General features: G+C 51.0%; 51 protein-coding genes and 1 pseudogene (1 of these 52 running past the window's edge). 25 read left to right on the top strand and 27 right to left on the bottom strand.

Annotated features, from left to right (window positions below; genetic code table 11):
• Nucleotides 1-130 precede the first annotated feature (130 nt).
• The 7 genes from motA to PMI41_RS01270 are packed head-to-tail and all read left to right on the top strand — an operon-like array spanning nt 131 to nt 5,415.
• Nucleotides 131-1,003, top strand: coding sequence for a flagellar motor stator protein MotA (gene motA / locus PMI41_RS01240; RefSeq protein ID WP_008120923.1), 873 nt, complete (start codon nt 131-133; stop codon nt 1,001-1,003).
• 9 nt (nt 1,004-1,012) lie between these two features.
• Complete coding sequence (locus PMI41_RS01245) at nt 1,013-1,951, top strand: FliM/FliN family flagellar motor switch protein (protein WP_008120925.1); 939 nt, start codon at nt 1,013-1,015, stop codon at nt 1,949-1,951.
• On the top strand, nt 1,932-2,444 hold the full coding sequence (locus PMI41_RS01250; protein ID WP_008120927.1) for a hypothetical protein: 513 nt from the start codon (nt 1,932-1,934) through the stop codon (nt 2,442-2,444). The genes PMI41_RS01245 and PMI41_RS01250 overlap by 20 nt, the downstream gene beginning before the upstream one ends.
• A gap of 27 nt (nt 2,445-2,471) precedes the next feature.
• A complete protein-coding gene (gene fliN / locus PMI41_RS01255) occupies nt 2,472-2,825 on the top strand; it encodes a flagellar motor switch protein FliN (protein ID WP_008120930.1) in 354 nt (117 codons plus the stop codon).
• 10 nt (nt 2,826-2,835) lie between these two features.
• On the top strand, nt 2,836-3,864 hold the full coding sequence (locus tag PMI41_RS01260; RefSeq protein ID WP_008120932.1) for a flagellar motor switch protein FliG: 1,029 nt from the start codon (nt 2,836-2,838) through the stop codon (nt 3,862-3,864).
• A 17-nt stretch (nt 3,865-3,881) separates the two neighbouring features.
• On the top strand, nt 3,882-4,946 hold the full coding sequence (gene flhB / locus PMI41_RS01265) for a flagellar biosynthesis protein FlhB (protein ID WP_008120935.1): 1,065 nt from the start codon (nt 3,882-3,884) through the stop codon (nt 4,944-4,946).
• A 28-nt stretch (nt 4,947-4,974) separates the two neighbouring features.
• Nucleotides 4,975-5,415 carry a hypothetical protein gene (locus tag PMI41_RS01270; RefSeq protein ID WP_008120937.1) on the top strand — a complete coding sequence of 147 codons (441 nt, stop codon included), beginning with the start codon at nt 4,975-4,977 and terminating at the stop codon, nt 5,413-5,415.
• Here PMI41_RS01270 and PMI41_RS01275 read toward each other — a convergent pair.
• Nucleotides 5,412-6,203: a LuxR C-terminal-related transcriptional regulator gene (locus PMI41_RS01275; RefSeq protein ID WP_008120939.1), complete on the bottom strand. Its 792-nt coding sequence runs from the start codon at nt 6,201-6,203 to the stop codon at nt 5,412-5,414. The two genes, PMI41_RS01270 and PMI41_RS01275, sit on opposite strands and share 4 nt — an antisense overlap.
• A 254-nt stretch (nt 6,204-6,457) precedes the next feature.
• Here PMI41_RS01275 and PMI41_RS01280 point away from each other — a divergent pair, with 254 nt between their 5' ends.
• Complete coding sequence (locus PMI41_RS01280; RefSeq protein ID WP_008120942.1) at nt 6,458-7,612, top strand: DUF3095 domain-containing protein; 1,155 nt, start codon at nt 6,458-6,460, stop codon at nt 7,610-7,612.
• 29 nt (nt 7,613-7,641) lie between these two features.
• Here the strand turns inward: PMI41_RS01280 and PMI41_RS01285 are convergent, their stop codons facing one another.
• A complete protein-coding gene (locus tag PMI41_RS01285; protein WP_008120945.1) occupies nt 7,642-8,979 on the bottom strand; it encodes a nucleotide sugar dehydrogenase in 1,338 nt (445 codons plus the stop codon).
• 366 nt (nt 8,980-9,345) lie between these two features.
• Between PMI41_RS01285 and PMI41_RS01290 the strand changes: the two genes are divergently transcribed.
• The 11 genes from PMI41_RS01290 to PMI41_RS01340 all read left to right on the top strand — a co-directional run bounded on the left by PMI41_RS01290 (nt 9,346) and on the right by PMI41_RS01340 (nt 24,805).
• The gene (locus PMI41_RS01290; RefSeq protein ID WP_008120947.1) at nt 9,346-10,692 is read left to right on the top strand and encodes an adenylate/guanylate cyclase domain-containing protein; all 1,347 of its coding nucleotides are present in this window, start codon (nt 9,346-9,348) and stop codon (nt 10,690-10,692) included.
• A 17-nt stretch (nt 10,693-10,709) separates the two neighbouring features.
• Nucleotides 10,710-11,648 carry a polysaccharide lyase gene (locus PMI41_RS01295; protein ID WP_008120948.1) on the top strand — a complete coding sequence of 313 codons (939 nt, stop codon included), beginning with the start codon at nt 10,710-10,712 and terminating at the stop codon, nt 11,646-11,648.
• A 128-nt stretch (nt 11,649-11,776) separates the two neighbouring features.
• Complete coding sequence (locus tag PMI41_RS01300; protein ID WP_008120949.1) at nt 11,777-13,666, top strand: ABC transporter ATP-binding protein; 1,890 nt, start codon at nt 11,777-11,779, stop codon at nt 13,664-13,666.
• Entirely contained in the window at nt 13,660-15,585 is a 1,926-nt protein-coding gene (locus tag PMI41_RS01305; protein ID WP_008120951.1) for an ABC transporter substrate-binding protein, read from the top strand. Before PMI41_RS01300 ends, PMI41_RS01305 begins: the two co-directional genes overlap by 7 nt.
• Before the next feature lie 2 nt (nt 15,586-15,587).
• The gene (locus PMI41_RS01310; RefSeq protein WP_008120953.1) at nt 15,588-16,586 is read left to right on the top strand and encodes an ABC transporter permease; all 999 of its coding nucleotides are present in this window, start codon (nt 15,588-15,590) and stop codon (nt 16,584-16,586) included.
• Nucleotides 16,583-17,758 carry an ABC transporter permease gene (locus PMI41_RS01315; protein ID WP_008120955.1) on the top strand — a complete coding sequence of 392 codons (1,176 nt, stop codon included), beginning with the start codon at nt 16,583-16,585 and terminating at the stop codon, nt 17,756-17,758. Before PMI41_RS01310 ends, PMI41_RS01315 begins: the two co-directional genes overlap by 4 nt.
• A 77-nt stretch (nt 17,759-17,835) precedes the next feature.
• Nucleotides 17,836-19,050: a glycosyltransferase family protein gene (locus PMI41_RS01320; protein WP_040853432.1), complete on the top strand. Its 1,215-nt coding sequence runs from the start codon at nt 17,836-17,838 to the stop codon at nt 19,048-19,050.
• A gap of 11 nt (nt 19,051-19,061) precedes the next feature.
• Nucleotides 19,062-20,306, top strand: a complete 1,245-nt coding sequence (locus tag PMI41_RS01325) for a glycosyltransferase family 4 protein (RefSeq protein ID WP_008120959.1) — start codon at nt 19,062-19,064, stop codon at nt 20,304-20,306.
• Nucleotides 20,303-21,433: a glycosyltransferase gene (locus PMI41_RS01330; protein ID WP_008120961.1), complete on the top strand. Its 1,131-nt coding sequence runs from the start codon at nt 20,303-20,305 to the stop codon at nt 21,431-21,433. The genes PMI41_RS01325 and PMI41_RS01330 overlap by 4 nt, the downstream gene beginning before the upstream one ends.
• Nucleotides 21,434-21,589: 156 nt before the next feature.
• Complete coding sequence (locus PMI41_RS01335; RefSeq protein ID WP_008120963.1) at nt 21,590-24,304, top strand: ABC transporter ATP-binding protein; 2,715 nt, start codon at nt 21,590-21,592, stop codon at nt 24,302-24,304.
• Between the two features lie 33 nt (nt 24,305-24,337).
• A complete protein-coding gene (locus tag PMI41_RS01340) occupies nt 24,338-24,805 on the top strand; it encodes a Crp/Fnr family transcriptional regulator (protein WP_008120965.1) in 468 nt (155 codons plus the stop codon).
• A 9-nt stretch (nt 24,806-24,814) separates the two neighbouring features.
• On the opposite strand, the gene PMI41_RS01345 is transcribed toward PMI41_RS01340, so the two are convergent.
• Nucleotides 24,815-26,551 (bottom strand): metallophosphoesterase, encoded by a 1,737-nt coding sequence (locus PMI41_RS01345; RefSeq protein ID WP_008120968.1) that lies wholly within the window; start codon nt 26,549-26,551, stop codon nt 24,815-24,817.
• A gap of 475 nt (nt 26,552-27,026) precedes the next feature.
• Here PMI41_RS01345 and PMI41_RS01350 point away from each other — a divergent pair, with 475 nt between their 5' ends.
• Nucleotides 27,027-27,857, top strand: a complete 831-nt coding sequence (locus PMI41_RS01350; protein ID WP_008120971.1) for an MBL fold metallo-hydrolase — start codon at nt 27,027-27,029, stop codon at nt 27,855-27,857.
• A 268-nt stretch (nt 27,858-28,125) separates the two neighbouring features.
• Here the strand turns inward: PMI41_RS01350 and PMI41_RS01355 are convergent, their stop codons facing one another.
• Both PMI41_RS01355 and PMI41_RS01360 read right to left on the bottom strand, forming a co-directional pair.
• Nucleotides 28,126-28,878: a polysaccharide deacetylase family protein gene (locus PMI41_RS01355; RefSeq protein ID WP_008120973.1), complete on the bottom strand. Its 753-nt coding sequence runs from the start codon at nt 28,876-28,878 to the stop codon at nt 28,126-28,128.
• Nucleotides 28,875-29,966 carry a glycosyltransferase family 4 protein gene (locus tag PMI41_RS01360; protein ID WP_008120975.1) on the bottom strand — a complete coding sequence of 364 codons (1,092 nt, stop codon included), beginning with the start codon at nt 29,964-29,966 and terminating at the stop codon, nt 28,875-28,877. The genes PMI41_RS01355 and PMI41_RS01360 overlap by 4 nt, the downstream gene beginning before the upstream one ends.
• Before the next feature lie 228 nt (nt 29,967-30,194).
• On the opposite strand from PMI41_RS01360, the gene PMI41_RS01365 reads away from it, so the two are divergent.
• Nucleotides 30,195-31,901 carry an adenylate/guanylate cyclase domain-containing protein gene (locus PMI41_RS01365; RefSeq protein ID WP_040853457.1) on the top strand — a complete coding sequence of 569 codons (1,707 nt, stop codon included), beginning with the start codon at nt 30,195-30,197 and terminating at the stop codon, nt 31,899-31,901.
• Complete coding sequence (locus PMI41_RS01370) at nt 31,898-32,764, top strand: FkbM family methyltransferase (protein WP_008120978.1); 867 nt, start codon at nt 31,898-31,900, stop codon at nt 32,762-32,764. Before PMI41_RS01365 ends, PMI41_RS01370 begins: the two co-directional genes overlap by 4 nt.
• Here the strand turns inward: PMI41_RS01370 and PMI41_RS01375 are convergent.
• The 8 genes from PMI41_RS01375 to PMI41_RS01410 form a co-directional block, all read right to left on the bottom strand.
• A complete protein-coding gene (locus PMI41_RS01375; RefSeq protein WP_008120980.1) occupies nt 32,744-33,226 on the bottom strand; it encodes a class I SAM-dependent methyltransferase in 483 nt (160 codons plus the stop codon). The two genes, PMI41_RS01370 and PMI41_RS01375, sit on opposite strands and share 21 nt — an antisense overlap.
• A 103-nt stretch (nt 33,227-33,329) precedes the next feature.
• Nucleotides 33,330-34,580, bottom strand: coding sequence for a plasmid replication protein RepC (repC, locus tag PMI41_RS01380; RefSeq protein WP_052025809.1), 1,251 nt, complete (start codon nt 34,578-34,580; stop codon nt 33,330-33,332).
• Between the two features lie 172 nt (nt 34,581-34,752).
• Complete coding sequence (gene repB / locus PMI41_RS01385) at nt 34,753-35,757, bottom strand: plasmid partitioning protein RepB (protein WP_008120984.1); 1,005 nt, start codon at nt 35,755-35,757, stop codon at nt 34,753-34,755.
• The gene (gene repA, locus PMI41_RS01390; RefSeq protein ID WP_008120987.1) at nt 35,754-36,977 is read right to left on the bottom strand and encodes a plasmid partitioning protein RepA; all 1,224 of its coding nucleotides are present in this window, start codon (nt 36,975-36,977) and stop codon (nt 35,754-35,756) included. The genes repB and repA overlap by 4 nt, the downstream gene beginning before the upstream one ends.
• Nucleotides 36,978-37,077: 100 nt before the next feature.
• Nucleotides 37,078-38,184 carry an ABC transporter ATP-binding protein gene (locus tag PMI41_RS01395; protein ID WP_008120989.1) on the bottom strand — a complete coding sequence of 369 codons (1,107 nt, stop codon included), beginning with the start codon at nt 38,182-38,184 and terminating at the stop codon, nt 37,078-37,080.
• A gap of 16 nt (nt 38,185-38,200) precedes the next feature.
• Nucleotides 38,201-39,031, bottom strand: a complete 831-nt coding sequence (locus PMI41_RS01400) for a carbohydrate ABC transporter permease (RefSeq protein ID WP_008120990.1) — start codon at nt 39,029-39,031, stop codon at nt 38,201-38,203.
• A complete protein-coding gene (locus PMI41_RS01405; RefSeq protein WP_008120992.1) occupies nt 39,031-39,939 on the bottom strand; it encodes a sugar ABC transporter permease in 909 nt (302 codons plus the stop codon). The genes PMI41_RS01400 and PMI41_RS01405 overlap by 1 nt, the downstream gene beginning before the upstream one ends.
• Before the next feature lie 43 nt (nt 39,940-39,982).
• Nucleotides 39,983-41,344: an extracellular solute-binding protein gene (locus tag PMI41_RS01410; RefSeq protein WP_008120994.1), complete on the bottom strand. Its 1,362-nt coding sequence runs from the start codon at nt 41,342-41,344 to the stop codon at nt 39,983-39,985.
• 254 nt (nt 41,345-41,598) lie between these two features.
• Here PMI41_RS01410 and PMI41_RS01415 point away from each other — a divergent pair, with 254 nt between their 5' ends.
• Nucleotides 41,599-42,639 (top strand): LacI family DNA-binding transcriptional regulator, encoded by a 1,041-nt coding sequence (locus PMI41_RS01415; RefSeq protein WP_008120996.1) that lies wholly within the window; start codon nt 41,599-41,601, stop codon nt 42,637-42,639.
• 11 nt (nt 42,640-42,650) lie between these two features.
• The gene (locus PMI41_RS01420; protein WP_008120999.1) at nt 42,651-44,588 is read left to right on the top strand and encodes a DUF5054 domain-containing protein; all 1,938 of its coding nucleotides are present in this window, start codon (nt 42,651-42,653) and stop codon (nt 44,586-44,588) included.
• Here PMI41_RS01420 and ureG read toward each other — a convergent pair whose 3' ends face one another.
• The 14 genes and pseudogenes from ureG to urtA form a co-directional block, all read right to left on the bottom strand.
• Entirely contained in the window at nt 44,589-45,221 is a 633-nt protein-coding gene (gene ureG, locus PMI41_RS01425) for an urease accessory protein UreG (RefSeq protein ID WP_008121001.1), read from the bottom strand. It lies immediately after the preceding gene.
• The gene (locus tag PMI41_RS01430; protein ID WP_008121004.1) at nt 45,218-45,925 is read right to left on the bottom strand and encodes an urease accessory protein UreF; all 708 of its coding nucleotides are present in this window, start codon (nt 45,923-45,925) and stop codon (nt 45,218-45,220) included. The genes ureG and PMI41_RS01430 overlap by 4 nt, the downstream gene beginning before the upstream one ends.
• On the bottom strand, nt 45,873-46,352 hold the full coding sequence (locus tag PMI41_RS01435) for an urease accessory protein UreE (RefSeq protein WP_008121005.1): 480 nt from the start codon (nt 46,350-46,352) through the stop codon (nt 45,873-45,875). Before PMI41_RS01435 ends, PMI41_RS01430 begins: the two co-directional genes overlap by 53 nt.
• Nucleotides 46,349-46,861: a DinB family protein gene (locus PMI41_RS01440; protein ID WP_008121007.1), complete on the bottom strand. Its 513-nt coding sequence runs from the start codon at nt 46,859-46,861 to the stop codon at nt 46,349-46,351. The genes PMI41_RS01435 and PMI41_RS01440 overlap by 4 nt, the downstream gene beginning before the upstream one ends.
• Before the next feature lie 10 nt (nt 46,862-46,871).
• Nucleotides 46,872-48,584 (bottom strand): urease subunit alpha, encoded by a 1,713-nt coding sequence (gene ureC, locus PMI41_RS01445; RefSeq protein WP_008121008.1) that lies wholly within the window; start codon nt 48,582-48,584, stop codon nt 46,872-46,874.
• A gap of 1 nt (nt 48,585) precedes the next feature.
• The gene (locus tag PMI41_RS01450; RefSeq protein ID WP_008121010.1) at nt 48,586-48,891 is read right to left on the bottom strand and encodes an urease subunit beta; all 306 of its coding nucleotides are present in this window, start codon (nt 48,889-48,891) and stop codon (nt 48,586-48,588) included.
• 5 nt (nt 48,892-48,896) lie between these two features.
• Nucleotides 48,897-49,475, bottom strand: a complete 579-nt coding sequence (locus PMI41_RS01455; RefSeq protein WP_008121013.1) for a HupE/UreJ family protein — start codon at nt 49,473-49,475, stop codon at nt 48,897-48,899.
• A 19-nt stretch (nt 49,476-49,494) separates the two neighbouring features.
• Nucleotides 49,495-49,797, bottom strand: coding sequence for an urease subunit gamma (locus PMI41_RS01460; RefSeq protein WP_008121015.1), 303 nt, complete (start codon nt 49,795-49,797; stop codon nt 49,495-49,497).
• A 15-nt stretch (nt 49,798-49,812) separates the two neighbouring features.
• Nucleotides 49,813-50,640 carry an urease accessory protein UreD gene (locus tag PMI41_RS01465; RefSeq protein ID WP_157179274.1) on the bottom strand — a complete coding sequence of 276 codons (828 nt, stop codon included), beginning with the start codon at nt 50,638-50,640 and terminating at the stop codon, nt 49,813-49,815.
• Between the two features lie 22 nt (nt 50,641-50,662).
• Entirely contained in the window at nt 50,663-51,358 is a 696-nt protein-coding gene (urtE, locus tag PMI41_RS01470) for an urea ABC transporter ATP-binding subunit UrtE (RefSeq protein WP_008121018.1), read from the bottom strand.
• A gap of 2 nt (nt 51,359-51,360) precedes the next feature.
• Nucleotides 51,361-52,113: an urea ABC transporter ATP-binding protein UrtD gene (gene urtD, locus PMI41_RS01475; protein ID WP_008121019.1), complete on the bottom strand. Its 753-nt coding sequence runs from the start codon at nt 52,111-52,113 to the stop codon at nt 51,361-51,363.
• A gap of 120 nt (nt 52,114-52,233) precedes the next feature.
• Nucleotides 52,234-53,304: pseudogene (urtC, locus tag PMI41_RS01480) on the bottom strand (urea ABC transporter permease subunit UrtC); the annotation flags it as partial.
• The gene (gene urtB / locus PMI41_RS01485) at nt 53,301-54,917 is read right to left on the bottom strand and encodes an urea ABC transporter permease subunit UrtB (RefSeq protein WP_008121023.1); all 1,617 of its coding nucleotides are present in this window, start codon (nt 54,915-54,917) and stop codon (nt 53,301-53,303) included. The gene urtB and the pseudogene urtC, both read right to left, overlap by 4 nt.
• Nucleotides 54,918-55,000: 83 nt before the next feature.
• On the bottom strand, nt 55,001-56,293 hold the full coding sequence (urtA, locus tag PMI41_RS01490) for an urea ABC transporter substrate-binding protein (protein WP_008121025.1): 1,293 nt from the start codon (nt 56,291-56,293) through the stop codon (nt 55,001-55,003).
• 254 nt (nt 56,294-56,547) lie between these two features.
• On the opposite strand from urtA, the gene PMI41_RS01495 reads away from it, so the two are divergent.
• Nucleotides 56,548-57,671: the 5' end (the start) of an ATP-binding protein gene (locus tag PMI41_RS01495; protein ID WP_008121028.1), read on the top strand. 2,260 nt of this gene lie beyond the right edge of the window; only the first 1,124 of its 3,384 coding nucleotides appear in the window; it begins with the start codon at nt 56,548-56,550; its stop codon lies off the right edge, out of view.

Genomic DNA, 57,671 nt, shown 5'->3' on the forward strand with positions numbered 1-57,671 from the left:
GCAAAAGCGGGCGTGGCAAAGGCGGAGTACACACCCGCGATCTTTGACACGAAGCTGATGTGCGGTTGCAAGGTTCACGCAAGGCGACCTTGATACCTCTTTAGCACTGACGAACATGCAGGAGCAGGTTTTGGGTATTCTGGTTGGACTGGTCGTAACAATGGGTTGTCTGCTTGGCGGTTTTATCGCCATGGGCGGGCACGTTGGTGTTTTGATGCAGCCATGGGAATTCGTCATTATCGGCGGTTCCGCGCTCGGCACCTTTCTGGTGGCCAATCCATTCTCCGCGGTCAAGGATTCCGGTCGTGCCTGTATGGAGGCATTCACCAATAAGGTTCCCAAACAGCGCGACTATCTTGACGTACTTGGGGTTCTCTACGCCCTCATGCGGGAGTTGCGTGCAAAATCACGCAATGAAGTAGAAGTTCATATCGACAACCCCAATGAGTCTGCGATCTTCCTGACATTCCCGAGCGTTCTCAAAAACCACGATCTTACACATTTCATCTGTGACTACTGCCGCCTGATCATTATCGGCAATGCGCGCTCGCACGAGATCGAAGCTTTGATGGACGAGGAAATCCACACGATTTCACGCGACAAACTAAAGCCCTACCATGCCATGGTGAGCGTGTCGGAAGGCCTTCCGGCACTCGGCATCGTCGCCGCCGTACTGGGCGTTATCAAAGCCATGGGCGCACTGAATGAATCGCCGGAAATTCTTGGGCACCTGATTGGCGCTGCTCTTGTCGGAACTTTTGCGGGTATCTTCCTGTCCTATGGTGTCGTTGGTCCGATTGCCACCAAGATCAAGACAACCCGTGAAAAGCAGAACAGGCTCTACATAATCGTCAAGCAAACATTGCTGGCTTACATGAATGGTGCCCTGCCTCAGATTGCACTGGAATATGGCCGCAAGACCATTTCTGCCTATGATCGGCCATCCATTGACGTCGTTGAACAGGAAACACTCTCCCCGGCACCTCTCCAGCAAGCGGCCTAAGGTTCTGTGATGGACATTGAAGCCGAACACAAAAAACCTGACGCACTGGCTGACAGCATCCTGCGAGCCGCTGGCCTTTCGGTCGACGATCTCAAATCTTTTGAAACAGTCTTTCGCGACTTGGCCTCATCCTTTGGCAGCAGAATTGCAGCACAGACCGACGCGGCCGTAACTGCGGAGTTCATTGCTACCCGTTCCCTTGAAAAAGAAGCTGTAGCGGAAGCAATCCTTCGCTCGGCACTGGTCGGCATGGTTCCCGTGCCGAAATGGGGATCGCGCATTCTTCTGGCTGCCGACCGGAGCTTCGTTGATTGCGGTTTGGAAGCCCTCTTCGGTTCCGGTGGAAGTTCTGAAACCGGAACCGCTTCAGCGAGACCATTTACATCGGTGGATATGGGAATTGCCCGCCAGATATTCAGTGATATCACATCATCTCTTGATCACATGTTTTCCGGCGGTGATCCAATTTTCCAAACTGGCGAGCTTATCGAGTCAGCTCATCTTGCACCCGGCACCATAACTGAAACGCGGATGATCGGGTGCACGATCAGCCTGAATGTTGCGGGTCGCTCCGGGCATGTGAGCATTCTGTTGCCCCGGTCTGCGTTCCGCCCGATGCAGGATGCAATCGCGCGTCTCCTACGCCAGCCCGCTCATCATCTTGACCCTACCTGGGCGAAGAAGATGCGCCTTGAGGTCAGCCGTGCACATATCGAAGTCGAAGCCTATCTGCAACAAGGCTCCATGACACTGGAACAACTCTCTCTGCTGCGCCCGGGACAAGTCTTACACCTTCCGAAGGATGCGATTGATCAAGTCCGCCTGCGTAGTGGTGATCAGGCACTTTACAAGTGCCGTCTTGGCAAAGCCGGAAGCGCATTCACAGTTCGTATCACCGATCCCATCAACGAAGAAGAGGACCTCCTTGATGAGCTTGCTGCTGGTTAATTTGATCTCGATGGGTTTGAGCGCTGTATCCCTGATTATCTTTTTCACTGCGCTCCGCAAGGCAAGCAGGCTTACCGCCATGAGCAGGCTTATGGCAAATCAGGTCGCAAGCTCAGCAAACAATCTGCAAAAAGCCTTGGCCATACTGCAATCAGAGCGAGAAATCTGCAGGGATGAAAGCATTCGGCTCGAAGCACGCTTGAAAGACTCTGACCGGGTGCGCTCTGAAATGGCCCGTGCGATGGAACTCGTGAAGCGCGCGCGGCTGGATTTGAATGAAGACGCACTCGTGGCAGCGGCTATGCAGCAACCTGCGGCTGCGCCTCACATCACGCCAAGCCCTATGAAGATAAGTCCAGCCGATCTGTTCGTTACCGAACCGCTCAAATCAGCGATACCTGCCCGCACAATACCAAGCGAACCGGCGCGCCCATTACCGGTTTTTGTCAATCGTATCGTTCGTGCCAGCGATGTCGCTGGCGCCGTTCTTTAAACCTCCGTTTTCGGGATCATTCGTATCATGCCTACATCCGACAAGAATTCCATCGAAGACGAATTGAACGATGCAATAGAAGAGCTCCAGCGCGACGAACCGCAACCGGCACGCAAACCGGCAGGAGCCAAGCCCAACATCGATCTCATCATGGGTATTCCGGTTGACGTTCAGGTGGTTCTTGGCAGCACATCCATGCCGGTTGCCAATCTCATGAAGCTTGGACGCGGTTCTGTCGTGACCCTCGATAAACAGATCGGTGATCCTGTCGATATCGTCGTTAATGGCCGCGTTATCGCGCGCGGTGAAGTGATTGTCCTCGAAGACGATAGTTCAAGGTTTGGCGTTAGTCTGACCGAAGTTATTGGCAGCGGAAATTAAGCGTGGCCGGATGAGCGATCAAGCAACCGACGAAACCGCAAGCGCCATTCAGGATCTGTCAGGACCTGAGAAAGTGGCGGCGTTGCTTGTTGCCATCGGGCGGCCCTCCGCTTCGCGGCTGCTCAAGCACTTTACAGCGGATGATCTACGTTCGCTGGCGATACATGCGCGCAAGCTGGAGCCCATTACGCCAGGCGATTTCGAGGAATTGGTAAAGCAGTTCGAAAACGCATTTGCCGATGGCGCACCGGTATCGGAAGCGGGCATGCGCTTTGAGGGTTTGTTGCGGGAATCTCTAACTGCCGACGAAGCAAGTGCGGTTATCGAAAATCGTCGCCCGGAACTTCTGGCTCAAGAATCTGTCTGGGATCAGTTGCCTCGCATTCCTGCGGACACTCTGCATGCCTATCTGGTAGGGCAACATCCGCAGGTTACGGCCTATGTTATTTCGCGTCTGCCTTCTGATATAGCGGCAAAGCTGCTTATCCGTTTCACGCCGGCAACGCGCAGCACATTGATCCAGCGTACTTTGCATATTCGCAAAGTTGCTCCCCCTGTCTCTGCCATGCTGGAAGCCATTCTCCAGCGGGAAGTCACAGGAAAAGACAACACCGCATCCGAAAAGAGCCATCACGGTACGATTGCCAATATTATCAACCAGCTCGAAAAATCCGAGATTGATGAACTGCTTGGCGATCTGACCGACCTTGGTGCGGATGATCTGGCGAAGATCAAGGCCAAGCTGTTTACATTCGAAGACATAGCCCGCCTGTCGCAACGCTCGAGGCTTGTTCTATTTGATGATATCCAGACTGACGTTGTTACCACCGCCTTGCATGGGTGTGAGCCGCAATTGCAGGAACTCATTCTCCAATCGCTTTCAACACGCGGGCGGCGCATGGTTGAAACGGAACTGTCAAGCCCGAACAATATCAATGCCAACGCCGTCACAGAGGCCCGGCGCTCCATTGCCCGCACCGCAATTGCTTTGGCCGAGCGAGGCGATCTTCGCCTGGAGCCCGAGCAGGTTGCACCTTGATAGGGCCGGCCTGCTAGATGTCAGATGATACCGACAAAGAAAGTAAAACCGAGGAAGCTACTGAGAAGAAAATCAGCGATGCAATGGAGAAGGGCAACCTGCCTTTCTCCCGTGAAGCGCCCATCCTGGCCTCAATCATCGCGCTCATCATCATTCTGGTTTTCGTTGCAATACCAAGCGGTGCAAAACTCTCATCATTCCTTTCCGAACTCTTCGACAAGTCAGACGACTGGCGGTTAAACAGCGCAGACGACGCCCGGCAATTGTTCGGGATAATTGCCGCTGCTGTGGGGCTGGCGCTGCTGCCGGTAATGATCCTCATTCCCGGCGCTGGCATTCTTGCCTCAGTCCTGCAAAACGCTCCAAGGGTTGTGTTCAACCGCATTGAACCTCAGATATCCCGGGTGTCGCTAGGCAAGGGTTGGGGGCGTATTTTTGGCTCGGCTGGCCGCGTGGAATTTTTGAAATCGACCTTCAAATTTGCCGCTGCGAGTATCATTGTTTTCATGATCTTCTTTCGCGACAGCCATTTCTTCGTGGATGCCATAATTACCGAACCCGGGCAGCTCCCGGAGCTTATCCGAACGCATATCACACGATTGCTTTCGTCCATTGCAATTGCAGTAACAGTGCTGGCGGCCTTCGACATTGCCTGGTCGCGAATCCACTGGCGCAACGAATTGCGTATGACGCGGCAAGAGATAAAGGACGAACACAAACAGGCAGAGGGCGATCCACTGCTTAAATCCCGGCTACGATCTCTTGGCCGAGATCGTGCCCGCCAGCGCATGATTGCTTCAGTCCCGACCGCAACGCTCATCGTCGCAAATCCGACACACTTCTCCGTTGCACTTCGCTACAATCCGGCACAGGATCCCGCTCCTGTTGTTGTCGCCAAGGGTCAGGACATCATCGCTCTCAAGATCAGGGAAATTGCAGAGGCCAATGATATACCGGTTTTTGAAAATGTACCGTTGGCGCGCTCACTCTACAAACAGGTACAGGTCAATAACGTAATTGCTCCGGAATTCTACAAGGCCGTGGCTGAACTTATTCAATTTGTTAATACCCGACGAAAGTAATACTCTTTATCGATAGCCGGATGAATATATGAAGAAAACCCAGTATTCCGCGACGCGTGTTGATATTCTGGAGCGCCACCTGACAGAGGTCATCAAGGATCTCCGGCTTGTTGACGTCGCTGACTATATCGCATTTATCCGCTGCGAACTTTTCGGCAATATTGCAGATATTGTAAACTCGGCCACGGAGTTGACCTTCTATCCCGACACACTCACTTTCGGCCATGGCGGAGACTACAATCTTGATTGGAACGTCACACCTACGGTGACGCTCGATCTTGAATTTCGGAACATGGGCGTGAATGCCTATTTTCGCTTGATCCTGTCAGCGCATTCTACCGAAATTGATCTGCATCATTTGCGCTTTGCTGAAGCCGGGCGGAGTCCGGCAGAAAACACAGCACTCCTTGAAGCGGCTTTCGCAGATGCGCATCTGCCTCAGCTCACCGCTTCCGAAAGCACTGATTAAAACTTGTTTGCAATAACCGGCATCTCTATGACACCCAAAGCCAGAGCTGTGGCAACAGTTGAAGTCCTATTTGCGCAACCAAGTTTATTCTTTGCATTCTGCAGGTAAGTAACGACTGTCCAGCGGGCTATATCAAGAATTTCGCCAATTTCGCCGTCCGTTTTGCCATTGGCAGCCCAATAAAGACAATCCAGTTCCCGCTTGGTCAATAATTTGGCTACAACCGCGGCAAGCGCAGGATTGCGATTGCCGTGCAGTATCGTGTGCAACCTACCCGCACAGGCAACAAGCCGTTGACGCATGCTCTCGATAAAACTTGTCTGCTCAGATTTATCAACGTTAAAAGTAAACTCGGTAATGCCCTTGAAGCCGTGATTATTGGAAGTACTAACCGCGAGAAACAGGTTCCCGGTGTTACGCGTCTCGCGATCATGAAAGTATCTTTCAATCTCGGTTGACGTTTTAATGTCCTGCGCAAGATTGCGGATGCTGCCCGATGCCTGAGAAGGTTTGTTGGGCGCTATCACCGATTCAAGCAGTGGGTCCACCTTGTGATAGCCTTTGGCGGAATACCGCATTACCCAACTGAACGGCAAAGTTGTCGTAACGGCAACATCGGCGGCTGTCCCGCGGCGGGCGATAGCCAAATTGGAATAGCCGACGTGAGTGATATGGAGACAAGCCAGTTCTTTCCGGAGTTCGACAAGCGTCACCAACGTATCGGGCTTGGCAGAGCCACCGAAAAAGCCTTCCTGATAATCCGGGAAATGGGCCAAATCAAAATGCATCGGATAACGAACTAGTCCCCCTTGCGAGCATGATATGCCAGCATGTCATTAGCACTCTCAAGGAATGTCTGGTTGTAACGGGCAAGAATCAGCGGCAGGCATATCGTTGCACACCCCTGTTGGCGCACACAAGACATGAACAATTGTATTTTCAAACTTTCACATATTTAAATATTCCGTGATGTCCCGCTACATCACACTTGTCCATTCAACATGATAATCGCTTGTGCCCTGTGGCTGTGTTACTGTTCGTCATGACGACTGAAACAACCGACAATTTTTTTGAAACATTGCCTGTTTTTGAGCAGTTTGTGGGCGTTGCGGACAACTCCAACTACAAGGCTTTGCCCGATGACTGGATGCTGGCCACTGCAGATATTGTGGGCTCGACCGAAGCCATTAAACAGGGCCGCTACAAGGCGGTGAATGTGGCAGGAGCCAGTGTCATATCAGCCCTCCTTAATGCGTTGGGGAAACAGAACCATCCGTTCGTTTTTGGAGGTGATGGTGCATTGATAGCCCTTCCGGCATCACAGGTTTTGGAGGCTCGCGATGCCCTCGCGACAGTACAGGCTTGGGTTAAAGACGAACTGCAATTGGACCTGCGTGCTGCGCTTGTCCCGATGACCGATGTCCGCGCACAAGGTCTGGATGTTCGTGTGGCCCGGTTCAAAGTTAGCCACGATGTGTTCTACGCTATGTTTGCCGGTGGAGGCGCGAGTTGGGCCGAAGCCCAAATGAAGGCCGGGAGATATTCAGTCCAACCTGCATCTTCAGGTTCACGACCTGATTTGACGGGCCTGTCCTGCCGATGGAACCCTATCCAGGCCCGAAATGGAGAAATCGTTTCCATCATCGCCGTGCCTGGCACATCCGGGGCAGATGCCAGCTTCCAGCACTTGGTCGCGGATGTGATTGCCATAGCGGCCGAACAAAACCGTGGCGCCCATCCCATTCCAGAGGAAGGCCCTCCTATCAAGTTTACATTGCAGGGTATTGATACAGAGGCAAGGGCGAGTGCCCCTGCGGGGAAACGATTCTACCAAAAATTGGCTATTTTCGCCCAGATCGGACTGACCGTCATATTGGATAAGTTCGGCATGACAGCTGGCGGCTTCGATCCCAAAATCTACAAACGGGAGTTGGTTCAGAATTCCGATTTTCGCAAGTTTGATGACGGCCTAAAGATGACCATCGACATTGACGCCACTCGCCTATCACGCATTGAAGAGCGATTGGAGAAAGCGGCAAAGGAAGGGACGTGCCAATATGGTTTACACAGACAAAGCTCTGCTTTGATAACCTGCTTTGTACCGACTCCCCTTGCACACGATCATATTCACTTTATCGACGGAGCTTCTGGAGGCTATGCCATGGCCGCCAGTAATCTTAAGGCGAAGCTTGTATGACCCCAAGCTTGTCGCAACTCTTTTGAACTTTACGACTTTACAATATTGTCAGCCATCAACCCGCGCTTGGTAAAAACATTTCGCGTATCAATTATCAGGGGCGACCAAGCCGCAAGAGACGCATAGTCAACATTGTCATGATCGGTTGAAATCAACACCGCGTCATAAGATTGAACAGCAACCTTTGTCAGTTCGACCGAGCGGCGACCTTTCAGCGCCATATATTCGCGTGTCGAGGGCACTTCAGCAACATAAGGATCATGGTAATCAGCAATCCCACCCCGCTCATGGATAATCTCCATCAGCCGAAGCGATGGGCTTTCCCGAATATCCGGAACATTTTTCTTGTAAGCCAAACCTATGATCAGGACGCGCGAGCGGCTAAGCGCCTTACCCTCCCGAATATCAAGCGCTTCCGCCAGCTTACCCACCACATAACGCGGCATCGCTGAATTGATTTCACCTGCCAGCTCAATAAATCGCGTTGGCAACTCATACTCTCGCGATTTCCAAGTCAGGTAGAAGGGATCAATAGGAATGCAATGCCCCCCAAGGCCAGGACCGGGATAAAATGGCATGTAGCCAAATGGCTTGGTCTTCGCTGCTTCGATAACTTCCCAGATATCGATACCCATTGCAGCGTAAAGCGTTTTAAGTTCGTTCACCAATGCAATATTGACAGCCCGGAAGATGTTTTCGGTCAGTTTAACTGCTTCCGCGGTTGCGTTGGACGAGACGGGAACGACGGTTTTTACCGCCTGACCATAGAATGCCTGCATCAATTCGCCAGCTTCGGAACCATCACCAGCAACAATCTTTGGGATGCTGGAGGTATCAAAATCGCGATTGCCCGGATCTTCACGCTCCGGCGAAAACCCGAGGAAAAAGTCTTTACCGGATTTCAGCCCGGTTTTTTCCAGAATGGCTTTGACAATATCATCGGTTGTGCCGGGATAAGTGGTCGATTCCAATATAACCAATTGGCCCGGACGAAGGGTGGCCGCTATAGATCGGCTCGTCGCCTCTACATAAGACAGATCAGGATCACGATGCTTTGTAAGCGGCGTCGGAACGCAGATGATAATGACATCGCAGGAAGCCAGCTTTGAAAAATCCGCTGTAGACCCGAAACGTCCGGCCTTCACCTCTACCTGCAGTGCGGCATCGCTCACAGCTTCAATGTAGGATTTACCAGCATCCAATGCTATGATTTTTGCTGGATCAACATCAAATCCGGTTACGCGAAATCCACTCCTTGCAAGTGTTATCGCCAGAGGAAGTCCCACATAGCCAAGCCCAATCACCCCTGCCGTTGCTTGAAGGTTTTGGATCTTACGCGATAGGTCGGAGAAAAGAGTATTGCTCAATGGATTTCCCGGTCATTCCTGAACTCTAGCCGTCGGTTCTAGATGGCTGCTATACCGATAGCTGTCAAGCGAGCGGGATACTCCCGTTTATGTCACAATGAAGTGAGCGTGACCTATTGTTTCAGATCGATAAAACACCCATTTAACGGGTGCCAATGTAATCAGTAAAGGACGCCCGTCTGTTTGCCTGCGAAAGTCGCGTAAGATTGGTAAAATCGCCCTATTGGCGAATTGTTTGCCAGCGTTGACACCGCATCCGGATTCACTCATCCTGTTGTAATTATTCTCCTGTTCGCGCGTAACTGATACGTTCGTCGAATGGTATGCGCGGGAAATGGACGTGGCTCGAATTTGTAAGGACGAGGGATGAGCGCGACCCAAGCAGATATTTCCACGATACTTCTGGACAAAGTAGCAGACTGGGTCACCCAGTCTGCATTGGCGGGAGACAGTCTCGAAATTATCGTTCGCGGATTTTGCGAACGCATAGCGGCTGCAGGTTTGCCAATCGCCCGCGTCAATCTCTCGTTTTCAATGCTTCATCCACTTTATGACGCTCTCGGTTTTACCTGGAAACGCTCCAGTGGGATGACTGTAGAAGGCTATCGTCATAACCCGGGTGAAAAACCTGAACGGTTTCTTCTCAGCCCTTATTTTTATTTGCTCAGCAATAATCTGGAACATCTGCGGCGCCGTATCGATCTGGACGGGCCATCCGAATTCCCGGTTCTGGATGAGTTGAAACTTGAGGGCATGACCGATTATCTTGCGTTTCTGCAATCATTCGGAGGTCAGTCCACTCAGGGCATGATGGGGTCTTGGGCAACCGATTCCAGTGACGGCTTCAGCGATGCAATGATCGCGAAATTGCTGAGATTGCAAAACCACCTTGCGGTTGCGGCAAAAATGGCGGTCCTCGGCAAATTGGCCGACAATATGCTTACGACTTATCTCGGTGGCAATGCCGGTAAGCGTGTTCTCAATGGCCAGATACGCCGCGGGGATGGCGAAACTATTCGCGCGGCACTGGTTATGGGTGACATGCGGCAGTCTACGATGCTTGCGGAAAAAGAGGGACGGCAAGCCTATATCGACACTCTCAATCACTTTTTTGATGCAATCGCTGCACCCTTTAACCGCAGCGGTGGAGAAATATTGAGCTTCATGGGAGATGGATTCCTTGCGGTTTATCCATGCGGCCGGCATAAAGACCCGTCCAAAGTGGCATGTCAGGCGGCTTTATCTGCCGTTTCCAAAGCACAAGCACGCGTTGCAGAACTGAACACGATGCGCCAGCAAGATGGGCTCAGCGCCATCAGGTATGGCATCGGCTTGCATGTAGGCAATGTCATGTTTGGGAATGTTGGACTGAAGGACCGGCTGACATTCTCCGCTTTTGGTTCGGCAGTGAATGAAGTGCAGCGGCTTCAAGGTTTGACAAAGAAATATGATCGTGAGGTTGTCGCCAGCCAGGCATTCGCCACTTATTGCGGCGGCGATTGGACAACGCTCGGCGAAGAGAAACTACGTGGGGTCGGCCAGAAAGTAACGGTTCTTCTACCAAAGCAGGCAGATCAAACAGCTCAACTCGATGACGCATACGACGAAATTACCTATGACGGACTTTCGGAAGCGGAACAGGTCATGCTACTGCACCGTGATGCGAAAACCACTCCGCCCAAACGCCCCCTCCTAGAGAAATTCATGCAATGACAGGAAACTACGTCGCTATGGCCTTTCTTGCGGCAGCTTTAAGTGCAACAGGTGCAGCAGCAGAGTCCACGAGCGACGTGCTGATTGATGGTTTCGATGGCAAGGATTTTTCAGCGGCGGGTGGGCTTTATTACCGCCAGAATTTTGAACAGCAGGCCGGTAGGGTTGAGTTCCAGTCCGAGGTCAAGCAAACCGGTGCAGGAGCCTTGAAATTAAGTGTCAAGCCGTTCTGCCCGAAGGTACGGAAAAATTGCAGCGAGCGCGCCGAGGTTTGGGAGAAAACCCAGCACCGCGTGCCTTATGACCAAGGCGTGTGGTATGGTTTCGCAGTCAAATTCGCCGATCCCATTCCCAAGGGCGATCATCGCTATCTGATTGCCCAATGGAAAAGGGAAATCGGGCCTGAAGCTGTTGGCGATTTCAGCCCGTTTTTGGCACTGCGTCTCAATCACGGGAAACTTTTCGCGACGATTGAAACCAATTATATAGCCCCGCCAAAGGCTTCAGGCACGAGCCCTGTAAAAGCCTGTGGCGACCAACAAACACCTGTCTGGTATCGACCCGACACCAATCAGATGCGCGCGCTCGTAGCGACCGACGATAAGTGGACCCCGCAAGACGGCAAGCAATTCAACAGCTGCACAGATGCAATCGTTATAACCGACAGGGGCAACAAACTACCCACGCCAGATTCCGGTTGGATCGACTTTGCCATTTACACCAAACCGGGGCCTGACGGATCTGGTCATGTCGAGATCTTTGCCAATAACAAATGGATAGTGACTGTCAAAGGCCATATTGGCCATGGCGACAAAGGGCTTGGCGACAATCAGTATTTCAAGTTCGGACCATATCGCGCGGCCGATAAAACGGAATGGGCACTCTACTTCGATAATTTTCGACGCTCTCCTCGCTGCTCCGATGTTCTTGATGCTTCTGTCTGCCCCATCCCCTGACTTCGAAGCGATATGTATTTGATCTGCTTAGGCAATCGCTATTCAACCAACTGGACTCGTGTAAAAGCGTAAGCTAGTCTCATTTCCGTTGACAGAAAACGACAGCCTTTAAGGATTAAGTCGCTCGCATGACGTCGGGAACGGATTTGTTACGCATTGAGAACCTTGGCATCTCTTTTGCGATGTTGGGTGGTCGAATGAATGTGGTAAAGGGCGCAAATCTTCGCGTTCTGCCAGGTAAAGTCACGGCCCTCGTTGGGGAATCTGGTTCTGGAAAATCCGTTATAAGCCAATCGGTTATGGGTATTTTGCCCAATACTGCCTATGCAACGGGCAAGATTCTATTTACTGATCCCGAAAATGGCAGAACAACTGACATTCTGCAGATGCCACGCGATGGCGCAGAACTGCGGGACTTGCGCGGCAAGCGCATGGCCAAAATCTTCCAAGAGCCTATGACATCGCTGTCGCCGCTGCACACGGTTGGCAATCAGATTAGCGAAGTTCTGCAAATTCACACCGAAGCCACCAAGGATGAACGCAGAGCCCAAACTGAAGAGATGTTGAAGCTTGTAGGATTTCACAATCCTGCACGAACCTACGATATGTACCCTTTTGAGCTGTCCGGCGGCATGCGGCAACGCGCAATGATTGCAATGGCTTTGATTTGTCGACCTGCTCTTTTGATTGCTGACGAGCCGACAACGGCACTCGACGTTACGATCCAGGCACAGATACTCGAATTGTTGAAAGACCTTCAGCAGAAACTGAACATGGCGATGTTGCTAATTACGCACGATCTTGGCGTTGTAGCCAATATGGCTGATGAGGTTGTGGTAATCTATCACGGCGAGATTATGGAAGCTGGTCCCGTAGATGCCATTTTCCGGAATCCTCAGCATCCCTATTTGAAAGGGTTAATGGCTGCGGTTCCCCATTTTGATATGAAACCGGGAGAACGGCTGAAAGCATTGCGGGAAGTCCCCGTCAATTCCGACACGCTTTGGGCAAAAAAGCCAAAACCTGAAAAAACACCCGAAGTTTTACTTAGCGTCCGAAACCTGACGAAAACCTATGCCATTCGCAAATCCGGCATGTTTGGCAAGCAGGATAAAACCCGCATCAAAGCTGTCGATGATGTCAGCTTTGACATTCGCCGCGGTGAATGTCTTGGCCTTGTCGGCGAAAGTGGCTGTGGCAAGACCACGCTTAGCAAAATCCTGATGCGCGCAATCACGCCCGACAGCGGTAGCGTTACTTTTGACGAAGGCAAGGGTGAAATCGATGTTCTGGCTGCACAGGGTGAAGCTCTTCTGGACCTGAGAACACATATCCAGATGGTTTTTCAGGATCCTGTTTCCTCGCTATCTCCACGCATGACCATCCAAAATATTCTGAGTGAGCCGCTGGAAATTCATGGGCGTGGCGACAAAGCCTATCGTTTGGAAAAAGTACGCGCCTTGATACAGGCGATTGGTCTCGACCAACGCTTTCTCAATCGCTATCCGCATAGCTTCTCGGGTGGGCAGCGCCAGCGTATAGGCATTGCCCGCTCATTGGCATTGGGACCGCAATTGTTGATTTGCGACGAGCCGGTTTCCGCATTGGATGTTTCTGTTCAAGCGCAAATTTTGAACCTGCTTAAAGATTTACAAAAGAAACTGGGCCTCACCTACCTCTTTATCTCCCACAATCTTGCTGTGGTGGACTATATGGCTGATCGGATAGCCGTGATGTGTGCGGGACGCATTGTCGAACTGGCACCTCGGGAAATCATATTGCGAAATCCGGTGCATCCCTACACCCGCTCACTTCTCGCTGCTGTTCCTTTCCCCGATTTGGATCGGCCGCTTGATTTTAAGACTCTCAAAGCCAGCGGGGCTTCCGATAAGAGCGCTTGGGGACCGCAGTTTGCAGGCAACGGAAGGGCCGACGACCTTGCACAGGCCGATCTGGGTGGCGGTCATCTCGTGCTGGCCAGCCGCAATGTCGACGCCAAGGAGTTGCGGGTTTGGTAACGCGGCGTAAAATATTGGGTACGATCGGGTTAGGCGGGCTCGGATATCTGCTATCCCCCAGCTTTGCATTGGCGGCAGACCGCGATCTTGAACCTGAGTTTCTGGCCGATAGACTAAAGGCTCGCAGTCTTCCGCCGCTTGTAGATCGTTTGCCTACACGCCCTAGAATTATTGGTCTCAAGGAAATGGGCCGAGTACCTGGCCGTTACGGTGGAACGGTTCGCACCATAATTGGAAGTGCCAAAGATATTCGTTTCATGACGATCTATGGTTATGCCCGATTGGTGGGTTATGATGAGAACTTGGTCCTGCAACCAGACATTCTGGAGTCATTTCACGAAGAGAATGACACGATTTTCACCTTCACCATTCGGGAAGGGCATCGTTGGTCAGACGGTTCACCGCTTACCGTCGACGACTTCCGCTATTGGTGGGAAGATGTGCTTCTCAACAAGGATTTGACACCAGGCGGAGGATCGCTTGACTTGCGTGTCAACGGCAAACTGCCACGTTTTGAAGTCATCAACGATCTGACTGTGCGCTACACTTGGGATGCGCCAAATCCTAACTTCCTTCCTAGTTTGGCAGGACCACAACCGCTCGCTATTCACGGCCCCTCGGCTTACCTGAAGCAATTCCACAAAAAGTATCAGGATCAGTTCAGACTATCCGCGTTGATGCAGGAAAACCGCGTCAAAAAATGGGCTGACCTGCATATCAAGATGGCGCGTGAATACCGGCCGGAGAATCCTAATCTTCCAACGCTATATCCATGGCGGAACACAACTGCCCCACCTGCAGAGCAATTCGTTTTCGAACGCAATCCCTATTTTCATCGTGTAGATGAGAATGGCAGGCAGTTGCCCTATATCGACCGCTTTATTCTCAATGTGAGTTCGTCTTCGATCATCCCTGCGAAAACAGGTGCAGGGGAAAGCGATCTGCAAGCCACCGGCGTTGATTTCAACGACTATACTTTCCTGAAGGATGCTGAAAAGCGCTATCCGGTCAAGGTCAATCTATGGAAAATGACCCGCGGTTCACGCGTTGCAATTCTGCCCAATCTGAACTGTGGCGATGAAGTGTGGCGTGGATTATTCCGCGATGTACGGGTACGCAGGGCACTATCGCTTGCCATAGACAGGCATGAAATCAATATGGCCGTGTTCTACGGGCTTGGAACCGCCAGTGCAGACACGGTTCTTCCGGAGAGCCCTCTTTATAAACCGGAATATGCAAAGGCGTGGGTCGATCACGACCCCGTTCAAGCGAACGCTCTGCTCGATGCAGCCGGTCTGCAGAATCGTGATGATGACGATATCCGTTTATTGCCTGACGGCCGCCTTGCCGAAATAACGATCGAAACGCCCGGCGAAAGTACATTGGATACCGATGTGCTGGAGCTGGTTGCGGATCATTGGCGCAAGATCGGCATCGCTCTTTATACCCGCACTTCGCAGCGCGACATCTTCCGTAGCCGGGCACAGGCTGGCAGAATTATGATGTCGATCTGGTATGGCATCGAAAATGGCGTTGCCACTGCGGATATGAACCCGCAGCAACTCGCGCCAACATCTGAAGATCAGCTTCAATGGCCATTATGGGGCATGTATCACCTTTCGCTTGGTCAGAACGGCCAAGCGCCGGATTTGCCGGAAGCAGAAGAACTGGTCCGCCTTCAAAATCGCTGGCGCGATTCCAGAAGCATGGATGAGCGAACCGCAGTCTGGCATCAAATGCTTTCCATTTTTACCAGCCAGGTTTTTTCGATCGGCCTGATCAACGGGACATTGCAACCTGTAGTGCACACCAACAAACTGCAGAATTTTCCGGAGAAGGGTCTCTATGGCTTTGATCCAACATGCTATCTCGGCATTTATATGCCGGATACGTTCTGGCTCGAAACGGAGCAGGTTTAAACATGCTCCGCTATATTCTCTGGCGCATCGCCGCCATGATCCCGACCTTGCTCATCATATCAGCTTTGGTTTTTGTTATTATTGAGCTGCCGCCTGGCAATTTCATCGACAGCCAGATCGCGGAAATGCAGGCACAGGGTGAAACCGTAAACATACAGGACCTTGAGGAACTGCGCAGCCAGTATGGCTTGGATAAGCCGCCTGTACTGCGTTACTTTTATTGGGTTGCCGGAATGCTTCAAGGCGATTTTGGCTATTCGTTCGAGTATCAGCTTCCGGTAAGTGAGGTTATAGGCGATCGCATGTGGCTGACAATACTCGTATCGTTTGTCACTATTCTCTTCACTTGGCTGATCGCTTTTCCAATTGGAATGTACTCAGCCACGCATCAATATAGCTGGAGTGATTACGGCCTGACATTTCTGGGTCTGCTTGGTATCGCTGTTCCAAACTTCATGCTTGCGCTTATCCTCATGTATTTTGCCAATGTTTGGTTCGGTACATCCATAGGGCACCTCATGGACCAGCAATATCTCAACGAGCCGATGAGCTGGGAAAAGGCGCGTTCTATCCTGTCGCATTTGTGGATACCCGTCATCATCGTTGGCACGGCAGGAACCGCGGGAATGATCCGTCGTCTGCGCGCCAATCTTCTCGACGAGTTGCAGAAGCAATACGTCATGACAGCAAGAGCAAAGGGGCTTCACCCGTTCAGGACACTGGTGAAATACCCTCTTCGCATGGCACTCAATTTTTTCGTGTCTGATATTGGTTCCATTCTTCCTGCCATCATTTCCGGTGCGGAAATTACGGCCATTGTGTTGTCTCTTGAAACCACAGGCCCAATGCTCATAAAAGCACTTCAAAGCCAGGACATGTATCTGGCAGGTTCATTTCTGATGTTCCTAGCATTCCTGACTGTTATCGGAGTTTTGATCTCTGATATCGCTCTCGCATTCCTCGACCCACGTATCCGGCTTGCTGGCAGGAGCACCAAGTGACCGCGCAGATACCTCTCCCCGGCGCTCCGTTGCAGCACTTTGTCTCGACAGCGCCATTCGACCCGATGTCTGTCGAGGTAATGACCGAGGCACAGGCCAAGGTTCATCTCGCTTCACAACTCAAGCTGATGTGGTGGAAGTTCAAGCGGCACAGGATTGCCCTTGCTTCAGGTATTTTCCTGCTTTTGCTGTATGGCATGATCATAATTGCAGAGTTTCTGGCTCCTTATAATCTGCATACACGCAATGTTGATTTCATCCACTCACCACCTCAGCGCGTGCATCTATTCAATGATGGCAATTTCGTTGGGCCGTTCGTTTATGGCCGTGAGATGAAGTTGGACATGGAGTCGCTGAAGCGCGTCTACACAAACAATATGAATGACGTTCAACCGATCCGTTTTTTCTGCAGGGGGGACGATTATCGTTTTTGGGGACTTGTGCAGTCCAACGTCCATTTTGTATGTCCCGCAAAAGGTGGACAAATGTTTCTGCTGGGAACAGATCGCCTTGGGCGGGATGTATTATCGCGCATTATCTATGGAGCGCGCATTTCTCTGACCATCGGTTTGATCGGCATAACCATCAGCTTTGTTCTTGGCATCATCATTGGCGGGCTTGCCGGATACCACGGTGGCGTTTTTGACTTACTGGTTCAGCGTGTTATCGAAGTTTTACAATCCTTGCCTAGTTTGCCGCTTTGGATGGCACTCGCTGCCATCATGCCCGTGACTTGGAGCCCGATACTGATCTACTTTGGCATCACCATCATTTTAGGCATGCTCGATTGGACCGGTCTTGCCCGATCGGTCCGTTCCAAGCTGCTTGCCCTGCGTGAAGAAGATTACGTCTTGGCTGCACAGCTTATGGGAGCAAAAAGCAGCCGGATTATTGGAAGGCATCTCGTACCAGGCTTTATGTCGCACTTGATCGCAACAGCAACAATTTCAATTCCCGGTATGATCCTTGGCGAAACTGCTCTCAGCTTCCTCGGACTGGGCTTGAGACCACCAATAACAAGCTGGGGCATACTGCTCACAGAGGCCAAGAGTGTAAGCGTCATTGCGTTTTATCCGTGGCTTCTCTTCCCGATGGTACCCGTCATTCTTGTCATCCTGGCGTTCAATTTCTTGGGAGATGGGTTGCGCGACGCCGCCGATCCATACAGATAAGAGGCTTGCAGGTTGCAAATAATCGCCTATTTGAGTTGTATTGCGCGGGCCTATCCGCAGAAAAGAAAGTTCCAACCATGATGCGTCGTTTCGAGGATGCACGGATCCTGATGTATAGTCACGATACGTTCGGCCTGGGCCATTTGCGGCGCTGCAGAACGATAGCGCATTCGCTTGTCGAGGATTATCGGGGATTGAACATCCTGATAATTTCAGGCGCTACTATCGCCGGAGCGTTTGACTATCGTGCCCGTGTGGATTTCGTTAAGGTCCCGAGCGTCATCAAGCTGCGTAACGGAGAATACACGTCTCTTGCCCGCCATATCGACTTGCATGACACGTTGAAAATGCGCCAGTCGATCATCCGGCACACTGCAGAAACTTTCCAGCCAGATATTTTTATCGTCGACAAAGAACCTATGGGGCTCAAGGGAGAAGTCGAAGAGACGCTGACTTATCTCAAATCACGGGGCACTACACTTGTTCTGGGATTGCGAGAGGTTATGGATGCCCCACACCTCTTGGAGGCCGAGTGGAAGCACAATCAAGTGATCAATAAGATCGACCAGTTATACGATACCGTATGGGTGTACGGTCCCCCGGATTTTTACGATCCATTGGTTGATTTGGAAGTTCCGGAAACCATTCGGGATAAAATGAAGTTTGTGGGATTTCTGCAACGCAGCGTCTCTCATGAAACCACCTCTGCGCACGTGCCTGACGGCGATTACATATTGGTGACAACAGGCGGTGGGGGCGATGGTGCGGATCTCGTCCATAATGTCATTCACGCTTATCAGCAAGATCCCTCGCTGCAGCATAAAGCGTTCATCGTACTTGGTCCTTACATGCCTGCCAAGCAGCGCGCAAAGCTTGTCAAGAAGGGCAGCAAGATTCCTTACATACAGGTAATCGAGTTCGATAACCGAATGGAGGAATTGATCGCGGGGGCAAAGGCAGTGGTCGCCATGGGCGGATACAACACCTATTGCGAAATCTTGTCGTTTGATAAGCCTGCGTTGATAGTGCCCCGTATTGCTCCCCGCGAAGAACAGCTTATCCGTGCCAAGCGCGCTGCTGAACTTGGCTTGATTGAAATGCTTCTGCCGGAAGAAGCCGAAGATCCACTACGACTTGCAGAGGTACTTAAGCGCCTACCAGAACGTGCACCTCCCTCGCAAAGTGGCAAGGGTGAAGGTATGCGGCTTGAAGGACTTGTGCACATCTCTGAAATAGTCGGAGAGTGGCTGGAAGACCGGGAAAATCAGCCACTTCCTGCCGTGGCTGAGTAAGAGAACGCATTTTGTCTTTACGCCGTAAAACACTTGTTGTTCTGAAGGGCTACCCACGTCTTTCGGAAACGTTTATCGCGCAGGAATTACTTGGGCTGGAGCAGGCAGGCTTTGACCTCACCCTCATTTCCATGCGCAGGCCCACGGACAAGAAACGCCATCCCATTCACGATGAGATCAAAGCGCGTGTCGTTTATTTACCGGAGTATCTTCACGAAGAACCGCTACGTGTCCTACGCGGACTGATTGGCAGTTGGAAGCGTCCGGGATTTCGACCATTGCTTCGCCAATTCTGGTCCGACTTTTTGCGTGATAGAAGCCGCAATCGTTTTCGCCGGTTCGGACAAGCATTGGTATTAGCACATGAATGGCCCGATGCAGGCGAGTGGTTGCATGCGCATTTCATTCACACACCCGCATCCGTCACGGCCTATACGAGCATTTTGACGGGGATTCCGTGGACCTGTTCCGCCCATGCGAAAGATATCTGGACCTCCCCTGATTGGGAACTGACAGAAAAGCTTGGCAAGGCACGATGGAGCGTTACCTGCACTCGCTCGGGTTTCGAACATATGCGTGGGCTTACCGAGCGAAAAGAGGAAGTTCATCTGAGTTATCACGGCCTTGATCTGGCTCGGTTTGGACATTTCGACCAACCGCGGTCGGACCGCAACGGTGCTGTCAAGTCCGATCCTGTGCAGCTGTTAAGTGTCGGGCGGGCTGTTCCAAAAAAAGGCTATGATGTCCTCCTAAAGGCTCTAGCGCAGCTATCGACTGATCTCAACTGGCGGTTCACCCATATCGGCGGTGGCGATGAGTTGAGCAAGCTTAAACCTCTTGCAGAAACGTTGGGCATATCTGATCGCATTCTCTGGAAAGGCGCACTAGCTCAAGAAGATGTCCTTACGCATTATAGGCAATCGGATATTTTTGCCCTGGCGTGCCGGGTTGCTGAGGATGGCGACCGCGACGGATTACCCAATGTGCTGGTAGAAGCATCCAGTCAAAACCTCCTTTGCGTATCAACGAATATCTCAGGAATTCCAGAATTGCTGACTGGAGGAGAGAATGGTCTGGTCGTACCACCGGAGGACCCTCGTCTTTTGGCCATCGCCATTGAACGGGCTATTCGTGAGCCGGACCTGAGGCATCGTCTTGGTCTGGCTGCTGAGCGCAGGGTTCGTGAACATTTTGATCACAATTCCAGCATCCGGCAACTCACTCGATTATTTGAGGATGAGTGGCAAAAATCATGACATCACCGCGCGTATTCTTTTACGTACAGCACTTGCTTGGAATAGGTCATCTGGCAAGAGCCAGTCATATCGCGCGTGCTCTTGTGGATAATGGGTTCGACCTCACCATGGTCACGGGTGGTTCAAATGTGCCGGGCTTTCCTGGACATGGGATAAGAAAGATTGCGTTGCCCCCGTTACTGGCAGGCAATGCCGGATTTAGCGGTCTTGTGGACGGTAATTCACAACCCGCCAGCGAAGATTATCTTAACAATCGCCGCGAACTCCTACTCCATGCCTTTCACGAGGCTAAGCCCGATATCGTCATCATCGAAGCGTTTCCGTTCGGACGGCGGCAAATGCGATTTGAGCTTATGCCTCTGCTGGAGGCGATCAAATCCACGGTTCCAAAACCCATACTCGTAACTTCCGTCCGCGATATTTTGCAAGAGCGGGCAAAACCGGGCCGCGACGAAGAAACGGTTTCTCTTATCAAATCCCATTTCGACCATGTGCTGGTGCATGGCGACCCCAATTTTGTGGCCTTGCACGATACATTCCCGCTGGCAAAATCCATCACTGACAAGATTATCTATACCGGGCTTGTTGCTGGTTCCGTAGCGCAGCCCTCTCCCGACAAATTTGATATCGTAGTCTCCGCAGGCGGCGGCGCCGTAGGATTCGATCTCCTTCGTTCTGCGAGTGAATCCGCAAGACAATCCAGCTTTCAAGGCACATGGTGCCTAATCACCGGGCCTAATCTACCGGAGGCAGACTTCGCAAGACTATACGCGGATTCGCCGGAGAACGTGACGATTGTAAGGTTCCGTCAAGACTTTCCGGCTCTTCTCCAAAATGCCCGACTGTCAATTTCGCAGGCTGGCTATAATACGGTGTGCGATATGCTTCGTGCGCAATGCCGGTCCATACTCGTCCCTTTCACCGCAGGTGGCGAAACCGAGCAAAGTGTTCGTGCAACCCGCCTCGAAGCGCTTGGACTTGCAGTCGCGCTGCCTGAAAACGGCCTGACTGCTGCGATGCTCACAGGCGCAATTACCTCAGCCCTTGATTTGGCATCTCGCCCAGAACACAACCTGGACTTGAATGGCGCTCGACAGACTGCGGCACTATTGGGGCAGATGCTCTAGGTTTGATTTTCAAGAATACGCATCCATAGCACCATGTTATGTGGCATCATCGCATTTCATGATGTAAGTTCAGGTGATTCAACCAATAAGGTCCCTTCACCGCCTCACCTGTTTCACGATATAAATTACTGCTGACGTCACAGCCCACGGTTGTTCATGGAAAAAAGTTTAACACGCTATATCTGGTCGAATACACGACTGCAGCAGATATGGATTCTGATTGTTGTAGCCGTTTCGATGGTCCCCTATTTCCTGTCGTTCGATCTGCCAAAGCAGATTGTCAACGGGCCCATACAAGGGACAGGTTTTGAATCTCCCGGCGCTACGCAAACTTTCATGCGCATCCGCTTCAATATTCCTTATATGGGTGAAGTCACATTCTTCAATGGACTGGAGCTGACCCGTTTTGAAATGCTCATGGCACTCAGCCTTGTGTTTCTGCTCCTGGTGATCATAAACGGCCTCTTCAAACTCTACATCAATACCTATAAGGGCCGCCTCGGCGAGCGTATGCTGCGCCGGATACGCTTCGAACTCATTGATCGTGTGCTCCGTTTTCCACCGTCCCAGTTCAAGCGGGTAAAATCGGCGGAAATCGCTACCATGATCAAGGATGAAGTCGAACCAATGGGTGGCTTCACAGGTGATGCGTTTGTGCAGCCCGCTTTGCTCGGCGGCCAGGCTCTGACAGCTCTGGTTTTCATCATCATGCAGAATTTCTGGCTGGGTATGATAGCTGCTGCAATTGTCGCCATACAAGGTGTCATTATCCCACGCATGCGCAAGCGTTTGCTTGAGCTTGGAAGACAGCGCCAGTTGACAGCACGGGAACTCTCCGGCCGCGTAGGCGAGATTGTCGAGGGGATCGGTGCTATCCATGGCAATGATACATCAAACTATGAACGGGCCGACATAGCATCACGTCTCGGACTGATTTTTTCGATCCGTTACGACCTTTATCAATGGAAATTCCTGGTCAAGTTCATCAATAATTTCCTGGCGCAGGTCACTCCATTTCTGTTCTATTCGGTGGGTGGTGTTCTGGCGCTGCAGGGGAGGCTCGACATCGGTCAGCTGGTAGCTGTGATCAACGCGTACAAGGATTTGCCCGGCCCGTTGAAAGAGCTGATCGATTGGGATCAGGCACGACAGGATGTGCAGGTAAAATATGCGCAGGTCGTTGAGCAGTTCAATGTGGACCGCCTGGTTGATCCCAAGATTCAAGCCTTGGCACCTGCTGCAACAAACCGACTTGAGCATTCCTTGCATGCAGTGAATCTGACAGTATCCGACGACAGTGGCGCGCCGCTGCTCAATCATATTTCGGTAGAAATCAAACCGTCTGAAACCGTCGCAATCATTGGCAATAGTGGCAGCGGCGCGGAGGCACTTGCCGAAGCTTTTGCCCGATTGGTTTGGCCGGACCAAGGGCGTATTACCATTGACGGAGCAGACTTGCTCGAACTCCCGGAATCGGTAACAGGTCGCCGGATCGCTTATGCTGCGTCCGACACCTACTTCTTCCACGGAACATTGCGGGACAATCTTCTTTACGGACTTAAGCATGCTCCATTGACCAAGATTGAGTATGAGGGTGCGCAAGCGGTCAAGTATAAATGGAACCTGAATGAGGCACGCCGTGCGGGTAATCCGGAGCTAGATCTGAACAGCGACTGGGTGGATTACACTTCTGCAGGCGTTACCGGCCCCGACGATCTTTTCAAAGTGGTTCGTCCTGTTCTTGATGCTGTGATGATTTCGCAGGATATTCAGGATATGGCGCTGCGGTCGTTGGTCAATACAGCCACCCACAGCGATCTTACTGACAGAATCGTCGAGCTTCGCGAAGCGCTTCGCAAAAGGCTGAAGAAAGAGGACCTCGATGACCTTGTGGTGCCGTTCAAGCTGAAAGAGTATAATCCGCAAGCGACTATTGGGGAGAATCTATTGTTCGGGACGATGAAACGCCCAATGATGACCAACAGAAAGCTGGCAGCTCATCCCTATTTCCGCTCAGTGCTAAGGGAGAATGACCTTTACATCGATTTGTATCTCATGGGTCTGGAAATTGCATCGAATGCCGTTGAACTCTTCCAGGATTTGCCGCCGGATCATCCGTTTTTCCAGCAACTTACATTCATGACTGCGGATGATATTCCCGCTTACCAGATACTCCTGCAAAAATTGCAAGGTCGTGGCATCGAAGCTGCATCGCCGGAAGAGCGCTCCAACATCATCCGATTGAGCTTCTCATACATTGAACCGAGGCACCGTTTTGGTCTGTTGAACGATGAACTCATGGCCAAGATCGTGGACGCGCGAGCTCGTTTCCATCAGAATTTGCCCGACGACCTCAAGGGCGTTATCGAACGATACGATCCTAAAAAGTTTATTTCCTCAGCAACTTTGCTGGATAATGTGCTTTTTGGCAGAATTGGTTTTGCACAAGCGGATGGCTCGGACAAACTCCGCGATATCATGCGGGACATCTTCAACAAGCTCGAACTCTTTGAAAGCGTCCTTTCTATCGGTCTTGATTTTGATGTGGGTTCAGGCGGCAAACGCCTTACCAATGTACAGCGGCAAAAACTGAATGTGGCAAGAGCTTTGCTCAAGCGATCTGACTATTTGATTTTCAACCGCCCTCTTCCCGCGCTTGACCAACGCGTTCAAGACAAGATCACGCATAACATCATGGAAAACCTTCACGAAGAAGGTCATTCCCCATCCATCATTTGGGTACTTTCAAACACTGGCCTCGCCAAATTATTCGATCGAGTTGTAGTATTTGACAATGGGGCACTGGTGGAGGACGGAACACATGCTACTCTTCTGCAGAAAAACGGTGTATTTAAACAATTGGCTTCATAAAATCCGATGATGGCCACAGGGGATGCTACGCATATGCTGCTTAAAGACGAAGTGGAAATGTTGCGACGAGTGCCATTGTTTTCGGGAGTTGCTCCCGCAAAGCTGAAACTTCTCGCATTTACTTCGGAGCGCGTGAGCTATAAGTCCGGCCAGATATTGTTCAACCAAGGCGATCCCGCAGATGCGGCATACGTGATCCTGTCCGGCGCGGCTGATATTCTTGCTGATAGCCCGAGCGGAGAAATAAAGGTCGCTGAGATCGAGCACGATTCAATTGTCGGTGAAATTGCTATTCTTTGCGATGTCTCCCGTACCGCTACGGTCAAGGCCAACTCACCGCTTGAAGCCCTGCGCATAAGCAAGGACCATTTTATCAAACTCTTGAGCGATTATCCCGAGATGACCATTGAAATCATGCGGGTTCTTGCGGATCGCCTGAGCCATACAACAACCGAGCTCAGTGAAGCGCGTAGCAAACAAAAGCAGCACGCGGCAAAATAAGAGAGAGCTTTAAAAGATTTTTATCTGACCTGTCGCAAGAGAAACAGAGAAGTTTCGCGACGGTAATCCAGCCATGTATGAAGCCATCATCCGGAAGATTGTCGCGAACATTTGCCTGGCCTCACTCCCTTCTACTCCTTCAGATGCATAGGCTTCGATCAGTCTGCGATACATCACCAATCTCTTTGTTGATATCCAATCCAACGCCATCTCGCTACCCATGCGCAAGCGATACCAATCCCCAAGCAAATCAAGAACGGAGATGGTATCCATTCCCTCCAAGCCCATACTCGCCATAGCGGAATGAGCCCGGTCCATTCTCAGTGTCTGAACAATATCATCCAAACTTATTGCTTTCTCAGATCGGGCCAACACAAGTAGATCGCCAAGTGTCAACAGTTTGACTGCCTGCGCGAGTTTGGCAGGCCACTCCCTTTTCAGATAACGATGGATTACCAGCTGGTCCACATGAGCCGAAAGAAATTCTCCATAACTGGTAGCGTCCAGCATGGCCCCTACATTCTTCTTTGTAACGGCAATCTCGGTCCGATACTGCGTATTGATCCTGGTATCTATCGTAAGACCATCCAATGATATGGTCTCTACGTTAATTTCATTGTCTTCAATCGTTAAAATCTTGAAGGCAGGTGGAAAGGCAACAAGCGATGGGACGCCCACATTCGTCAAAGTTCCCTTGCTGTTCGTGATACTCGCTGTGTCATTGACATGGAGATGACCACTGAAATGTATGGAAGTGCCGGTATCAATCACTGCATCCGCTACTGCCAGCGAAGGGGTTCTCCTCGTCGAACTAGTTGCTCCAAGCAATGAATGTTCATCTTCATTCGTCCCATTCATCATATCGATCATTGGATAGTGGGAAAATGCCAAGAGCGTTTTACCCTCTAGCTTGGCTCTTTTCGCAACATCTTTCATCCATTGGAGAATGAAAGGCTTGTGTACAAGCATCGAGTTCCAGCCAGCATCGGTACTATCAATGAATGCTGCAGGATCATTGTCTGAGAAGGCGCCTATGCGAGGTTCGAATACATTGGCATCAATCATCAACAACCAGAGATTTGGCAATGGTTCGATCAGATAAGAAGCATCCATCAGCTCATACTGGTTGAGGCCGTCCGCCGACCGCACCTTATGGCGGCGGGAAGCGGGATCACTGCTGTTTCCAAATGGTGTTTCCCAATGTATGGCATCTGACGGCGCGAAGAATCCAAGATCAGGCATTGCTTGCAAGCCTTCGGGGTACCCTTGGCAGTACATTTTATCGCTGAAGACCATTGCCTCAGCATCCTCGTCGACAAACTCGCTATCGCTGGCAACCGTGGTATAGGTGCCATTAGCGTTTAGGAACCGCTTTGCGTGATGGCGTCCGGCTATACCAAAGATGTCGTGATTTCCGATGGTTGCGATGAAGATCAGCCCATGATCTTTGCTATAACAACCGAGAATTTCTCTCAGCGCAGACAGTGTTCCTACTTGGCCATCATCCGAATAATCACCAAGTAAAATGACAAGTTTGATTCCACGGGTCACAACATCATCCAGAGCACCTCGCAATGCATGATAACTCTCGTTGAACACGCGGGTAGACCGGATCGTGTCCGTCAGGCGCCGAGCGATCATCTTGCGGCCGTCTACTTCAATTCCCTCGAAGTCATAATCGCCATAAAGGTCGTGGAAATGTGCATCTGCTATAACGGCGATACGAGGAAACTTCGAAGAAGACATGAGCGAGCCGTTCTAGAGCAAGTTTTGTTTATATAGAGTCATTCTGCCGGAGAGAATTCGCAGACAAGGTCGAAGGATTTGGTGAGGCCGATGTTTCCCCATCGGACGAGACTAAAGCCTGATGGATTTGGCCCGAACTCCCCTGCCCTTACGGGTTTCCAGCTGACAGTCAACCACTTTGTCAGGCAGCTAGTCCAATCGGTAAACATCGACTTTGCTACCTTCCGTGTGGATTGTCTCGTCATCCGAGAAACAGAATTGGCTCTATATAAACAAAATTTGCTCTAGTGATCACTAATCTAATCGTATTGGTTAATTGTCATAAACCTTAAAAAGCAAGTTGCTATTTCCTACATATCAACAGAAGCGAATTTTTAATGCGTAGCCTGTCAATAAAAAGGAATACAAGCCTCGCATAACGATCGCACTTTGACTACGATATCCCCAAAATGGGGAACCAGGTGTAAAAAGCATAATGAACGACCAAGTATTTCGGGTGAAATTCTGGGGGACACGCGGCAGTGTTGCGGTTTCGGGACCAGAGTTCATACGGTATGGTGGAAATACCGCGTGCATCGAGGTTCAATGCGGAAAGCGGCGACTGATTTTTGATACCGGTTCTGGCGTACGCCAAGCCGGCGAGGCTTTGTCGCGCGAAGGTGTCGAGCAACTCGACATCATTTATACGCACTGCCATTACGACCATATCATTGGTCTTCCGTATTTCACGCCGCTTTACAACCCCATGATGAGTGTTCGTCTTTGGTCGGGACATTTGGCTGGACAGATGACGACCGGTCAAATGGTGAAGCAGTTTATGCGTCCACCGTGGTTCCCGATAGAATCGGATATTTGCCAAGCATGCCTGAACTTTCAGGATTTCCGTACAGGGGACGTACTTACCCCGTTTGAGAACGTCGTAATACGCACCGATAAGCTAAATCATCCCGGTGGCTGCGTCGGTTATAGAATCGAGTGGGCGGGCCGTGTCCTCGCGCTGATTTTTGACACCGAACATATCGCAGGCGAATTGGATCCTGCAGTTCTTGGCCTCATCAAGGATGCCGATCTGGTTGTCTATGATTGTACCTATACTGAAGACGAGATGCCGCGACGCTTTGGCTATGGTCACTCAACATGGCAACATGGGGTAAAATTGGCAGAAGCCGCCAAAATCGGCAAACTGGCATTGTTCCATCATGCCCCGTCGCGAACTGATGATGAGATTGACGAGTTCGAACGGCTTGCAAGGCTGCGCTTTGATGGAACATTCGCAGCCCGTGACTTTCAAGTCATAGACCTCTAGAGCAAATTTTGTTTATATAGAGCCATTCTGTTTCGTGGATGACGAGACAATCCACGCGGAAGGTAGCGAGGTCGATGTTTATCCATCGGACGATGCTGCCTGACAAAGTGGTTGGCCGTTAGCCAGAAACCCGAAGGGCCGGGTGAATTCGGGCCAAATCCTTCGGGTTTTATCATCGTCCGATGGACAAACATCGGCCTCGCCAAATCCCTCGACCTTGCCCGCGAATTCCATCCCACAGAATGACCCTATATAAGCAAAACTTGCTCTAGATCAACTCGCGGGCGGATACCCAACGGCATCCTCCCGTATGAACGGTAATTTCGAAAAGTTTTTGCAGAAAAACCCAAGCCGCTTCATCATGTACAAGATGATGAGCAAGAATGCCGATAGTGCTGTCTTCTCCGCTAAACCGGTCACGCATCTCCCGCACAATATCAGCTACCAAATCCCCGTAGTTTCGACAGCCTCGCGTGCCGTGCCAATCCATCAAGTCAACATGCGTGTTCACAACGGGGATATGACTGGTTTGGATTTCTTTTGGCGGTCCAAATACCGAAAGTGCTGCAAATCCCAGGCCGCGTAAATGAGGCAGCAACGAACCATCAATACGATTCCATGGCGGAACGAGTATCGGCAAAGCTCGTTGCGGGAATAATTTCTCTATGCAATTTCTCCCCTCCTCAAGCTCGGCAAGAACCGATTGTAGTGGTCGATGGGGTCCAAGTTCCTGCTTTTTCTCTCCGTTATGAGCATGATTTACATGTGACCAACCATGCACACCAATCGTGATTAGTTGCTCCGATTTCAGTCTGTCAGCCAATCCATCACCCGCCAGTGCGGGTATGACAGCCAGCAACGTCGGCACCCCATGTTCTTTACCAAGCTTTAGCAAGCGTTGCAGAGCTGTCGTTGGTTGAACGGCATCATCGTCACGCAGCCAGAATTGCACGCTCCGACTGACATTTATCCAACGCGAGAGTTCATCGCGCAGTGGTTGCCAAATGACATCTTCGGTCATTGATCTCGTCTCACATATTTTTCGAGCAGCCAAGCCAACCGCCGTGACGCTTGTTCAAGAGAACGTTCTGCAAAAACAAACTCCCTCGCAGCCTTGCCCATACCAAAGCGCCCCTCGCTGTTCGCGCATAATTGTTCTATTGCACGGCTGAAGGCAGACACGTCATTCACTGGTGTAAGAATTCCTGTAATACCATTCTTTACGACCTCCGGAACACCGGCCACCTCCTGTGCTACGACGGGCAGCCCCGCCGCCTGCGCTTCAAGATAAGCAATTCCATATGCTTCACCAAATCCCGGCCAGATGTAGACACCAGAACCGTAAAGTATTTCCATAACTTCTTGTGATTGTTTTTGCCCCAACCATTCAATGCGATTGCCGATCTGGTCAAAACACGCCTGTACCTCAGCCTTGCTGGGGCCATCTCCCACGATTCTCAGGGTCCAAGGTATGTGCTCCAACTGCGCCAATGAAGCTGCGAGCATCCGGTAGCTATCCAGTTTGTCACCCGGTCTCATCATTGCGACGGTAACAAATTGATTGGAATGAACCGGCGTCGGATCTGCCGAGAAGGCTGCAACATCAATAAACGGGGCCAATCTTCCCAAACGTTCATTGGATACGATTTCTTGAAGACCAATTTCGTCCCGTTGCGTGAAGCAAATATTCAATGCGGCTTGTCGGAGACCCGCAACGACATATGATTGCTGCTCTTTCCACTCCCCGCCATCGCGGCTTTTGGAATAGGAGGCCTCAGCCGTAACATAAGGAAGTTCAAACATTGATGCCAAATCGGGGCCGAGCAGATCGGGGGCCTTGTAATAAGTGTGATAGGTGAACCACAGATCAGGTTTTACGACGGTCTGCCATAATTTAGCTATGCGTGCACGTTCCCGTGCAGCACTATTATGAATCTCTTTTTGAACAGGCCCTTCTGGCGTTTTGGAAAAGCTTCTGAGCTCAGAGACCAGCTCGACTTTATGTCCCGCACTTTGCATCGCGCGGATCAACAGTCGCGCCATCTCACGATCACCAGAGGGGACAGGATGGTTTGGCGATTTCAACGGGGCATAAAAAGCAATGTGCATCTGCGAAAGCGATATAGCCTGACAATAAAACGTAGACCACCATGCGGGAAGATTGGAAGCCGCACAATAGATTGTGCCCACTGGACCAGAGTCGCATCAACTTTAAAACAAATATCCATCAAGACTGGCTTCGTCTTGCCGTTTTTGCCCGGCAAGTGAGCACATTGTCCACTCGCCAAATCACAACCGCTCAACTAAGCTAACATGACAGAAATTTCTACGGATTTCATGACAGCTTTCGCCGCTAGTAAAGTCAGTTCCGAACGGTCATTGCGCAGACTACGCTTGATCTCAGGTTTGATCATGCTCGTTTTTGTCATGCTACATCTGGCTAATCATTCACTCAATTTGATCTCGCTAAAGGCCGCGGAAGAGGGTCGTCATTGGTTTCTTGCCATTTGGAGAAACCCGGTCGGGACATTTCTTTTCTACGGCGCAGCAATTGTACATGTGACATTGATCATGAGAGCACTTTATGTGCGCCGAACACTGGTCATGCCCATGCGTGAGGCAAGCCAGATCATACTGGGATTGCTCATCCCCGTTTTACTGATTGAACATATAATTGGAACACGCATCCGATACGAAGTGGCGGGCCTGCACGATACATATGAGTTTGTCATTCGCAGCCTGTGGGTCGATTCTCCAGGTAGTGCTATCAGACAGACACTGGCATTGCTTGTAGTATGGGCTCATGGATGCATTGGAATACATTTCTGGTTGCGGTACCGTGACTGGTACTCGCGGGCTGCTCCGTTCTTCCTTACATTGGCAATTTTGCTGCCGGTTCTCAGCCTTTTAGGTTTTGCCTATACGGGCCGTATTCTTGCAAGCGAACCGGTACAATCGAGTTATGGCAGCGGCTACTCTTCGGGGATTGCGCATGGAAGTACATTTGTTAGTAACGCGGCGCTGCAGCAGCTGATGATAATTAAACTCATGCTCTATGGCGTTTTTGCCACTAGTCTTTTGAGCGTCCTGACCTTGCGACTTGTTCGCAGTTGGCGTGAACGTTCCGACCAGATCGAAATTCGTTATCCGGAAGGTCAGCTTGTTCGTGTTCCGCGTGGGTTCAGCGTCCTTGAAGCGAGCCGGCTTGGTGGCGTTCCTCACTACGCCGTGTGCGGTGGCAAAGGCCGCTGCTCGACATGCCGCGTCCAAGTAGTAGAAGGGGGGGATACATTATTGAGGCCGGATGCAACCGAGCAAGCAACATTGAACCGTATCAACGCAGATCCAGATGTTCGCCTTGCCTGTCAGCTTCGACCTTTGAATAGTATCAGCATAGTACCCTTGCTTGTGCCCACTGTGGAAAGCAATCTGCCCGCAAACAGCCAGCAAACTAATCCGGGCCGTGAGCAGGAAATTGTCATTCTCTTCTGCGATATACGCAATTTCACCACCCTGACCGAAGCCCAACTGCCTTATGACGTGGTGTTCCTGCTTAACAGATACTTTGCCATCGTAGGCCAGGCCGTTGAACGGGCGGGCGGCCGCTTGGACAAGTTTATTGGAGATGGTGCAATGGCCTTGTTTGGGCTGCAGGGGTCATCGGAAGATGCCAGCCGGCAAGCTCTCAAAGCATGCGCAACAATTGTTCGTGAAATAGACCGTTTAAGTCAAGAGCTTGCAACTGATCTCGCCATGCCGCTGCGTGTCGCAATAGGTGTGCACTCCGGTCCGGCGATTGTCGGGGCAATGGGCTATGGCAACGTAAAGAGCCTCACCGCGATTGGAGACACTGTTAACGTTGCAAGCCGTCTGGAAACAATTGCGAAGGAACTTGATGTTGCGCTGGTCGTGTCGGAGCCAACCATAGTTAAAGCAGGATCTGATACTACGTTGCTGGAAAGCCGGGAAATAACCGTGAGGGGGCGCGCCGAGCCGCTCAGGATTTATGTTGTTACTCAGGAAATGAGCGCTCACTTCACATGAAAAACAGATGGCTTCGGCGCTTTGAGCAATGGAGATACGATACTATCGCCCGCTTCTTTGATACGCGGTACGGGCGCAAGTTGTTGGTCAATATAATTGGCCCCAGAGTCACGAACATGACGATCAATTGCGGGGATCATGTCATGACAGTTTCACCCCGTGACTACATCGGAAAAAAAGTGTTCCGGAAGGGCAACTTCGAGCGGGATCACGTTGACCGGTTACTTTCAATTCTTCAGGAAAGGAAGCTTCTGATTGATGGAAGCACTTTGCTTGAAATAGGCGGAAACATCGGGACGCAAACGATCTATTTTGCGCTTTCGCAGTCATTCTCACAGATCGTCAGCATCGAAGCTGATCCCCGTAACTTCGAATTGTTGAAGCTGAATATCACTCAGAACGGGCTGAAAGATAAGGTGCTTCTGGTAAACTGCGCAGCGGGAGACACGGAGGGTGAAATTGACTTCTTTCAACACCAGAATAATCATGGCAAAAGCAGCACAACACGCAAAAGCAATTCAGATCGAAAAATCACCGTACCTGTAAGACCAGTAGAGGAGATTCTATACGATACAAATGTATCCTTGCAGCAGATTGGACTGATCTGGATGGATATAGAGGGATATGAACCAGTCGCATGCAAATCCATGCGGACCTTATTAACAAGCAATGTCCCCGTCTATATGGAGTTTTCACCTGTATATTACGGTGAGGATCAATCGATCGCTTTCATACAATATCTGGCCGGCTTTTATGAGGATTGCCTGATATTTCGCGATGGTAGCATCGAGGCGATCAAGGTTTCAGCTCTGCCATTCAATGAACCTCAGTTTGACATACTACTATTCAATTCGGCGATATAAGAAATAACGGCCGGGCTTCACACTCGCAGGAAGCGGCAACCGCGCCAGTGCAGGATGGTCCAATTCCAAACCGCTGGCGACAATACCATGTGACGACAAAAGACCGGCCGCCAATTCTGGCAACCATGTCAACGTCACCGCATCCTTATCGTCATAGCCAGTACCGATATCCGCATGAACAAGTGCAGCGCCTATACCAGTGAATTTCTGTGCAGTGTCGCGAATCTCGCCAATGACGAGATCTTCGGGGTTGGGTGTGGAACTCTTATGAGAACCAACTGCGCGATCAAAAGCAATAATCCGGCGATCAGGAAATCTTTCGCGGAGGTGATCATAAGTGCGGCCATTGCCCAGCCCGAGCTCGATTACCGGTCCCTCCAGTTCTTTCACAGCATCACAAATATGATTGAGAATGTCGCGTTGTGCCGTCATCCGGCGAATAAAACTGTCAAGCCTGCTCATAAATATTCTATGCCCATTACATCGTCATTATAGTGGTGGCTTAACATGCCGATTGCGGACACGTCGATCATTTGTCGGTAACAAAAGAGTGCGCAATCAAAAGTCATCCGGCTTCAGCATCATGTTTGATCTGGCTGGCGCGAAGTAATCCCATAAGCAATGGCCCCGAGGAGAATGATCCCTCTCTAGCCTTGTCAGTCAGAGCACGTAAATATCCGCCAGGACTCAAAATATCCTCACCTTTTTGCAGGATTGCCGAAACAACAGTTGCCGCTTCATTGGGTCCAAAAACCTCAACGGCTTGGTTCCAGGCATCAGGACTAATCCCGAGAGTTACCCGAACCAGGTTCGCGGTTTGCACAAGATCGGGCCAACTATCTATCCTGCGGAGTGCATAATTGATTATATCCGGGCAGGCTTTCAGGACGAGACCAAGTGGAAATGTTTTTGGTGATTTGTGTGTCTGCCTTACAGATACTGCAGGGTCATCTGCTTTAATGGCGTCATCATGCCAGTCAGGATTGTACTGGTTCGCTGCTCCCTTGGCTTGTCTAAAGCCGGGTTCAAATGCAAAATTAGAGTCTGGGTTTTGATTCTGTATATGCCGGTCATTTTGAACGTCACTGGCGTTTGTTTTATTGGAATTATTGTGTGATTCCAATAGTTTCTCTACTTCAACACGTAACTCGCCAAGGGCATCCGCCAGCGTTTCCAGTCCTCGCTTGTCAAAGCTCCTCAACAATGGGCGGGCTAAGGGCGTGAACCGCTCCATCAGTGAATTCCATGGACCGTCAAGAGCTTCTTCCTCGGCAAAAATGATCATCTTTGCTATGTCACGGCGATGAAGGCTGACCTGCTCCCGCAATAGGCGTTTTGCCAGATCTTCAGCGCGGATTGTCGCAGCAAGCTCCTCATATTCGGCTGCCTTCATCACCAGAGGTATCAAATCAAAACCGAATGCGGTCTTTACCTCACCTTCCTGGTCGCGTCGTACATACCGCTTGCCGTTAGGACTATCGCGGCGGATGATCATTCCTGCCTCGACCAAGGAGGCCAGATGCCTGCGCAAAGTAACTGGTGCCATGCCGTGGCAACGCAGCGACAATTCTCTGTTTGAGGGGAAAACGATGAGATTATTGGTGCTATCCAGCTCGTTCTTTTTGTGGAAGCTGAGCAATGCATGCAGTACTGCCAGCGCACGATCGGAAACACCCAATAAAGGCTTGGCTTCCGTAATCATACGAAAAAGCTTCCATTTGTCGGCGATCAAATGAGCATCAGTTGCTCGGGCCTCTGTTTGCGCATCCAACATGGCATACGACATTGGCCGCCGCCCAAAGGGCGTCGTCGTCATTTCCCTATTCATTGCTTTCACCCTTTGATCAGGCAAAAGAAATCCGCTCACCGAAACGGCGCTTAACGCTTGACAGTGATTCTCGGAAATGCGATTCTCAAGCTGCTTAGACTTTGAGAGGGCTTCCGTGACGTCTGTTTCGGGGGCCTTTTCTTTTGTGATCTCTCTCCAGTTAGAGTTGTCGAATACGCGGTTCACTCTTTTCGCCGCGAAGATATGCAGCGTAGATTTCAGGCAAGTGCGTTATTAGATAGTGCCCGAACTCAGGTGTCAGGGCTTCATCAATAGTTACTTTCGTCTTGCCGTTTGCTTGTTCAATCTGGGCATAGGATAGCCCTTCTTTCGATTTCAGCGGGTAGATATAAGGTCCATATTGCCGAGGCATCAGGCTCTTCAGTATCAGGGCAAAACGGGCATCGCTATCGATCTGGAGTAATCGTTCCAGATCAACTCTCTCTCTCCAGGGAGTGTCGTCTTCCTGTAGTAATTGTGAAAGTTGTTCCCAACGGGGTCGGCCAACCTTGGGGGCTGGGCCTATGACCTGGATCAAATCTTCCGGCAGGGAGTTTGCCACGGCAATCATTGTCGACAAATTGCCTTTATGAACCGCTAAAGCCGCAATGAGGGCGTTTCGCTCAATGCCATGCGCCTCCAGTTTCGCCGCGAACAATGCCCGTTCGATAAAGGACAAATCCTTTCGCTCAAGGTTTTCCTTACCTTGCGCAACGATCAAATCCTCATCGGAAAGATTGCGGACAATCGCCTTGACCGGCCTGCCTATTGCCCGCAATGCTGCAAGCCGCCTATGCCCATAGGCCACCTGATAACGGCGATCATCCTGAGGATGGGGCCGCACAAGGATTGGGACCTGTTGGCCATGTTCCTCTATACTAGCCTTGAATTCACTGAAATCATCGGTGTTGATATCGTCAAGCCGATCCCGGATGAATGACGCGTCAATTAGGTCAGGCTCGATTTGAACAACATGTTCACCGGCAGATATTTGCTCACGTAATGCCTGTGCTTCATCTGCATCATCTGACAGGCTTTGCAGCGACAAGCCCATAGCCTTGAGCGAGCCGGATTTTTGAGGAGGCTTGGTATGTCTGTGTTCGGTATGCGACGCATCATTGATAGGCGTCATCATAGCTTTTAGAGCATCCCTGCGCTTATTCATGGAGCCCTCCCCCACGCGTCGCGTACCAGCTCTTCGATTTCGAGATTAACCGCATCCAGCGCCTCGATAGCCCTGTCATAGGTAGCGCGGGTGAAATATTCCCGGCCAACTTCGTACAGCGTCTGCTTTGTTAGACCAGCGTCTGAGATTGCAGTAGATTTGAGCAGGGCGTTTGTTAAAACGCGCTCGCCGAAAAGACTCTTCAGCAAGCCGACAATTTGGCCTTGAGGACCGTCGCTCGGTTCATATCGCGTCACAACGTAACGGAAAAAATCGTAATCAGCATCACCGCCAGCTTGCTCCACGACATCAAGGAGACCGGCAGTCATATGCAGGAACTGCGACATTGAAGCCACATCAAGCATTTGCGGATGAATGGTTACAAGCACACTACGCGCCGCGCAAAGGGCCGATAATGTCAAGAATCCCAGTGATGGAGGGCAATCCAAAACAACGATGTCGTAACGATCATCCACAGTAGCGAGCGCATTTGCTATACGAGAAAAGAAAAGCCGTTCGGTGCCCCTACGCTTCTCCGCCAGAATGCGCGGCGTATCGTGTTCAAATTCCTGTAGCTCAAGGTTACCCGGAATGATGTCGAGGCCAGCAAAGTAGGTTTTTCGGATAATATCAGACAGCGGCCGCTGTTGATCATCATAGCGGATAGCGCCGTAAATCGTGTCATTGTCTTCCAGATCAAACTCCGGCTGAATGCCGAACAACGCCGACAATGACGCCTGCGGATCGAGATCGATTGCCAGTGTACGATAGCCTCTCATAGCGAAATATTGCGCAACATGAGCAGCTGTCGTGGTTTTGCCTGAACCACCCTTGAAATTGGTTACGGCAATGACCTGCATATGCTCGTTACCTTGACGAGAAGGCAGATAGCTCTTTTTGGACTTGGCTAGATATCGCCGTATCTCATGAACCTGTTCCAGCGAATACAGCCGACGCCCACCAGATGTCTTTTCCGCTTCAGGGCCTTCGCCCGCCAACGATAGATGTCGGATATAGGCATCGGTAATACCGATCAAACGAGCAGCTTCGCCAGAAGTGAACTTTCTAAGTTCCTTCTCTGCCGTAGGTGGAAAGGCGCGAGACCTCAGCTCCTGCAACTGGGCGCTAAGCAGATCAGCATCCGCTTCGACCAGCCGCGTCAGTGAGCGAACACGCTTTCCTGTACGGTGGCTCGGGTCTTTTTCAGTTGGAGACAACATACACGCTTAAAATCCAATTTTAGAGATTAAAGCGTAAATTCACCTGAGTCTGGCTGAGTCGTCAAGCGATTTCAGATTTTGCCCTGAGCAGTCCTGCATTTCAGTCGATTTCGCCAAGCGCTGGAACCCGCAAACCAGTGCTATCGAAGAGCGTAATATGCTGCTCGTCAAACGAAAACTCAACAATATCGCCGGTCTTGATTACATCATCCGTGAAAATACGGGCTGTCACCCGATTGCCATCAGGTCGCTCTATCGTAACCAGGCTTTCAGGACCCATGTTTTCATTTGCGAAAAGTGTCCCGGAGATAACATTGATATCTCCGGTATGAGCGATGCGCAGATGCTCGGGTCGCACGCCCAATGTCATCGCCTTTGCCTTGGCTGCTTCCGCAATGTGGCTGTACACGGTCAACCCTTCTACTTTGATACCGTCGGCGTGGACCTGCAATTTGTTCTCTGCGACTTCTACCCTGATCGAAATGAGATTCATGGGAGGATTACCTACAAAATTGGCGACAAAGGTTGTTGCAGGCCGACGGTAGATTTCAAGCGGTGGGGCAAATTGGGCGATACGCCCCTTATCCATCACTGCCACACGTGTTGCCAGGGCCATGGCTTCCGCTTGATCATGCGTGACATACACTGCAGTCATGCCAATATCCCGCTGCAGATGATTAAGAAAACCACGTGCCTCAAGACGAAGCTTGGCGTCAAGATTGGAAAGCGGCTCGTCAAACAAATAGACCTGACTGGGATAAACAAGTGCACGTGCAAGCGACGTTCGCTGTTGCTGCCCTCCTGAAATTTGGCTTGGCAAACGCTTCAGCAGATCACCAATTTTGAGAACGTCCGCCACTTCTTTCGCACGGGCATGACGCTCGGCTTCGCCTTTGCCCCGGACCTTGAGTGGATAAGCAATATTGTCTGCAAGATTCATATGTGGGTAAAGCGCATAATCCTGAAAAACCATCGAGATTTGCCGATCTTTCGGGTGCAGATTGGTTACATCTTTCCCGCCGATCAACACTTTGCCGGAAGTAGGCGTTTCAAGCCCTGCGATCATGCGCAAGCTTGTAGTCTTGCCACAGCCTGACGGCCCGAGCAGGCAGACAAACTCACCATCCGCTATATTGAAACTGATATCGGGTACTGCATTGAAAGTACCGAAGCTCTTGGAGACATTCTGAAATTCCACAGAGGCCATAAGATTGATTATCCGTTTAAGATTTGATGCCACCGAAGAACCGGAAACCGAACTTCCAGTTCACGAAAAGATAAAGTGCGATGACAGGCAAGGAGTAGATCAATGAGTAAGCAGCGAGCAAGGTAACCACAGGCGTGCCAGCTTCCGAATAGAATGAGTAGATCGCAACGGATGCAGGCATCAAATTGTCACTACGCAGGAGAATGAACGGGATAAGGAAACTTCCCCAAATGTTCACAAACGCCCATACAACCACGACAACGATTCCCGGCCGGATGACTGGCAAGGCCACATCAAAGAATGCCTGAAGGGGCGATGCACCCGCAACCATCGCACTTTCTTCATAAGACCGGGGAATTGCATCAATGAAATCTCGCAGGATGAACATTGCAGTGGGCAATAATCCGCCAGCGAATACGAGGATTACCGCCAAATGCGTATTGATGAGGCCAGCTGCCGAGATGATCAGAAAGATCGGTACCATTGCAGCGGAACCGGAAACGACTGATGAGAAGAGGAGGAGGATATAAGTAACGGCACTTTTTCCGGGTATCGACGAGCGGGAGAGAGCATAGGCAGCCAAAGTTGCCGAGACCCCAACCAATATCACACCGCCAAATGCCTGAATGAGACTATTCAACAAGGCTCGCATGGCAAACGTGTTTTGAAAGACCGCCGAAAAATTGGAGATGCTGAACGCTTGGGGGATCGCGAGGCCAAGTTCTGCACGCGCATTGAATGGAGCGGAGATAAACCAGATCAATGGCAGAGCGAACACCACACCAAGAATGGCGGCTATCGCTGAAAAGCCCATACGCCGGACGTATACTTGTACAGGCACTTGCATCAATCTGCCTCCGCCGGTTTTTTACGCGCCATCCGCAGATAAACCAGTGCGAATGCCAGATTGATGAGCATTATGATAACCCCAACAGCAGCGCCCTTTCCGAACTCAAAATCTTTGAAAGCAATCCGGTAAGTGTAGATAGACAGCAATTCTGTTCGATATGATGGTCCGCCATTGGTCAAAAGGAATGGCGTAAACACATTGAACGTCCACATGGTAATCAGGATAAGATCAGTAACCACATGGCCCTTGATCAGCGGCAGCGCTATGTCGCGCAGCTTTTGCAATGAACTGGCACCGGCGACGTCAGCTGCCTGAAAATAACTCGGCGGAATTGATTGGAATGCCGAGTTGAACAGCATCATGGAGAATGCCGCACCGCGCCAAGTATTGAATACTACAATCACCCAGAACGGATTTTGCAGCAACCAATCACCCGGTGGCAAACCAAGCCCTCGCAGGATCATATTCAGCGTACCATTGTCAAAATCCAGAAATGCGAACCAGGCAAATCCAATAACAACTTCTGGCAATATCCATGCGGCAATTACTGCGGTCTGCAGGAAGGACTTTATCTTGGGCGAGACAGTTTGACTCAACCAGGCCAGTATCAATCCCAGCAGTGCCTGGCCGACCAAAGCTGACAACAGCACAAACTGAGTGGTCAATATCAATGAGAAGCCGAACTGCCCACGGGAAAAGAACGTTAATGGATTGAACAGGGCGATGTAGTTTTGAAATCCCACAAAGTCGGGATTCAGCGCTGTGCTGCCAAGCAAAGTCCTGTTCGTAAACGAGACAACTATGACCCAGAAGAATGGGATGATTACAAACACGCCAATCAGTGCAGCCGCTGGAGCGAGAAACAATGCGCCGGCTCTATTAGAGAGCAGTGAGAATGTCTTCATCTGCGTGTCCCGACGCGATGCCGTTTCGTGGATAAAGCCCTCGTCAATGTGAAACCGTATTTTCTTCGCCCACAATGGCGATCACAGCAGCCTTGTATTGCTCCATTGCATTCTCTGGCGAAAGCTCGCCTGAAACCACACTCTCGGTCATTCGCTGTATTTCAGTGGAGACCTTATTGTAATTACCGTCATTAGGCCGTGCGGTCGTGATGGGCAGCAAGGTTTTTGCGGTCTCGGTCAGGAACGGAGAATTGGGAATGGCAACGTCATCGCGTATACGGATTGCCGGTTGAATTTCCTGAAATGCCGTGAGCTGATCCTTGCTGTTCATGAATGAAAGCAGTTCCCACGCCTCTTTCGGTGTATCTGAATGCGGGTTAATCACAAAGCCTGTACCACCGGAAACCGTCACGAAATCTTGCCCGCGCAACCCTTTTCCGGGCTGTATCGACGGCATCTTTTTCCATGCCATCACATTGTCCCGGTCCGCGACAGCAAATTCCGCTCCGGGTTTGGTCACTGAACGATAGAACCAGTCACTCTCAATGAGCATCGCGGTTTTTCCATCGCGAAAATTGGCGAATGTCCGATTGCGGCCATCTGCCAGAAGCTGTGCGCGCTGGTCACCGAGCTTTTCGTCAACATAGATGGTTTTATAAAGCTTCAGCGTGTCCAGAATCCCCTGGCTGGACACAATATATTTGCCACTGTCATCCGTGACCTGTTCACCTGTACCAAGTAGCGCCATCCAATAGCCCTGCATTGCAGTGGCCTCACCCATTGAAACGCCCGCGTTGATTTGTAAAGGGAATGATGAAGGGTCTGCTTCCTTGATCTTTTTTGCTGCATCAAGGATTTCGTCCCACGACTTCGGCTGCCAATTATCTGCGTCAAGTCCAGCTTTATTGAATACATCCTTACGAACAAAGATCATTCGTGCATCCGTGCTCAGAGCAATGCCATATGGCTTACCCTGATAGCTCATCAGCGCCTTCAAACCTTCCGGTATATGGCTCCAACCCTCCCAGTTGTTGACCTCTGCTCCTGCAACTTCGTCCAACGATTTCAACAGACCGCCTTGCACGAAACTGGGTATGAGAAAACCGTCGAAATTGGCGACGTCCGGCCCCGATTGAGTTGAGAAATCCAAGGCCAACTGTTGAGCCAATTGCTCGTCCTCACCGCCAAACTGCGTCAGTTTGACGACAACTTCCTTCCCGTTGGCTTTCATTTTCTCGGTAAAGGCCGGGATAACTTTGTCTTGAATCCATTCCGCCATTCCGCTGTTCACGCCACCGATGACGCAGCGGCACGTAATGTTGAGATCGGTCGCAGCCAGAACAGTGGTAGGCGATGCAATCATTGCGGACATACCGAATAATAAAGACGAAATAATCGTACGCATTGAAACTCCTCCCAGATGTTCCGGTAATGACGGACCGGCTCCATAACATTATCAGTAGAAGGCCCAACCCTCCTCCGGCCAGCCCGCTCACTCTCCATTAGAATGAACACGCTTTCATTTTTGTCAACAGTAGTTTCAAAATTGGAATACATACATCTTGTATATGCCAGCATTTATTTCATTTTCTATTGACTATTGCAGCCTTGGCAGCGCACTAATAGTGAACACGTTTTCATTTTTTTGGCAGAGCAGCTATGGTTCTTCGTACCGATAAGAAACTTCCCCGAGCCACTGCCGACTTGGTGGCTCGTGAGGCTAATGTATCGCGGGTGGCTGTTTCTCGTGCCTTTAATCCCAATGCATCTCTCAAACAGGAAAAGCGTGAATTGATCCTGCAAGTCGCTCGGGAGTTGAATTACACTCCCGACATGGCCGCACGAGCACTTGTGACCAAACGCTCGCACCTTGTCGCGATGATTGTTCCCGACGTGTGCAGCCCTTGGGAGAGCCAGGAAATTGACGCCTTGACTACAGCCCTTCAGGCAGAAGGATTTGCAACTTTGCTGTTTAAGGCAAAGTCAGACTTCAGTATGGATCCCATGCTGCTGACGTACATGCGAGGTTTCAATCCGGACTCGGTTATCGCATTCACGGAAAATATAGAGCCTGACATCCTTACCGGTTTTCTCGATCGCGCAGTCCCCATCTATGTCATCTATGATGATGCCGAGCCATTTGGTGGAATGACCACCTCCAGTCTTTTTGACCGGCTGTTTGTGCAGCAAAAAGAAGGTATTGAGCAAGCTGTTGCACTCTTGAAGGGATATGGCGTCAACCGTGTTGCTTATCTGAGCGGGAAGCAGCAATCGCTGGCAAATACCGAACGCCAAAGAATGATTACACAGGTTCTTGCAGCACATGGTCTCGCGGCTCCGGTGATTGTACCGGGGGATTTCACCTACGACACCGCTTACAGGGCGACATTAGACCTGTTCAGAGTGGGCAATGGTGCTGATGCTGTCTTTGCATCAAACGACGTTGGCGCTTTTGGCGTCATTGATGCTTTGCGGCACGATCTTCAACTCTCTGTTCCCGGCGATGTCAAAGTCATCGGATTTGATGATATCCCGCAGTCAAACTGGAAAAGCTATAATCTGACGACCGTCCGTATCGATCTGGAAGATCGCGTGCGTGCATTGGTGCGGCTGATCCTAAGGCGTCTTAAGGCACCGGACTCCGCGCCTCTTGTGGAGACATTGACCACCCGTCTCGTCGTTCGCGGCACTGTCGGTTGACTAAACTGCAAATGACAGAGCCCCGCATCCATCTCATATTCAAGACCCACCTCGACATTGGTTTTACAGACCATGCCGAGAAAGTTCGCCGCCAGTATCACGAACGATTCATTCCTCAAGCAATCGAAACAGGCGAGCATTTCTACACAGAAAACCCTGACCGACCAAAGTTCATTTGGACAACGGGAGCATGGTTGATCTGGGACTATCTCAACACGGGTTCACCTTTTGAAATAAGAAGACTCGAACAGGCAATTGATCGCGGATTGATCCGTTGGCATGGCTTGCCTTTCACAACACACTCAGAACTCATGTCGGCAAATCTTTTCAGGGCCGGATTGTCTTACTCGCAGGAACTTGATGGTCGCTTCGGAAAACGAACTACCGCGGCAAAGATGACTGATGTGCCCGGCCATACACTGGGCATTGTGCCTCTCCTCGCCGAAGCGGGCATCCGCTTTCTGCACATAGGTGTCAACACAGCTTCCCCACCACCTGACGTGCCGGACGTTTTTCGTTGGCGTGCACCGAGCGGCGAAGACGTGGTTGTTATGTACCAGCGATCCTATGGCGAGACTTGTTTTCCCGCTGGCCTCATCGATGGTCTGAGCTTTGCCCATACAAACGATAACATCGGACCACAGAGTGTCTCACAGACCGCGGAAGCCTATCGTTCGATCCATAAACAACATCCAAAAGCAATTATTCAAGCCTCCACCCTTGATGATTATGGGACCCTTCTTTGGGACATAAAAGACAACTTCCCGATTGTTGAAATGGAACTGGGTGACAGCTGGATACATGGCAGTGCCGCAGACCCCATAAAAACGTCAAGGTTTCTCAGGCTTCAAAGCATCTATGATGATATGGCCCGTGATGGACTGACAACACAACGACTGACGTTTGGGCGCAAGCTTGCGATGGTTGCCGAGCATACTTGCGGCGTCGATATCAAATCCTATCTTCGCGATGAAACCGCGTGGTCCAAGCCTGATTTTGAGACAGCACGTAAAGATGATTTTCGTTTCGTTTACACTGAGGCATCATGGGCCGAGCAACGAGCTTATCTTGATGATGCACTAACGGAGTTGAACGGAAAAGATAGAACTGCGGCAGATAAAGCGCTCACAGCCTTGTCAACGCCCAAGATTGAAACCTCCACCGGCAAGCATTCAACGCTTGAGTTTGATGGCTGGCACATGGAAATTGCTCCGGACACAGGGGACATCATCACAGTCACTGATCCTGGTGGAGTCGTTTTGTCGGGGCGTTCCGGTTCCTTGATTGCCTATCGATATGAAAGCTATGACGCTGACGACATCAATCGGCATATGGACACCTATCTTACTCATCGAGAAGAGTGGGCCATTCTCGATCACGACAAACCTGGCCTTGCCCGATCAGGGGCCGCTCTTTCCAAAGTCTTTCTCCCCATTTTGAAAAGTATCGGTTCATCTGGCGTTGTCATGACAATGCCGGATGAAGCTGTTGAAATGTATGGAGCACCCGCTCAAGTTTCACTGCAATTCTCAATCTGTGAAGGATCATTGAATTTTTGCCTGAGCCTACATGGCAAGAGCGCAAATCGCATGCCCGAAGCCAGCTTCCTTTCAATTACTCCGGAAGGCTCGGGACAGTGGGAATTGCTTAAAATGGGGCTGTGGCATAAGTCGGAAAACTTCGCACAGGGTGGGGGCGCGCAACTGCAGGCTGTATCTGCAGTTCGTAGTCATCTCGCCTCCAACCTGTCACTCGTGATTGAGCCTCTGGACACCCCTCTTGTCGCGCCTCAGAGTTGGGACTTTATGACTTTCTGCAAAACGCTTCCCGATTTCAAAGACGGCATTCGTTTCAATATTCACAACAACAAATGGGGGACCAACTTCCCCATGTGGTGGGAAGGTGATTTTTCTGCCCATTTCAAATTGAAGCTATCTGGTGCCAACTAACTAAATTGCGGAATCGCGATGCCGCAATCCTCCAGTGGTCTCAATAAATGAGACAACTTCCTGAAGGCCATCGCGTCGCAGCATGTCTGTGAAAACAAACGGCTTTGCCCCGCGCTGAATCTTGGTATCGCTGGCCATAACATCAAGATCAGCTCCTACATAGGGTGCCAGATCTTTCTTATTGACGATTAAAAGATCAGAGCGGGTAATGCCCGGACCTCCTTTGCGCGGTATTTTCTCACCTTGGCAAACCGATATCACATAGAGCGTCAAATCTGCGAGGTCTGGTGAGAATGTGGCCGCGAGATTATCCCCACCGGACTCTATGAAGACGATATCAAGATCAGGATGCAGCTTGTTCATGGCAGCAATCGCCTGCAGATTGATCGTTGCGTCCTCGCGGATCGCCGTATGCGGACAGCCACCGGTTTCCACGCCCATAATCCGATCTTCAGGGAGCGCCTGCAGCCTGTTGAGGATCAAGGCGTCTTCCTTGGTGTAAATATCGTTTGTGACCACAGCCAGCGAATAGCGATCACGCATAGCTTTGCAAAGCATTTCAGTGACGGTTGTCTTGCCCGACCCCACGGGGCCGCCAATACCGACGCGCAGTGGACCATTTTTGGAAATCATGATCTGAAAACCCTGGAATATTGTGTTTCATGACGCATCGCCACGATGTCGGAAATGATGGCACAAGTGCCGAGCTGATCTATGGATGATCTGGTCGCCTTCCTTGCGCAAGCTTGTATGCGCTCTTCCAGTTCTGCAAGTATCGCGACACCATCACGCTGCCCTAAAGGAACAAGCCTCACCGCCCCTTGGATCAGATTTGAAATGAACCCGTGCAGATAAGCACAAAGCCCAGCTTCCAGATCAATACCATGCGCGCCGGCTACAGCACCTACTGCAATTGGGCTGGCAACCCGGGCAGGCAGCTTTTCCAAAACAGGGTTAGGCCAAGCCTGCACAGCCGACAAGAACGCTTCGCCTTGCAACATGGTTTCCATGTGCCTTTCGCGCGATCCGGCAAGTGCTTCAGCCAACTCGGCTAGTACTGCAAAGTCATCTTGAATTTGAGAGCAACGATGGCTTTCCGCAAACAGGATCGCATCACTCCACCCGGAGCCTTCTTCAAGAATATCTAAAAGCCAATCCTTCAAACTTTGCTTGTTGCAAATTACACCTTGGTGAATTGCCTGTTCGATGCCGTGACTATACGAGAAGGCCCCCACCGGAAAGGCCGGCGAGAGCCACGTCATCAAGCGAAGCAATGCTATATTTTCAATCATGATGGTGGTGCGACTCATGTGAATGATGATCGTGATCGTGACCATTGTGATAGGCACCCCGCAGTGGCTGAAACTGTGCAGTAATCTCACTCACACGCGCGCCCAATCCCTCCAACATTGTTTTGATCACATGGTCCTTTAGAATAAGAATTCTTCCCTCTTCCAACTGCGCAGGCAGATGACGATTACCTAAGTGCCAAGCCAGCTCCGTCAGATGCTGACGACTTCGTGGCAGCACTTCGTAGAGCGCCTCTTCTGCAGCAATAATCTCCGCCAAGCCACCATCTTCAAGGACCAGAACGTCTCCATGGCCAAAAAGTACAGCTTCCGGAAGATCCACCAAAATCTGCTCACCTTTTTGCAAGGTGAGCACCTTGCGGCGCAAGTGTCGTTCATCATGTGCCAGCACTATCGTGTCGAATGGAGTCCCGCGAAAATGTCCGGAATGATCGTGACCGATAGCGCGTCTCATGCTTCAATACTTTCATTGAAATCATCATTCATGCAAAAGAAGAAGTCCAAAGCTGGCGCATCACCCGTTAATTGGGAAAGCAACGTATGAGCCTGACCACGGTGATGAGTCTGATGATTAAAAATCTGTGTCAGACAACGATCCAAAGTCGAGGTATATGGCTCTCCATTTATCATGATCCAGCGAAATGGAGCGACAATATCGGCTTCGTTAATAGCCTCGACAACCGCGATAATATGATCATCGAATGCAGCACGAACAGCCTGTAATTCATGGAAATTGTCATGCAGAATGACGTCATAGGATGGGAGGGCATAGAGATCACCCGTAAACCGGCCAAACCATAGTTTGTCGACTGCCAGCAGGTGATTCAAAGTGCCGTGCATCGATTTGAAATAGGCTCGGCGATCCGCGAAATAATCATCCTTGTCCAGTAGACCTGCAGCATTGTAAATCTGTCTGTTCGCCCACTGGTTGTAATGCGCCAATCGTAGGAAGTGTTTTTTCATTTTATTCTGCTCAGAAAAGGAAATAGCGCTGTGTCATTGGCAGTGTAGTCGCAGGCTCACATGTCAATAGCTCACCGTCTGCCCGAACTTCATAAGTCTCCGGATCAACTTCGACGTGAGGTGTAGCCGAATTGTGAACCATAGAAGCTTTGGAAATACCATTTCGCGTATTCTCGACAGCAACCAATTCTTTTTCAACTTCCAGACTCGACCGAAGCCCGTTCTCAACAGCTGCTTTGCTGACGAATGTTACAGATGAAGCTGGAACATTCTTCCCGAACGCACCAAACATGGGGCGATAATGCACCGGTTGTGGTGTCGGGATCGAAGCATTGGGATCGCCCATTGGCGCAGCAGCAATTGTTCCCCCAAGCAAAACAAGGTCAGGTTTGACTCCGAAAAATGCCGGGTTCCATAGAACAAGGTCAGCACGTTTACCCACCTCAATTGAACCGACATGCTTTGATACGCCCTGTGCGATTGCCGGATTAATGGTGTATTTGGCGATGTAACGCTTCACCCTGAAATTATCATTATCACCCTGCTCTTGCGGCAGACTTCCACGCTGGCGTTTCATCTTGTCGGCTGTTTGCCAGGTGCGGATCAAAACTTCACCGACGCGACCCATGGCCTGACTGTCTGAAGAGATGATCGAGAATGCGCCTATGTCATGCAGAATATCCTCTGCTGCAATTGTCTCTTTGCGAATACGGCTTTCTGCAAATGCAACATCTTCCGGTATTGATGGCGAAAGATGATGACATACCATCAGCATATCGAGATGCTCCGCGATGGTGTTTCTCGTATAGGGCCGCGTCGGATTGGTAGACGATGGGATTACGTTCGGGAGCCCGCAAATTTTGATGATGTCAGGTGCATGTCCACCTCCTGCACCCTCAGTGTGAAAGGCGTGGATGGTGCGCCCTTTGAATGCCGCAACAGTGTCTTCCACGAAGCCGCTTTCATTCAAAGTATCAGTGTGGATCATGACTTGCACGTCATACTGATCAGCAACCTTGAGGCAATTATCAATTGCAGCGGGCGTTGTGCCCCAATCCTCGTGTAATTTTAGCGAGCACGCCCCACCAAGGATCATCTCTTCCAGCGCCGCAGGGCGTGAAGCATTACCCTTACCGGACAGGCCTATGTTCATGGGTATCGCGTCAAAAGAGCGGATCATTCTCCCCAGATGCCAAGCCCCCGGGGTACAGGTCGTTGCCAGCGTGCCGTGAGCAGGCCCCGTACCACCACCAAACATTGTGGTTATGCCTGACATGAGCGCTTCATCAATCTGTTGCGGACAAATGAAATGGATATGGGCGTCCATACCCCCGGCAGTGAGTATCTTGCCCTCCCCGGCAATGACCTCGGTGCCCGGCCCGATGATAATCGTCACACCAGGCTGGGTGTCCGGATTGCCAGCTTTACCTATGCTGGCAATCCGCCCGTCTCGCAAGCCTATATCCGCCTTGAATATACCTGTCGCATCGACAACGAGTGCGTTGGTGATAACTGTATCTACCGCACCATCTGCACGCGTAATCTGACTTTGGCCCATGCCGTCACGAATGACTTTTCCCCCACCGAACTTCACCTCTTCACCATAGATTGTGAAATCTTTTTCAACCTCGATAAAAAGGGCTGTGTCGGCCAGCCTCACCTTGTCTCCAACTGTAGGACCGAACATCTGGGCATAGGCAGATCGCGTTATTCTGGCGGGCATATCAAAGCTTTCCCATGATTTTCTGTTGGAACCCGTAAACAGTCCTATCGCCACCAAGTGGGATAAGCCTCACATCACGCTCTTGGCCTGGCTCAAACCGAACTGCCGTACCAGCGGCAATGTCCAGTCGCATACCCCTCGCCTGCTCCCGATCAAAAACCAGACCTTCGTTGGTCTCATGAAAATGATAGTGCGATCCGACCTGTATCGGACGATCGCCGGTATTCGCGACTTTCAGGACAATTACAGGAGCTCCGACATTGAGCTCGATATCGCCTGCTACAGTGATGATTTCTCCCGGGATCATTTTGCTTATGCCCCAAAGGCCAGCCAGAGACCGGCGAATGCTGTACCAGCTCCCGCTGCCCGGATCATCACCCGGCCACGACCAGCCCCCAACAATGTGCCAAGACCCAACCCGACAGCATGCAGGAGGGTCGTAGCCACGGCAAAACCAAGAAGGTAGCTGATCGCCGTTGCTGCACCCATCTCACCACCATGGGCATGGCCATGGAACAAGGCAAAAAAGCCGACAAGTAACATTGCTATTGATGTTGGAACCTTGATCGCTACAGCGGCAAACAATCCGATAGCGACAACCGAGGCAAGAATTGTTGGCTCAACAAACGGCAAGGGTGCACCAGCAATGGCAAAAAAGAAGCCGGCCATCATGGTGCCTACAAATGCCGCTGGTACCAGCCAGAGCGCTCGTCCGCCCAGCAAAACCGCCCATAATCCGACAGCCACCATAGCCAGAATATGATCCGTTCCGAACATCGGATGAGAAAAACCTGCAGCAAACGAGCCATGTTCCGCAGGATTAAGGTGAGCGAAGGCTGGTGAAGTTGCGATCAAAACCAAGGGCAAACTTAGAAACAGTGTCTTCTTCATGTTATCTCTCTCAAATTAATTAGCGAATGGGTTCGTGAACGGTGACGAGCTTGGTACCATCGGGAAAAGTCGCTTCGACTTGCACATCGTGAATCATCTCAGCGATACCTTCCATAACCTGACTGCGTGTAATCACATGCGCGCCAGCCTCCATAAGATCCGCCACTGAACGGCCATCGCGCGCGCCTTCGACGACAAAGTCAGTTATCAGAGCGATTGCCTCAGGATGGTTGAGTTTCACACCACGTTCCAGACGGCGTCTTGCCACCATGGCTGCCATGGAAATCAACAATTTATCCTTCTCGCGAGGCAGCAAATTCATCGTTCAGTTGTCCTTCTAAGTTGACCATATTCGTGGCAGCTCGGCCCCACCATTCAACAGGCGTAGTAAGGGAATAAGTCGTTTGCGCAGATGATATGCGTCAATGTCCACCATACGAACGAGTAGCTTGCCCATCCATGATGATGCCCCTCCCCGCTCGCCAATGACCAAACGCGCCGGCTCAAGTAATTGCTCGCAGTGAGGCGAAACCAAGAGCACTGTCGTGACCGCACGGTAGTCACCAAACAACGCGGACCGCTTCAGTGATGAACCTGCATTAGGTCCGATTGCAAAATTTTCTGCGTGGATCAGTTGGCCTTCCTGACGGACACGCCACTGATCTGAAAACCGCACAGTATCGATTGTTTCACCAAATGCCTTGCGCCCGAAGATGGTGGATTCAACCAATAGTGCTTTGGCATCTGCCGCGAGATTTACGTTTAATGATCGCTTGAGATCGGCAGCTTCGAACAGGATGGTTTCTTGGGGTAGCCATGCGACGAAAGAACCCTTTCCCGCTTCGATATGCGTTGAAACCGTCGCGACTGTACCAGAAACCGCTTTGTAGATTTTCTCGCAGGCTTGGGTCGTTATGTGGGCGTTGCAGAAATCGCCGAGGACGAAATTCCACTGCATCGCATCACCGCCAGTAAGCCCTCCAGCACTGTTGATCATTACTGCCTCCAGACCGTCTTCCGCAACAACCGGAAAGCGCAGTTTTGCGCAGCCTTCTTGAAACAGTTTTGCAATCCGGGTTTTTCCCTCAACTTTCCGAACAGACAGTCGCCCCGTCCCGGACGCTCGTTGCGCCCGCCCCTGAACAACCAGTGGATAGTCGAGTATATCCAAACCATATCCCCAAATTTCAGACCGTCAGGTGGCGTCGTGCTGCAGCTGTGTCGAGTATTTCGGCAGCGCCTTCGGTCACGATCTCGCCCCGGTCCATGATGTAAACATGGTCCGCGAGTTCGCGACAAAAGTCGAGATATTGTTCGACAAGAAGTATCGCCATTCCAAAAGAATCCCGCAGATAGATAATCGCGCGGCCAATGTCTTTGATTATTGATGGCTGGATGCCCTCAGTCGGCTCATCAAGCACCAAAATTTTCGGGCGCATCACCAGCGCACGTCCGATTGCCAACTGCTGCTGTTGCCCGCCGGAAAGGTCACCACCACGACGTGACAACATGGAGCTCAGCACTGGAAACAGGTTGAATACATCGGAAGGAATGTTACGCTCAGAACGAGGTAATTGAGCATACCCCGTTTCAAGATTCTCCTTCACACTCAGAAGCGGGAATATCTCTCGTCCCTGTGGCACATAGCCAATACCACGTTTTGCACGGGCATATGGCGCCATGCCATTCAGCTCGATACCCTCGAATGCGACCTTACCTGCGCTGATATTGTGCTGGCCGGTAATAGCCCGCAACAAACTACTTTTCCCGACCCCGTTTCGGCCCAACACACAGGTAATTTTCCCCGCTTCAGCCTGCAACGAAACTCCTCGCAATGCCTGTGCCGCGCCGTAATGCAAATTCACCTGTTCAACAGTCAGCATGCTCATCTTCCCAGATAGTTTTCGATGACGCGGGGATCATTGCTTACGAAATCCAGCGAACCTTCCGCAAGCACGGAGCCTTCGGCAAGGCACGTAACTCTCACATCAAGATCGCGAATGAACCCCATGTCATGTTCCACAACAACTACCGCTCTGGTCTTTGCTATTTCTTTGAGAAGAATTGCTGTCTCGGCTGTTTCTGCATCTGTCATCCCGGCAACGGGCTCGTCTACCAGCAATAGCTTGGGTTCTTGTGCCAAAAGCATTCCGATCTCCAGCCATTGCTTTTGACCGTGGCTCAAATTGGCTGCCAGCTCATTCCTGCGTGCCGTCAACCGCACTGTTTCAAGGATTTCGTCGATACGCGCGCCATCCTCTTTTGGTCGGCTGTAGAACAACGTTGCAAATGTTCCTCGCTTGCGATTAAGGGCCAATTCGAGATTGTCCCAAATGGTATGACTCTCGAACACAGTGGGTTTTTGAAACTTCCGCCCTATACCCAACCGGGCAATATCAGCCTCGTCTTTCGTTGTCAGATCGATACTGTCCTCGAAGAACACTTCGCCTTCGTCGGGGCGTGTCTTCCCCGTGATAATATCCATCATTGTTGTCTTGCCAGCGCCGTTCGGACCAATGATCGCCCTAAGCTCTCCGGGGGCAATTACAAAGGACAAAGCGTTTAATGCCTTGAAGCCATCGAACGATACGGACACATTATCTAAATAAAGCAAACTCCTGGGTTTGGCTTCAGACATGGTTTACTCCGCGGCCAAGGGTTTGAGGGTCACTTCAACGCCTTTTTTAACGTCTTCGGCAGCGTGCAAACGTTCCATTGTCTCCGCATTCTTCCGGTCTTTGCCAGACCGCAAAGTTTGCTGAATTGTTCCGACAATGCCCTTTGGCAAAAACAGTGTTGTAGCGATGAAAAGTGCGCCTAACGCAAACAGCCAGATTTCCGGAAACTGTGCAGTGAATATGCTTTTGCCAAAATTGACGAGGGTTGCTCCGATAACGGGCCCAATGAGTGTTCCCCGGCCTCCTACCGCCGTCCAGATCACCACCTCAATGGAATTCGCGGGGGCAAATTCCCCCGGATTGATGATCCCGACTTGCGGTACATAAAGAGCACCTGCAACTCCTGCCATCATCGCCGAAACCGTGAAGGTCATCAGCTTGTAATTTTCCGGGCGATATCCCAGAAAACGAGTCCTGCTCTCTGCATCACGCAGACCAACAAGCACCTTACCGAACTTTGACCGGACGATAGCCGAGCAAATAAGTAACGCCATTGCCAGCGCAATTGCAGAAACGGCAAATAGTGATGTTCTCATCCCTTGCGATTGAATGTTGAAACCGAGAAGATCCTTGAAATCGGTAAGACCGTTATTGCCGCCAAAACCCATCTCATTGCGGAAGAAAGCAAGCAGCAACGCATAGGTCATCGCCTGCGTAATAATGGATAAATAGACGCCCGTCACACGCGAGCGGAATGCCAACCAGCCAAATACAAAGGCCAAGACACCGGGAACGGCTAGCACCATAAGGGCGGCAAACCAGAAGTGGTCGAAACCATACCAAAACCACGGCATTTCTTTCCAGCTTAAAAACACCATGAAGTCTGGCAAAAGCGGATTGCCGTAAACGCCACGGGAGCCGATCTGGCGCACCAGATACATACCCATCGCATATCCGCCGAGAGCAAAGAACGCAGCGTGTCCCAGAGACAAAATCCCGCAAAATCCCCAAACCAGATCAAGTGACAAAGCGAGCAGCGCATAGGTAAGATACTTGCCGAACAGCGAGACTACATAGGTTGGAATGTGGAACATGCTGTCTGCAGGCACCAGCAAATTAAGCATCGGCACGATGCAGCCAATCGCCAAAATGATTGCAACAAAAATCAGAATACTTCTGTCGAGTGACTTGAAGAGAAATGCAGTGATCATGTTTCCACCGCCCTGCCTTTGAGCGCAAAGAGCCCGCGGGGTCGCCTTTGAATGAAGAGAATAATCAGGACCAGAATTAGAATTTTACCGAGCACCGCGCCGGTATATGGTTCAAGCAACTTGTTGACGATGCCGAGCGACAGCGCGCCCACGAGTGTTCCCCAGAGGTTCCCTACGCCACCAAAAACCACGACCATGAAGCTGTCGATGATATAGCTCTGGCCGAGATTGGGCGAGACGTTGTCAATCTGCGAGAGAGCCACCCCTGCAATACCGGCAATGCCGGATCCCAAAGCAAAAGTGAAAGCATCCACCCAAGGGGTCTTGATACCCATTGATGAGGCCATGCGTCGGTTTTGGGTAACGGCGCGCATCTGCAATCCAAATCTGGAGCGCTTTAGTAAGAACAGCAGCATCACGAAGACGCCTGCCGAAAATACGACAATCCACATACGGTTATATGTCAGCGTCATCCCACCGAGTTCAAAGCCACCTGACATCCAGGATGGATTTCCAACTTCCCGGTTACTTGGTCCAAAGATCGAACGCACGCCCTGTTGCAGCATAAGCGACACGCCCCATGTCGCCAGCAGCGTTTCCAGTGGGCGTCCATACAGAAAACGGATAATGCCGCGTTCGATGATCAGGCCGATTAAACCTGTAACACCAAATGCAATTGGCAGCGCTATGATCAGCGACCAGTCGAAGAGGCCCGGATAGGATGATCGAATGATCTCTTGCACAATGAATGTCGTATACGCACCGAGCATTACCATCTCACCATGCGCCATGTTGATGATACCCATAACGCCGAATGTGATGGCAAGACCAATTGCGGCCAATAAAAGTACTGACCCAAGTGACAGGCCATACCAGACATTCTGGCCTGCATCCCATAGCGCCTGTGCCGTCTGCAATTCCTTGATAGCGTTATCGATATCCGTGCGAAGCTCACCTTCGGCACTTGTTTGAGTGGCACTCAGAATAGCGAGGGCATTCCTGTCACCGCGCTGTGAGAGAATTTTTACTGCTGCACGTTTCTCCGCAACTGACCGATCCGACTTCACAAGCGCAGCCGCCCTCGCCTGTTCCATGACCGTTTTGACAATCACGTCCCGCTCGCTCTGGATTGCACTTTCCAAAAGCTCAAGCGCGTCTTCACTCGGCGATGAGAAGACGGAGTTGGCGGCCTGAAAGCGAACCTCTCTGTCAGGACTAAGTAGCGTAAGAGCACCAATCGCGGTTCTGACTGCACGCCTTAGGTTATTGTTAACCTTGATGCGCTCGAAGTCTACCTTAGTCCCCTCCCCTGCCGGAGCGCCGGTTACGGCGTCGGTCAAATGCAGCACGTTACCGCCTTCTTTGCCCATGAAGACAATTTCATCGGCCTTTCTCGTGTAAAGATTGCCTTCCGCGAGTGCCTCGAAAACCGGCACAAGTTTGATATCACCCGTGCGGGAAAGTTGAGCAACCTTGTCCGCTACCTGTGAGAAACCACCTTTGCTCAAGGAATTTATACCTAGGCGAATGTCTTGTTGTGACTGACTCTCTGAGATAGGAAAAATCAGGATCAGACAGGCTAGCAGAGTGAATATTTTGAATGCACGATGCATGGCTTTTGAAAAGGCTGCGGCCTATCCTCTTGTCGAGCAAATGGAAAGCCATGGGCCCAACCACCCATGGCTTTATTGACTTATCAGGAGCCTTTTCCGCCACACTTGCCGGTAGCAACATTGAAGTTGCCGCACGACATGGGCTTACGCCAATCGGAGATGAGTTCTTTGGAGTCCGGCAGATAGTCTGACCACTCATCGCCCACTACCAGTCCCGGTGTCTCAAACACGGTTTCAAACTGGCCATCCGATTGGATTTCCCCGATCAGAACCGGCTTCGTAATGTGGTGGTTCGGCATCATCGTCGAATAGCCGCCGGAAAGGTTGGGGACGGAGACGCCGACAATGGAATCAATCACCTTGTCAGGTTGAGTTGTACCGGCTGCTTCGACAGCTTTCACCCACATGTTGAACCCGATATAGTGCGCTTCCATCGGATCGTTGGTCACACGCTTTTCGTTCTTGGTATAAGCTTTCCAGGTCTTTATGAATTCCGCGTTGGCTGGCGTATCGACTGATTGGAAATAATTCCAGGCTGCCAGATGCCCCACGAGTGGCTTGGTATCCAAGCCTGCAAGTTCTTCTTCTCCAACGGAGAATGCGACAACCGGAATATCTTCAGCCTTGATCCCCTGATTGCCTAGCTCCTTGTAAAAAGGAACGTTGGCATCACCATTGATCGTCGAGACGACGGCCGTCTTTTTACCTGCCGAACCAAACTTCTTGATATCGGACACGATAGTCTGCCAGTCCTTATGGCCAAATGGTGTATAGCTCACCATAATGTCTTCTGCAGCAACACCCTTGGCCTTCAGATAAGCCTCAAGAATCTTGTTAGTTGTCCTTGGGTAGACGTAATCTGTGCCCGCAAGAACCCAGCGCTCAACGCCTTCATTTGCAGCAAGATAATCGACGGCTGGTATCGCCTGCTGGTTTGGTGCTGCACCAGTGTAGAATACGTTTCGCTCACTTTCCTCACCCTCATACTGGACAGGGTAGAAGAGGAGGTTGTCGAGTTCCTTGAACACCGGCAGGACCGATTTGCGGGAAACTGACGTCCAACAACCGAAGACAGCGGTAACTTTGTCCTTTTCGATCAGATCGCGTGCCTTTTCAGCAAAAAGGGGCCAGTCGGATGCTGGATCGACGACGACAGCCTCAATCTTCTTGCCAAGAATTCCGCCCTTTTTGTTTTGCTCGTCAATGAGCATCAACATTGCGTCTTTTAGGGTGGTTTCTGAAATGGCCATGGTTCCAGAAAGCGAATGCAGGATACCAACCTTAATCGTGTCTTCGGCGGCAAATGCTCCTTGCAGCGCTGTAGCCGAAAGCATGCCGGCCAACAGAGCACCTGTAATACGTGCTTTAATATTCATAATGTGATCCCCATTGTTTTGAACCGGCGCTGATTGCGCCTTGTAATCCAGATGCATCAGTACAAATCTGCTGCGTTTGACGACTATCCGTCAGCGGCCAAGGATCCCACATACGTCAAACGACGTAGAGACTATGACCAAAGTTGACAGATCAGTGCTTTCTTCCGCATCTGATCCCGTGTTTAAGTGAGCAAAACATCATCCGGTCGCGGCTTTAAACGCGTCGGGCCATCACAACGGGGAAAACAGGACGAATGGTTGCTCGCCAACGCATCGTTCCTATCAGACGCGACTACAATCGCTGGGTAGCGGATCAGACACTGGAAGACTATGCGCTCCGCTTCACTGCGAAGAGCGCCCGACGTTACTCATCCCAGCGTATCGCACAAACGGCTATTGGAGCCATTTCATTTCTGGCGCTGGAAGCTATCGGTGGTGCCATTACGCTCTCCTATGGCACCACCAATGCCATTGCGGCGATAGTTGTTGCCTGTCTTGTCATGCTTTGCGTAGGCGTACCAATCAGCCGTTATGCAGTCCGCCATGGCGTAGACATTGATCTCCTCACCAGAGGAGCCAGTTTTGGCTATATCGGATCGACGATAACTTCGCTTATCTATGCCACGTTCACGTTTCTGCTCTTCGCGATCGAGGCTTCCATCATGTCCGGCGCCTTGGAGCTCGCCTTCGGAATTCCATTATGGATCGGCTATATCATCAGCGCTGTCGTCGTGGTTCCGCTGGTTACTTATGGCGTGAGAATGATCAGCAAATTTCAACTGATCACACAACCATTCTGGATCGTACTGAATGTCCTGCCATTTATCGTCATAGCATTTGTCGATTGGGAAAAATTCGATCTGTGGCGTGCGTTTGGAGGTATTCATGCACCCAGCACCGACACCGACAGGGTCGCTCCTTTTGTGCTGGCGCAATTCGGGGCCGCTAGCGCAGTCATTTTGGCCCTGATGGCACAGATCGGCGAGCAAGTGGATTTTTTGCGGTTTCTGCCACCCGAGGGGCAACAAAAACGGCGACATCGAATTGCAGTGTTTCTCGCAGGATCTGGCTGGGTCCTTGTCGGCGCACCAAAACTGCTTGCCGGTTCATTCCTTGTCGTACTGACCCTGAGCAGCGGCGTAGGTGCAGATCGCGCCTCCGACCCTTCACAAATGTACTTGACCGCCTTTGGTTATATAACCCCCTCAACTACGTGGGCGCTGATGCTTATGGTTGCTTTTGTCGTAGTGTCACAGCTCAAAATCAACGTGATGAACGCCTATGCCGGTTCATTGGCGTGGTCGAATTTCTTTTCCCGCCTCACCCATAGCCATCCCGGGCGCGTAGTTTGGCTGTTGTTCAATGTTGGAATAGCCCT

The sequence above is a fragment of the Phyllobacterium sp. YR531 genome (genome assembly GCF_000282595.1).
Taxonomy (GTDB): Bacteria; Pseudomonadota; Alphaproteobacteria; order Rhizobiales; family Rhizobiaceae; genus Phyllobacterium.

Bases quoted from the DNA above. Each gene is read 5' to 3' on its own strand.
- PMI41_RS01245 (WP_008120925.1), top strand. From the start codon at position 1,013: ATGGACATTGAAGCCGAACACAAAAAACCTGACGCACTGGCTGACAGC.
- PMI41_RS01250 (WP_008120927.1), top strand. From the start codon at position 1,932: ATGAGCTTGCTGCTGGTTAATTTGATCTCGATGGGTTTGAGCGCTGTA.
- fliN (WP_008120930.1), top strand. From the start codon at position 2,472: ATGCCTACATCCGACAAGAATTCCATCGAAGACGAATTGAACGATGCA.
- PMI41_RS01260 (WP_008120932.1), top strand. From the start codon at position 2,836: ATGAGCGATCAAGCAACCGACGAAACCGCAAGCGCCATTCAGGATCTG.
- flhB (WP_008120935.1), top strand. From the start codon at position 3,882: ATGTCAGATGATACCGACAAAGAAAGTAAAACCGAGGAAGCTACTGAG.
- PMI41_RS01270 (WP_008120937.1), top strand. From the start codon at position 4,975: ATGAAGAAAACCCAGTATTCCGCGACGCGTGTTGATATTCTGGAGCGC.
- PMI41_RS01275 (WP_008120939.1), bottom strand. From the start codon at position 6,203: ATGCATTTTGATTTGGCCCATTTCCCGGATTATCAGGAAGGCTTTTTC.
- PMI41_RS01280 (WP_008120942.1), top strand. From the start codon at position 6,458: ATGACGACTGAAACAACCGACAATTTTTTTGAAACATTGCCTGTTTTT.
- PMI41_RS01290 (WP_008120947.1), top strand. From the start codon at position 9,346: ATGAGCGCGACCCAAGCAGATATTTCCACGATACTTCTGGACAAAGTA.
- PMI41_RS01295 (WP_008120948.1), top strand. From the start codon at position 10,710: ATGGCCTTTCTTGCGGCAGCTTTAAGTGCAACAGGTGCAGCAGCAGAG.
- PMI41_RS01300 (WP_008120949.1), top strand. From the start codon at position 11,777: ATGACGTCGGGAACGGATTTGTTACGCATTGAGAACCTTGGCATCTCT.
- PMI41_RS01310 (WP_008120953.1), top strand. From the start codon at position 15,588: ATGCTCCGCTATATTCTCTGGCGCATCGCCGCCATGATCCCGACCTTG.
- PMI41_RS01320 (WP_040853432.1), top strand. From the start codon at position 17,836: ATGATGCGTCGTTTCGAGGATGCACGGATCCTGATGTATAGTCACGAT.
- PMI41_RS01330 (WP_008120961.1), top strand. From the start codon at position 20,303: ATGACATCACCGCGCGTATTCTTTTACGTACAGCACTTGCTTGGAATA.
- PMI41_RS01335 (WP_008120963.1), top strand. From the start codon at position 21,590: ATGGAAAAAAGTTTAACACGCTATATCTGGTCGAATACACGACTGCAG.
- PMI41_RS01340 (WP_008120965.1), top strand. From the start codon at position 24,338: ATGCTGCTTAAAGACGAAGTGGAAATGTTGCGACGAGTGCCATTGTTT.
- PMI41_RS01345 (WP_008120968.1), bottom strand. From the start codon at position 26,551: ATGTCTTCTTCGAAGTTTCCTCGTATCGCCGTTATAGCAGATGCACAT.
- PMI41_RS01350 (WP_008120971.1), top strand. From the start codon at position 27,027: ATGAACGACCAAGTATTTCGGGTGAAATTCTGGGGGACACGCGGCAGT.
- PMI41_RS01355 (WP_008120973.1), bottom strand. From the start codon at position 28,878: ATGACCGAAGATGTCATTTGGCAACCACTGCGCGATGAACTCTCGCGT.
- PMI41_RS01360 (WP_008120975.1), bottom strand. From the start codon at position 29,966: ATGCACATTGCTTTTTATGCCCCGTTGAAATCGCCAAACCATCCTGTC.
- PMI41_RS01365 (WP_040853457.1), top strand. From the start codon at position 30,195: ATGACAGCTTTCGCCGCTAGTAAAGTCAGTTCCGAACGGTCATTGCGC.
- PMI41_RS01370 (WP_008120978.1), top strand. From the start codon at position 31,898: ATGAAAAACAGATGGCTTCGGCGCTTTGAGCAATGGAGATACGATACT.
- PMI41_RS01375 (WP_008120980.1), bottom strand. From the start codon at position 33,226: ATGAGCAGGCTTGACAGTTTTATTCGCCGGATGACGGCACAACGCGAC.
- repC (WP_052025809.1), bottom strand. From the start codon at position 34,580: ATGACGACGACGCCCTTTGGGCGGCGGCCAATGTCGTATGCCATGTTG.
- repB (WP_008120984.1), bottom strand. From the start codon at position 35,757: ATGAATAAGCGCAGGGATGCTCTAAAAGCTATGATGACGCCTATCAAT.
- repA (WP_008120987.1), bottom strand. From the start codon at position 36,977: ATGTTGTCTCCAACTGAAAAAGACCCGAGCCACCGTACAGGAAAGCGT.
- PMI41_RS01395 (WP_008120989.1), bottom strand. From the start codon at position 38,184: ATGGCCTCTGTGGAATTTCAGAATGTCTCCAAGAGCTTCGGTACTTTC.
- PMI41_RS01400 (WP_008120990.1), bottom strand. From the start codon at position 39,031: ATGCAAGTGCCTGTACAAGTATACGTCCGGCGTATGGGCTTTTCAGCG.
- PMI41_RS01405 (WP_008120992.1), bottom strand. From the start codon at position 39,939: ATGAAGACATTCTCACTGCTCTCTAATAGAGCCGGCGCATTGTTTCTC.
- PMI41_RS01410 (WP_008120994.1), bottom strand. From the start codon at position 41,344: ATGCGTACGATTATTTCGTCTTTATTATTCGGTATGTCCGCAATGATT.
- PMI41_RS01415 (WP_008120996.1), top strand. From the start codon at position 41,599: ATGGTTCTTCGTACCGATAAGAAACTTCCCCGAGCCACTGCCGACTTG.
- PMI41_RS01420 (WP_008120999.1), top strand. From the start codon at position 42,651: ATGACAGAGCCCCGCATCCATCTCATATTCAAGACCCACCTCGACATT.
- ureG (WP_008121001.1), bottom strand. From the start codon at position 45,221: ATGATTTCCAAAAATGGTCCACTGCGCGTCGGTATTGGCGGCCCCGTG.
- PMI41_RS01430 (WP_008121004.1), bottom strand. From the start codon at position 45,925: ATGGTCACGATCACGATCATCATTCACATGAGTCGCACCACCATCATG.
- PMI41_RS01435 (WP_008121005.1), bottom strand. From the start codon at position 46,352: ATGAGACGCGCTATCGGTCACGATCATTCCGGACATTTTCGCGGGACT.
- PMI41_RS01440 (WP_008121007.1), bottom strand. From the start codon at position 46,861: ATGAAAAAACACTTCCTACGATTGGCGCATTACAACCAGTGGGCGAAC.
- ureC (WP_008121008.1), bottom strand. From the start codon at position 48,584: ATGCCCGCCAGAATAACGCGATCTGCCTATGCCCAGATGTTCGGTCCT.
- PMI41_RS01450 (WP_008121010.1), bottom strand. From the start codon at position 48,891: ATGATCCCGGGAGAAATCATCACTGTAGCAGGCGATATCGAGCTCAAT.
- PMI41_RS01455 (WP_008121013.1), bottom strand. From the start codon at position 49,475: ATGAAGAAGACACTGTTTCTAAGTTTGCCCTTGGTTTTGATCGCAACT.
- PMI41_RS01460 (WP_008121015.1), bottom strand. From the start codon at position 49,797: ATGAATTTGCTGCCTCGCGAGAAGGATAAATTGTTGATTTCCATGGCA.
- urtE (WP_008121018.1), bottom strand. From the start codon at position 51,358: ATGCTGACTGTTGAACAGGTGAATTTGCATTACGGCGCGGCACAGGCA.
- urtD (WP_008121019.1), bottom strand. From the start codon at position 52,113: ATGTCTGAAGCCAAACCCAGGAGTTTGCTTTATTTAGATAATGTGTCC.
- urtB (WP_008121023.1), bottom strand. From the start codon at position 54,917: ATGCATCGTGCATTCAAAATATTCACTCTGCTAGCCTGTCTGATCCTG.
- urtA (WP_008121025.1), bottom strand. From the start codon at position 56,293: ATGAATATTAAAGCACGTATTACAGGTGCTCTGTTGGCCGGCATGCTT.